Source organism: Nocardia sp. NPDC049220 (assembly GCF_040647855.1).
In the GTDB taxonomy this organism is placed as follows: Bacteria; Actinomycetota; Actinomycetes; order Mycobacteriales; family Mycobacteriaceae; genus Nocardia.
Window position 1 is genome coordinate 1 of the sequence record NZ_JBEZDA010000007.1, and the last position, 57,671, is coordinate 57,671.

General features: G+C 67.0%; 51 protein-coding genes (1 of these 51 running past the window's edge). 17 read left to right on the forward strand and 34 right to left on the reverse strand.

Annotation, left to right across the window (positions count from 1 at the left end):
* Window positions 1-107 precede the first annotated feature (107 nt).
* Window positions 108-1,679: a glutamine-hydrolyzing GMP synthase gene (gene guaA / locus AB0C34_RS18205; RefSeq protein ID WP_357073812.1), complete on the reverse strand. Its 1,572-nt coding sequence runs from the start codon at window positions 1,677-1,679 to the stop codon at window positions 108-110.
* A 113-nt stretch (window positions 1,680-1,792) separates the two neighbouring features.
* Here guaA and AB0C34_RS18210 point away from each other — a divergent pair, with 113 nt between their 5' ends.
* Window positions 1,793-2,599, forward strand: a complete 807-nt coding sequence (locus tag AB0C34_RS18210) for an alpha/beta fold hydrolase (RefSeq protein ID WP_357073814.1) — start codon at window positions 1,793-1,795, stop codon at window positions 2,597-2,599.
* A 58-nt stretch (window positions 2,600-2,657) separates the two neighbouring features.
* Here the strand turns inward: AB0C34_RS18210 and AB0C34_RS18215 are convergent, their stop codons facing one another.
* Complete coding sequence (locus AB0C34_RS18215; RefSeq protein ID WP_357073817.1) at window positions 2,658-3,821, reverse strand: GuaB3 family IMP dehydrogenase-related protein; 1,164 nt, start codon at window positions 3,819-3,821, stop codon at window positions 2,658-2,660.
* Window positions 3,822-4,113: 292 nt separating this feature from the next.
* Window positions 4,114-5,658, reverse strand: coding sequence for an IMP dehydrogenase (gene guaB / locus AB0C34_RS18220; RefSeq protein WP_357073820.1), 1,545 nt, complete (start codon window positions 5,656-5,658; stop codon window positions 4,114-4,116).
* Between the two features lie 226 nt (window positions 5,659-5,884).
* Between guaB and AB0C34_RS18225 the strand changes: the two genes are divergently transcribed.
* Window positions 5,885-6,298, forward strand: a complete 414-nt coding sequence (locus AB0C34_RS18225; RefSeq protein WP_039795739.1) for a DUF5319 domain-containing protein — start codon at window positions 5,885-5,887, stop codon at window positions 6,296-6,298.
* Window positions 6,299-6,462: 164 nt separating this feature from the next.
* On the opposite strand, the gene AB0C34_RS18230 is transcribed toward AB0C34_RS18225, so the two are convergent.
* The 3 genes from AB0C34_RS18230 to AB0C34_RS18240 all read right to left on the reverse strand — a co-directional run bounded on the left by AB0C34_RS18230 (window position 6,463) and on the right by AB0C34_RS18240 (window position 9,184).
* Window positions 6,463-7,608: an anti-sigma-D factor RsdA gene (locus AB0C34_RS18230; protein WP_357073822.1), complete on the reverse strand. Its 1,146-nt coding sequence runs from the start codon at window positions 7,606-7,608 to the stop codon at window positions 6,463-6,465.
* A complete protein-coding gene (locus tag AB0C34_RS18235) occupies window positions 7,601-8,179 on the reverse strand; it encodes a sigma-70 family RNA polymerase sigma factor (RefSeq protein WP_357073825.1) in 579 nt (192 codons plus the stop codon). Before AB0C34_RS18235 ends, AB0C34_RS18230 begins: the two co-directional genes overlap by 8 nt.
* 132 nt (window positions 8,180-8,311) lie before the next feature.
* Complete coding sequence (locus AB0C34_RS18240; RefSeq protein WP_357073828.1) at window positions 8,312-9,184, reverse strand: hypothetical protein; 873 nt, start codon at window positions 9,182-9,184, stop codon at window positions 8,312-8,314.
* A gap of 627 nt (window positions 9,185-9,811) precedes the next feature.
* Between AB0C34_RS18240 and AB0C34_RS18245 the strand changes: the two genes are divergently transcribed.
* The 3 genes from AB0C34_RS18245 (at window position 9,812) to AB0C34_RS18255 (ending at window position 11,377) form a co-directional block, all read left to right on the forward strand.
* On the forward strand, window positions 9,812-10,105 hold the full coding sequence (locus tag AB0C34_RS18245) for a WhiB family transcriptional regulator (protein ID WP_040704593.1): 294 nt from the start codon (window positions 9,812-9,814) through the stop codon (window positions 10,103-10,105).
* Between the two features lie 443 nt (window positions 10,106-10,548).
* Entirely contained in the window at window positions 10,549-11,124 is a 576-nt protein-coding gene (locus AB0C34_RS18250; protein ID WP_357073831.1) for a sigma-70 family RNA polymerase sigma factor, read from the forward strand.
* Between the two features lies 1 nt (window position 11,125).
* Complete coding sequence (locus AB0C34_RS18255) at window positions 11,126-11,377, forward strand: hypothetical protein (RefSeq protein ID WP_357073834.1); 252 nt, start codon at window positions 11,126-11,128, stop codon at window positions 11,375-11,377.
* Window positions 11,378-11,612: 235 nt separating this feature from the next.
* On the opposite strand, the gene groL is transcribed toward AB0C34_RS18255, so the two are convergent.
* Window positions 11,613-13,223, reverse strand: a complete 1,611-nt coding sequence (gene groL / locus AB0C34_RS18260) for a chaperonin GroEL (RefSeq protein ID WP_357073837.1) — start codon at window positions 13,221-13,223, stop codon at window positions 11,613-11,615.
* Window positions 13,224-13,363: 140 nt separating this feature from the next.
* Window positions 13,364-13,663 (reverse strand): co-chaperone GroES, encoded by a 300-nt coding sequence (groES, locus tag AB0C34_RS18265; protein ID WP_014981824.1) that lies wholly within the window; start codon window positions 13,661-13,663, stop codon window positions 13,364-13,366.
* Between the two features lie 587 nt (window positions 13,664-14,250).
* Here groES and AB0C34_RS18270 point away from each other — a divergent pair.
* Window positions 14,251-15,771, forward strand: coding sequence for an Hsp70 family protein (locus AB0C34_RS18270; protein WP_357073840.1), 1,521 nt, complete (start codon window positions 14,251-14,253; stop codon window positions 15,769-15,771).
* 106 nt (window positions 15,772-15,877) lie between these two features.
* Here the strand turns inward: AB0C34_RS18270 and tsaD are convergent, their stop codons facing one another.
* From tsaD to AB0C34_RS18305, 7 genes are all read right to left on the reverse strand, one after another.
* Window positions 15,878-16,921 carry a tRNA (adenosine(37)-N6)-threonylcarbamoyltransferase complex transferase subunit TsaD gene (tsaD, locus tag AB0C34_RS18275; RefSeq protein ID WP_357073843.1) on the reverse strand — a complete coding sequence of 348 codons (1,044 nt, stop codon included), beginning with the start codon at window positions 16,919-16,921 and terminating at the stop codon, window positions 15,878-15,880.
* A complete protein-coding gene (gene rimI / locus AB0C34_RS18280) occupies window positions 16,918-17,427 on the reverse strand; it encodes a ribosomal protein S18-alanine N-acetyltransferase (protein ID WP_357073846.1) in 510 nt (169 codons plus the stop codon). Before rimI ends, tsaD begins: the two co-directional genes overlap by 4 nt.
* 5 nt (window positions 17,428-17,432) lie before the next feature.
* Complete coding sequence (gene tsaB, locus AB0C34_RS18285) at window positions 17,433-18,152, reverse strand: tRNA (adenosine(37)-N6)-threonylcarbamoyltransferase complex dimerization subunit type 1 TsaB (protein ID WP_357073848.1); 720 nt, start codon at window positions 18,150-18,152, stop codon at window positions 17,433-17,435.
* 55 nt (window positions 18,153-18,207) lie between these two features.
* Complete coding sequence (gene tsaE / locus AB0C34_RS18290; protein WP_357073851.1) at window positions 18,208-18,660, reverse strand: tRNA (adenosine(37)-N6)-threonylcarbamoyltransferase complex ATPase subunit type 1 TsaE; 453 nt, start codon at window positions 18,658-18,660, stop codon at window positions 18,208-18,210.
* A complete protein-coding gene (locus tag AB0C34_RS18295) occupies window positions 18,653-19,741 on the reverse strand; it encodes an alpha/beta hydrolase (protein WP_357073854.1) in 1,089 nt (362 codons plus the stop codon). Before AB0C34_RS18295 ends, tsaE begins: the two co-directional genes overlap by 8 nt.
* The gene (gene alr / locus AB0C34_RS18300; protein WP_357074112.1) at window positions 19,738-20,838 is read right to left on the reverse strand and encodes an alanine racemase; all 1,101 of its coding nucleotides are present in this window, start codon (window positions 20,836-20,838) and stop codon (window positions 19,738-19,740) included. Before alr ends, AB0C34_RS18295 begins: the two co-directional genes overlap by 4 nt.
* Before the next feature lie 539 nt (window positions 20,839-21,377).
* Entirely contained in the window at window positions 21,378-22,826 is a 1,449-nt protein-coding gene (locus AB0C34_RS18305; RefSeq protein ID WP_357073857.1) for an NAD(P)H-hydrate dehydratase, read from the reverse strand.
* Window positions 22,827-22,999: 173 nt separating this feature from the next.
* On the opposite strand from AB0C34_RS18305, the gene AB0C34_RS18310 reads away from it, so the two are divergent.
* Complete coding sequence (locus AB0C34_RS18310; RefSeq protein ID WP_357073860.1) at window positions 23,000-23,434, forward strand: cupredoxin family copper-binding protein; 435 nt, start codon at window positions 23,000-23,002, stop codon at window positions 23,432-23,434.
* Between the two features lie 141 nt (window positions 23,435-23,575).
* Here the strand turns inward: AB0C34_RS18310 and AB0C34_RS18315 are convergent, their stop codons facing one another.
* Complete coding sequence (locus AB0C34_RS18315) at window positions 23,576-24,058, reverse strand: MarR family transcriptional regulator (protein WP_357073863.1); 483 nt, start codon at window positions 24,056-24,058, stop codon at window positions 23,576-23,578.
* Between the two features lie 139 nt (window positions 24,059-24,197).
* Here AB0C34_RS18315 and AB0C34_RS18320 point away from each other — a divergent pair, with 139 nt between their 5' ends.
* Complete coding sequence (locus AB0C34_RS18320) at window positions 24,198-25,394, forward strand: MFS transporter (RefSeq protein ID WP_357073866.1); 1,197 nt, start codon at window positions 24,198-24,200, stop codon at window positions 25,392-25,394.
* Between the two features lie 163 nt (window positions 25,395-25,557).
* Here the strand turns inward: AB0C34_RS18320 and glmS are convergent, their stop codons facing one another.
* Window positions 25,558-27,441 (reverse strand): glutamine--fructose-6-phosphate transaminase (isomerizing), encoded by a 1,884-nt coding sequence (gene glmS / locus AB0C34_RS18325; protein WP_357073869.1) that lies wholly within the window; start codon window positions 27,439-27,441, stop codon window positions 25,558-25,560.
* A 36-nt stretch (window positions 27,442-27,477) separates the two neighbouring features.
* On the opposite strand from glmS, the gene AB0C34_RS18330 reads away from it, so the two are divergent.
* Entirely contained in the window at window positions 27,478-28,335 is an 858-nt protein-coding gene (locus AB0C34_RS18330; protein WP_357073871.1) for a dienelactone hydrolase family protein, read from the forward strand.
* Between the two features lie 10 nt (window positions 28,336-28,345).
* On the opposite strand, the gene AB0C34_RS18335 is transcribed toward AB0C34_RS18330, so the two are convergent.
* The 6 genes from AB0C34_RS18335 to AB0C34_RS18360 all read right to left on the reverse strand — a co-directional run bounded on the left by AB0C34_RS18335 (window position 28,346) and on the right by AB0C34_RS18360 (window position 33,080).
* Window positions 28,346-28,696: a hypothetical protein gene (locus AB0C34_RS18335; protein ID WP_357073874.1), complete on the reverse strand. Its 351-nt coding sequence runs from the start codon at window positions 28,694-28,696 to the stop codon at window positions 28,346-28,348.
* 49 nt (window positions 28,697-28,745) lie between these two features.
* A complete protein-coding gene (locus AB0C34_RS18340) occupies window positions 28,746-30,413 on the reverse strand; it encodes a hypothetical protein (protein ID WP_357073876.1) in 1,668 nt (555 codons plus the stop codon).
* 58 nt (window positions 30,414-30,471) lie between these two features.
* A complete protein-coding gene (locus AB0C34_RS18345) occupies window positions 30,472-30,852 on the reverse strand; it encodes a hypothetical protein (protein ID WP_357073879.1) in 381 nt (126 codons plus the stop codon).
* Window positions 30,853-31,412: 560 nt separating this feature from the next.
* Window positions 31,413-31,742 carry a DUF3761 domain-containing protein gene (locus AB0C34_RS18350; RefSeq protein WP_357073882.1) on the reverse strand — a complete coding sequence of 110 codons (330 nt, stop codon included), beginning with the start codon at window positions 31,740-31,742 and terminating at the stop codon, window positions 31,413-31,415.
* Between the two features lie 734 nt (window positions 31,743-32,476).
* Window positions 32,477-32,785: a DUF6802 family protein gene (locus tag AB0C34_RS18355; protein ID WP_357073885.1), complete on the reverse strand. Its 309-nt coding sequence runs from the start codon at window positions 32,783-32,785 to the stop codon at window positions 32,477-32,479.
* Window positions 32,786-32,888: 103 nt separating this feature from the next.
* A complete protein-coding gene (locus tag AB0C34_RS18360) occupies window positions 32,889-33,080 on the reverse strand; it encodes a PspC domain-containing protein (protein WP_357073888.1) in 192 nt (63 codons plus the stop codon).
* Between the two features lie 146 nt (window positions 33,081-33,226).
* Here AB0C34_RS18360 and AB0C34_RS18365 point away from each other — a divergent pair, with 146 nt between their 5' ends.
* Window positions 33,227-34,882 carry an ABC-F family ATP-binding cassette domain-containing protein gene (locus tag AB0C34_RS18365; RefSeq protein WP_357073891.1) on the forward strand — a complete coding sequence of 552 codons (1,656 nt, stop codon included), beginning with the start codon at window positions 33,227-33,229 and terminating at the stop codon, window positions 34,880-34,882.
* Window positions 34,883-35,002: 120 nt separating this feature from the next.
* On the opposite strand, the gene AB0C34_RS18370 is transcribed toward AB0C34_RS18365, so the two are convergent.
* The 8 genes from AB0C34_RS18370 to AB0C34_RS18405 form a co-directional block, all read right to left on the reverse strand.
* Window positions 35,003-35,854, reverse strand: a complete 852-nt coding sequence (locus AB0C34_RS18370; RefSeq protein ID WP_357073894.1) for a methyltransferase domain-containing protein — start codon at window positions 35,852-35,854, stop codon at window positions 35,003-35,005.
* On the reverse strand, window positions 35,851-37,104 hold the full coding sequence (locus AB0C34_RS18375) for an MFS transporter (RefSeq protein ID WP_357073897.1): 1,254 nt from the start codon (window positions 37,102-37,104) through the stop codon (window positions 35,851-35,853). Before AB0C34_RS18375 ends, AB0C34_RS18370 begins: the two co-directional genes overlap by 4 nt.
* 824 nt (window positions 37,105-37,928) lie before the next feature.
* On the reverse strand, window positions 37,929-39,305 hold the full coding sequence (gene glmM, locus AB0C34_RS18380; protein WP_357073900.1) for a phosphoglucosamine mutase: 1,377 nt from the start codon (window positions 39,303-39,305) through the stop codon (window positions 37,929-37,931).
* Window positions 39,306-39,509: 204 nt separating this feature from the next.
* A complete protein-coding gene (rpsI, locus tag AB0C34_RS18385; RefSeq protein ID WP_357073903.1) occupies window positions 39,510-40,019 on the reverse strand; it encodes a 30S ribosomal protein S9 in 510 nt (169 codons plus the stop codon).
* The gene (rplM, locus tag AB0C34_RS18390; protein ID WP_357073906.1) at window positions 40,016-40,459 is read right to left on the reverse strand and encodes a 50S ribosomal protein L13; all 444 of its coding nucleotides are present in this window, start codon (window positions 40,457-40,459) and stop codon (window positions 40,016-40,018) included. The genes rpsI and rplM overlap by 4 nt, the downstream gene beginning before the upstream one ends.
* Window positions 40,460-40,635: 176 nt before the next feature.
* Window positions 40,636-42,417: a hypothetical protein gene (locus AB0C34_RS18395; protein ID WP_357073909.1), complete on the reverse strand. Its 1,782-nt coding sequence runs from the start codon at window positions 42,415-42,417 to the stop codon at window positions 40,636-40,638.
* Complete coding sequence (locus tag AB0C34_RS18400; protein ID WP_357073912.1) at window positions 42,408-42,533, reverse strand: hypothetical protein; 126 nt, start codon at window positions 42,531-42,533, stop codon at window positions 42,408-42,410. Before AB0C34_RS18400 ends, AB0C34_RS18395 begins: the two co-directional genes overlap by 10 nt.
* Window positions 42,530-45,010: an ATP-binding cassette domain-containing protein gene (locus AB0C34_RS18405; RefSeq protein ID WP_357073915.1), complete on the reverse strand. Its 2,481-nt coding sequence runs from the start codon at window positions 45,008-45,010 to the stop codon at window positions 42,530-42,532. The genes AB0C34_RS18400 and AB0C34_RS18405 overlap by 4 nt, the downstream gene beginning before the upstream one ends.
* A gap of 108 nt (window positions 45,011-45,118) precedes the next feature.
* Here AB0C34_RS18405 and AB0C34_RS18410 point away from each other — a divergent pair, with 108 nt between their 5' ends.
* Window positions 45,119-46,558, forward strand: a complete 1,440-nt coding sequence (locus AB0C34_RS18410) for a metallopeptidase (RefSeq protein WP_357073918.1) — start codon at window positions 45,119-45,121, stop codon at window positions 46,556-46,558.
* A gap of 42 nt (window positions 46,559-46,600) precedes the next feature.
* Here the strand turns inward: AB0C34_RS18410 and AB0C34_RS18415 are convergent, their stop codons facing one another.
* The gene (locus tag AB0C34_RS18415) at window positions 46,601-47,980 is read right to left on the reverse strand and encodes an FHA domain-containing protein (RefSeq protein ID WP_357073921.1); all 1,380 of its coding nucleotides are present in this window, start codon (window positions 47,978-47,980) and stop codon (window positions 46,601-46,603) included.
* 146 nt (window positions 47,981-48,126) lie between these two features.
* On the opposite strand from AB0C34_RS18415, the gene AB0C34_RS18420 reads away from it, so the two are divergent.
* From AB0C34_RS18420 to AB0C34_RS18445, 6 genes are all read left to right on the forward strand, one after another.
* Entirely contained in the window at window positions 48,127-49,329 is a 1,203-nt protein-coding gene (locus tag AB0C34_RS18420) for a hypothetical protein (RefSeq protein ID WP_357073924.1), read from the forward strand.
* A gap of 95 nt (window positions 49,330-49,424) precedes the next feature.
* On the forward strand, window positions 49,425-50,636 hold the full coding sequence (locus AB0C34_RS18425; protein ID WP_357073927.1) for a hypothetical protein: 1,212 nt from the start codon (window positions 49,425-49,427) through the stop codon (window positions 50,634-50,636).
* Complete coding sequence (locus tag AB0C34_RS18430; RefSeq protein ID WP_357073930.1) at window positions 50,633-51,862, forward strand: hypothetical protein; 1,230 nt, start codon at window positions 50,633-50,635, stop codon at window positions 51,860-51,862. Before AB0C34_RS18425 ends, AB0C34_RS18430 begins: the two co-directional genes overlap by 4 nt.
* Window positions 51,863-51,974: 112 nt before the next feature.
* A complete protein-coding gene (locus AB0C34_RS18435) occupies window positions 51,975-53,498 on the forward strand; it encodes a serine/threonine-protein kinase (RefSeq protein WP_357073933.1) in 1,524 nt (507 codons plus the stop codon).
* A gap of 429 nt (window positions 53,499-53,927) precedes the next feature.
* The gene (locus AB0C34_RS18440) at window positions 53,928-54,245 is read left to right on the forward strand and encodes a WXG100 family type VII secretion target (RefSeq protein WP_357073936.1); all 318 of its coding nucleotides are present in this window, start codon (window positions 53,928-53,930) and stop codon (window positions 54,243-54,245) included.
* A 36-nt stretch (window positions 54,246-54,281) separates the two neighbouring features.
* Window positions 54,282-54,584: a WXG100 family type VII secretion target gene (locus tag AB0C34_RS18445; protein WP_357073939.1), complete on the forward strand. Its 303-nt coding sequence runs from the start codon at window positions 54,282-54,284 to the stop codon at window positions 54,582-54,584.
* Window positions 54,585-54,690: 106 nt separating this feature from the next.
* Here AB0C34_RS18445 and AB0C34_RS18450 read toward each other — a convergent pair whose 3' ends face one another.
* Entirely contained in the window at window positions 54,691-56,124 is a 1,434-nt protein-coding gene (locus AB0C34_RS18450; RefSeq protein WP_357073942.1) for a type VII secretion-associated protein, read from the reverse strand.
* On the reverse strand, window positions 56,124-57,671 hold the final stretch of the coding sequence (eccCa, locus tag AB0C34_RS18455; protein ID WP_357073945.1) for a type VII secretion protein EccCa. It continues 2,487 nt past the right edge of the window; 1,548 of the gene's 4,035 nt are visible here — the last part of the coding sequence; the start codon falls outside the window, past its right edge; the stop codon is at window positions 56,124-56,126. Before eccCa ends, AB0C34_RS18450 begins: the two co-directional genes overlap by 1 nt.

A 57,671-nucleotide genomic window follows, 5' to 3' on the forward strand; every position in this document is an offset into this window, starting at 1 on the left:
AGCGGCCGAAGCGCCCGCGCCGCAGGCGCAAGTCTCGGCCGCTCGGACGCGAGCCACCAAAGGGCCGCGAACACGCAGTGCCGCAGGCGCTGTCAAACCAACACAGCTCACTCCCACTCGATGGTGCCCGGCGGTTTGCTGGTGACGTCGAGGACCACGCGGTTGATTTCCGGGACCTCGTTGGTGATTCGGGTGGAGATGCGTTCCAAGACCTCGTAGGGGAGCCGGGTCCAGTCGGCGGTCATCGCGTCCTCGCTGGATACCGGGCGCAGCACGATGGGGTGGCCGTAGGTGCGGCCGTCACCCTGCACACCGACGCTGCGGACGTCCGCGAGCAGCACGACGGGGCATTGCCAGATCTGCCGGTCCAGACCGGCCGCGGTCAGTTCCTCGCGGGCTATCGCGTCGGCATGGCGCAACGTGTCCAACCGGTCCGCGGTGACCTCGCCGACGATTCGAATAGCGAGACCTGGCCCGGGGAACGGCTGGCGCGCAACGATTTCCTCCGGCAGCCCGAGTTCGCGGCCCACCGCACGGACTTCGTCCTTGAACAGCAGCCGGAGCGGCTCGACCAGCTCGAATTCCAGATCGTCGGGCAGACCACCGACATTGTGGTGACTCTTGATGTTCGCGGTACCACTACCGCCACCGGACTCCACGACATCCGGATACAACGTCCCCTGCACCAGGAACTCGACCTCGGGCGCCGAACCGTCGGTGCCGTGCTCGAGCACCACCTCGGCGACCGCGTCCTCGAAGGAGCGGATGAACTCACGCCCGATGATCTTGCGCTTCTCTTCGGGATCGGTGACGCCCTTCAGTTCACCGAGGAACTGGCCGACCGCGTCGACTGTCACCAGCTTCGCGCCGGTCGCGGCGGTGAAATCCTGCTGCACCTGCTCACGCTCGCCCGCGCGCAGCAGGCCGTGATCGACGAACACACAGGTCAGACGATCGCCGATGGCGCGCTGTACGAGCGCGGCGGCGACCGCGCTGTCCACACCGCCGGACAGCGCGCAGATCGCGTGCCCGTCACCGACCTGCTCGCGGACCTGTTCGACGAGCGCTTCGGCGATGTTCGCCGGGGTCCAGGCGGCCGGGATGCCCGCGATCTCGTGCAGGAAGCGGCTCAGCACTTGCTGTCCGTGCGGTGAGTGCAGCACTTCGGGGTGGTATTGCACACCGGCCAGCCGGCGCGCACGGTCCTCGAACGCCGCGACCGGCGCACCGGTCGTGGTGCCGGTGACCATGAAGCCCTTCGGCGCGTCGGTGACCGCGTCACCGTGGCTCATCCACACCGGCTGGACGGTGGGCAGCCCACCGTGCAGCACACCGCCATCGGTATTGAACTCGGTGCGACCGTACTCTCTGGTACCGGTATGCGCGACCGTACCGCCCAGCGCCTGGGCCATCGCTTGGAATCCGTAGCAGATGCCGAAGACCGGCAGATCCAGGTCGAACAACCGGGCATCCAATTGTGGTGCGCCCTCGGCGTACACGCTGGCCGGGCCGCCGGAGAGGATCACCGCCAGCGGCTGCCGCTGCGCGATCTCCTCCACCGTCGTGGTATGCGGGATCACCTCGGAGAAGACGCTCGCTTCGCGAACCCGCCGTGCGATCAGCTGGGCATACTGGGCGCCGAAGTCGACGACGAGGACCGGTCTCTGGGTTTCTGCCACTCGCACAGTTTAGTGAGCGGGCGGATCGAGCGAATCATCGGCCGCAGTGCCCGCGTCCGAGTGGAGCCGACCGCCCAAATCCTCCCGCCGCCCTCGCACCGCTGGCTATCCTCATGCACGTGCCATTCGCCCGCGCGATCGATGCCGATATCCACTACGAAGACAGCGGCGGCAACGGCCCGGTGGTGCTGCTGGCGCACGAGTTCTTCATGGACCACTCGATGTTTGCCGCTCAAATGGCCGCGCTGGCACCGGAATTCCGGATCGTGTCCTGGGACGCGCGGGGTCATGGCAATACCAGGGACGAGGGTCTGCCGTTCACCTACTGGACCGCCGCGCGTGACGCGTTGACTGTGCTCGATCATCTAGGCGCCGAACGGGCCGTCGTCGGCGGAATCGCCCAGGGGGGCTTCACCGCGTTACGCACCGCGCTGATCGCGCCCGAACGCATCTCCGCGCTGATCCTGATCAGCACCGAGGCACACGGTGCGACCCTGGAGCAATCCAGGGCGACCCAGCAGTTCCTGGCGAAGTGGTACGACGACGGCTCCCGCGAACAGGCTGTGCGTCAGTTGGCCTCCTGGCTGATCGGCGACGATGAGTGGTACCGCTCGATCTGGACCGAACGCTGGCTGGTGCGCGACCGGAACGGGATCGAGGTGGCCGCGGGGTGCCTGCTCAGCCGAGACTCGGTGCTGGAACGGCTCAGCGAAATCACCTGTCCCGCTTTGGTGATTCACGCTACCGACAGCGGCATCCCCCGCGAGCGAACCCAACAGGTGGCCCACGGACTCGTCGGCGCGACGTTCGTCGAGATCGCCGACGCGCGAGTCGCCGTCACGATGACCCACCCGGAACCGGTCAATCACGCGATCCGTCAGTTCCTCCGGACCACCATGCTGCCGACCCGAACGCCCTGAACCGACCGACACTCCGATGCACGACAACGCCACCAACTGACGCCGAAACCGGAGCAACTCAGGCGCGAACGCTGAGTCCGACCTTTTGGAACTCCTTGAGATCGGAGTACCCGGCCTTCGCCATCGAGCGCCGCAGACCACCAACGAGGTTCAACGTCCCGAACGGCTCATCCGACGGGCCGTACAGGACTCGCTCCAGGCTCGGGCGCACGGCGTCACCGTCCTCCTGATCACCGAGATCCCACGGATCGTCCACATGCAACAGCGAACCCCGCGGCACCGAGGGATGCGCGGCAGCCGACGGCCAATACCAGCCCCGGCCAGGCGCCTCTGCGGCCACGGCGAGCGGCACGCCCAGCATGGCGGCATCCGCGCCGCACGCGATGGCCTTGGCCAGCTGACCCGAAGTGGCGATCTCACCGTCCGCGATGACATGCACGTAGCGGCCACCGGTCTCATCCAGATAGTCGCGCCGCGCGGCGGCGGCGTCCGCGATCGCCGTGGCCATCGGCACCTCGATACCCAGCACTTCGCCGGTAGTGGTCGCGCCAGGAAAGGAGCCATAGCCGACGATCACGCCTGCCGCGCCGGTGCGCATCAGATGCAGCGCGGTCCGGTGGTCGCTCACGCCGCCCGCCACCACGGGCACGTCCAGTTCGGCGATGAACGTCTTGAGATTCAACGGCTCACCGTCGCTGACATGCTCGGCCGAGATGATCGTCCCGTGCACGACGAGCAGATCGATGCCCGCCTGCAATAGCGCGGGAGTCAAGGCGCGCGCATTCTGTGGGCTCACCCGCACCGCGACCGTGACTCCGGCCGCGCGAACCTGCGCCACGGCGGCGGCGAGCAGATCCGGCTGCATCGGCGCGGCGTGCAGTTCCTGCAGCAGCGCCACAGCCCGCTCGTAGCCGCCCTTGCCGACGAGCTCGAGCAGCCTATCGATCTTCGCGGAAACATCGGCGTGTCGTGCCCACAGACCCTCGCCGTTGATCACGCCGAGGCCACCGAGCCGGCCGAGTTCGATCGCGAACTCCGGCGACACCAGCGCGTCGGTCGGATGCGCGAGGCATGGGATCTCGAAGCGGTAGGCATCCAACTGCCAAGACAACGACACCTGCTTCGACGAACGGGTCCGGCGCGAGGGGACGATGTCGACATCGTCCAGCTCGTAGGTACGCCGGGCGGTTCGGCCCATGCCGATCTCCACCATGTCGCGCACGCGAAATCTCCTTAATTTTTGGCAGCGCCTGCGGCGCTGCGTGTTCGCGGCCCCTTGGTGGCTCGCTTCCCAGCAGCCGAGACTTGCGCCTGCGGCGCGTGCGCTTCGGCTGCGGGGAAGCGAGCCGGGCCGCGAACGGCGCTCGCAAGACTCGCGCCTCCAGTCGTTACCAATGGGCTGATAAGGCCACATCTACCGCGCGGTCGTCTACCGCACAGCGTGCTCACCGTCACGGTCAGTGAGCACGCTCAATCATGCACGGACCGCTCGGTCCTGTACATGAACGTGGCGGCTAGCCGCGGCCGGTGTAGTTAGGGGCCTCGACGGTCATGGTGATGTCGTGCGGGTGGCTCTCCTTGAGGCCGGCCGCAGTGATCTGCACGAATTGCGCCTCTTGTAGGTGCGCGATCGACTGGGAACCGGTGTAGCCCATCGCCGCGCGTAGGCCACCTACCAGCTGGTGGATGACCTGGTTGACCGGACCACGGAACGGCACCCGGCCCTCGATGCCCTCGGGCACCAATTTGTCCTCGGCCAGCACGTCGTCCTGGAAGTACCGATCCTTGGAGAAGGACTTGGTCTGACCACGGCCCTGCATCGCGCCGAGCGAACCCATGCCGCGATAGCTCTTGAACTGCTTGCCGCCGACCAGGATCAGCTCACCCGGCGATTCGGCTGTACCCGCGAGCAGCGAGCCGAGCATCACGGTCGACGCGCCGGCGGCCAGGGCCTTGGCGATGTCGCCGGAGAACTGGATGCCGCCATCGGCGATCACCGGGACACCCGCGGGCCGACATGCCGCGACCGCTTCCAGAATCGCGGTGATCTGCGGCGCGCCGACACCTGCGACCACTCGGGTGGTGCAGATGGAGCCGGGCCCGACACCCACCTTCACAGCGTCCGCACCGGCTTCGACCAGAGCGGACGCACCCTCGCGGGTGGCCACGTTGCCGCCGATGACCTGGATTCTGTCGCCGACCTCCGCCTTCACTTTGGTGACCATCTGCAGCACCTGCACCTGATGGCCATGCGCGGTGTCCACCACGAGCACATCGACGCCCGCGTCGGCCAGCGTCATGGCGCGCGACCACGCGTCCGCGCCGACACCGACCGCCGCGCCGACCAGCAGGCGACCATCGCGGTCCTTGGTTGCGTTCGGGTACTGATCGGTCTTGACGAAGTCCTTGACCGTGATGAGCCCGCGCAGCCGTCCGTTGCCGTCGACGATCGGCAGTTTCTCCACCTTGTGGCGCCGCAACAACCCGAGCGCGGCCTCGGCGGTCACGCCCTCCTGCGCGGTGATCAGCGGAGCCCTGGTCATGACGTCGGCGACGCGGCGGTCCTGGTCCACCTCGAAGCGCATATCGCGGTTGGTGATAATTCCCACAAGTGCGCCGGTCTCGTCCACCACCGGAAGTCCGGAGATGCGGAACCTGGCACACATCGCGTCGACCTCGGCGAGAGTGTCGGTCGGACGGCAGGTGACCGGGTCGGTCACCATGCCCGCTTCGGAACGCTTGACCGTCTCCACTTGGGCAGCCTGATCAGCTGCCGAAAGGTTGCGGTGCAGCACACCCATGCCGCCGGCGCGGGCCATGGAGATGGCCATCCGCGCCTCGGTCACGGTGTCCATGGCCGAACTGACCAGCGGGGTGCGCAGCCGGATCTCTCTGGTCAGGTGACTGGAGGTCTCCACAGAACTGGGGATGAGATCCGAGGCGGCAGGCAGCAACAGCACATCGTCGAATGTGAGGCCGAGCATGGCGATCTTGTTCGGATCGTCGCCACCCGTAGGAGGGCGGACTGCGATTCGTTCGCCCGGTACGGGATTACTCATTCGGATCGACCCCTCCTGGACGTCGATAGCGACCGACGCCGGACGGACCGGCGTCGTGGCGGCTGATGGAATGGACAGTGGCGATCGGCGGAAATAGTGTCGAGACCGCCGTCGCCTCGCACCCATGGTATCTGTCCGGCGAACTCGCCGACGAAGTGAGCCCACCACCGAAACTGGCACGCCGCATAGCTGGCGCAGACCACCCTGTTCTGCGTACCGTGGGGATGTGCGTGACCATCTGCCACCTGGCTTGCCGCCGGATCCGTTCGCCGGAGACCCCTCCGACCCGTCCGCCGCGCTCGACGCCATCGAGCCCGGCGAGCCGCTGGATCCCCACGAGCGCCTCGCGGTCGAGGAAGATCTCGCCGACCTCGCGGTATACGAGGCGCTACTGGCCCATCGCGGCATCCGCGGACTCGTGGTCAGCTGCGAAGACTGCAGGCAGGACCATTATCACGACTGGGACATGTTGCGTGCCAACCTGCTTCAACTGCTGGTCGACGGCACGGTCCGCCCGCACGAGCCCGCCTATGATCCGACGCCGGAAGCGTACGTCACCTGGGACTACTGCCGGGGCTACGCGGACGCCTCGATGAACGAGGCATTTCACGGCGACGGTTTCGACGGTTTCGACGGCTGAGACGGTCCTGCCGATTCCCGAAGCGAGGTGGCCTGGACTCGTATGGTCCGGCTCGGCCACTGTGATTTTCGACGCACACGATCACAGTGATTCCAGCCAGAGCGGTAAAACAGAAAACCGACCGCCGGACGGCGATCGGTTCATGCCTTGTCTTGGTTTATCGATCAGCGACGACCGGGCAACAGAGATCCCGGAACGCCGGGCACCGTCGGCACGACGAAGGTTGGCGGTTGATTGTTCTGGGTCGGCACCAGTGTGGTCGGCTGGCCTGGCGGCGGGCTGGCCGGTGACCCGCTGTCACCTCCGGTCGGCGGCCCAGTACCACCGGTCGGCTCGGTCGAGGGCTGAACCACGGTGGTCGGCACCGTCGGCGGAGGTGTCTGCACCTGCGTGGTCGGTTCGACCGGGGTCTGCGGTGTCGTCACCACCGGCGGCCGGGTTGCCGGGTTGCCGCCGTTCGGCACTGTCGTTTCCACCGAATTCGGTGGGTTTCCGGTCGGCTCGGCAGGTTGCTGCAGGATCGTCGGGGAGCTGCTGCCACTTGTCGGCCTCGGCCTCGTGGTCACACTGGTGCCAGCGGGGTTCGTCGGGCTCTGGTCACCGGACCTCGGCACCGCGGTGTCGAGCTGATGGGCCAACTCCGGCGATACCTTCCGCAACTCCTCCAGCAGACGGTCCCACTCGATCATCAGCTCGTTGCGCTTGTCCGGATTGTTGACTTGCGCGGCATTGTCCTTGGCCCGCTCCAAGTGCGCCTTCGCCTGTGTCGGATCCTGCGTGACAAGCGTCGAGGCCTCGGTCAGATCGCTGTCCGCACGCTGCACGACAGTGGTCTGGGCCTGCTCGCTGAAAACGACCTCTTTGACCCGCCACAGTGGATCGCCCGGCTCGGCGTTGTAGGAGAACGCCGTCATACCGCCGATGACCAGGGCCAGCGCTGCCGCCGTCCCGGCGATCGGGCGAAGTAATCGTAATCGCCCTCCGCTGTGCGCCCCGATGCGAACTTGACGCGCGCCGATCTCCTGATTGACCGCTGCCACCAGCGCGTCCAGGTCCGGCTCCGCGGGCATCGGCGCGGCGAAGAGCTCCGCCCGCCAATCCGCGAGCAACGTCGCCAGTTGATACTCCTCGGCGCTATCGGTGTGCACCGGACCATCGCTCGCGATGGCGTCGATCAGAGCATCGTCGCGGCGCACCGCTGCGATGTCGATCGGGCCGGTGTCCCCGGACGCTTCGGCGTAGGGACCGCTGTTTCGCGATCCAAGCCGCGCCTTCCAGTCACCCCGACCGCGCTCGCCATCCCTAGCCATACATTTCACCTGCCCTCGCCACTTGTGACTTGAGTTTCGCGAGTGCCCGGTGTTGGGCAACCCGCACTGCACCCGCCGTACTGCCCACGGCGACTGCAGTTTCTTCCGCTGACAAACCCATGACCAATCGCAGGATCAGGATCTCTCGATGCTTCTCAGGAAGCGTCGAGAGCAGACGGTTCATCTGTCTGCTCGTCTCCGACTCGAGAGCTCTCTGTTCCGGTCCGTGGTCAGTGGAGATGACATCTGGTACTTCGGCCATTGCCTCCGCCTTGTTACGGGCGGCGTTGCGGTGGGCGTCGGCGACCTTGTGCGAAGCGATTCCGTAGACGAAGGCCATGAAGGGCCTGCCCTGGTCTTGATACCTGGGCAAGGCGGTCATCACAGCCAGACAAACCTCCTGCGCAACGTCGTCTGCGGAGAGCTGCCCACGCTCCGCAACTCCGATCCGCGCGCGGCAGTAGCGCACCACCAGCGGGCGGATCATCTCCAGTACCTGAGCTAAAGCGGATCTGTCGCCCTGCGCAGCGGCAGCGACGGCGAGGTCCAACTCTTCGCCCGTGTGCGTCATCGTCAGAGATATTCCTGGCGTTACAAGTGGCACGGTCCGGTGATGACCAGTGCTTCCACCGAAGGGGCGGAACGGATCTAACAATAGCGACCTGTCGCTCCGAGTCGGGCAACATGGTCGTCTCCGCGCCCCCTACCGAGCACCCGCGGGACAAAAGACCCCACCTCGGCGCGTTATGGCCGCGGCACAGTCCGACGCCTCCGACACGGCGTCCTCGGCCCCGAGTCCCGCTCGGAGCATGGCACTCGCCCACTGCAGTGGCAGTAGACCGTGTGCGCGACACTGCTCGGCGACTTCCTCGACCAGCGCCAGAGAGCGGGCGCGCTCACCGCGCGCGGCGGTGGCCGCCGCGACCAATAGTCGCGATTTGACCTGATGCCGGACCGAGGGTGCGCTCTCGGCCAGTTCCAGTGCCGTGTCGGCGTGCCGCGACGCGGCCAGGTATCGGCCCGCTGCCAGCGCGTTCTCAGCGGACACCCACTGCCACCTGAGCGCCGGACGCCACCCGATCTCATCGGGTGCCATCGCCGTTTCACTGCGCCGCAGCAGTCGCCCGGCCAGCGCGAGCCGCCCCGCGCCGAGCGCGTCGGCCGCGAGACCGGTCAGCGCGTCGCAGATCGCGTCCACGCGAGCGGGGCCGCAGGCGGCGGGCCGCGGCCGAGCGACTCCGGTCGTGGTGTCGTCGGTCGCGAGGACCAGGGCGGCGGCGCGTCCGTCGAAGGCCGCGGCACGCGTGTGCCAACCGAGCTGACGTAACAACGAACCCCGGGTACTTCCCGCCAGTGAGAGGAGTGTCGGGTCTGTGCTGTGGTTGCATACTCTCCGCAGCTCGACCCGCGCCGCGGCGTAGCGTCCCTGGCCGCCGAGAACCACCGCGCGCAACCAGGAGCCGAAGGCATCGGTAGCGGGTGGCAACTCAGCGACGGCGAGACCGGGATCGGCGCCGAAGGCAGCCTCGACAAGAACCGCGAAGTGAGGATCTCCGACCAGAGCAGGCGCGAACACGCGCGCACTCTATCCTGACGCACGCGCAGACCCCGAGCCTGCAGGAAGGAGACCCGCGGCCGATCGGCAACAGGTCAGCATTTTCCGTCGTCGACCCATGTTTCCGTCAGGTAAATCTCGCTCCGGCAATCACGGTGCGCGCGTTACGGGAATTCACTCGTGTCTCGTGCAATTAACCTGAGCGCCCCGTTTCCGCCATCTCGGATCTGCATACCGCGAACGTCGCTTCCGGCCGCGGTGACCACCGCCACCCGGACGACAGACGGGAGCCCTCCGGCTCAAAACCCCAAAAACGGCATCTAGCTGCATAAATACCAGGAATTCAGTGCGCTGAGAAGCCGTCGAACGCTAGCCAACCAAACAGTATGGCCGGTACCAATGCGAAAAGTAAATAGCGCGGAGGTTAACCTTCGCGGCGCAGAATTTGGGAAACTTCTGCGTAGAACTATTGACGGAATTTCGCGCCTGGACCTAACGTAACTCATCGCCACGGACGGCGCCGCGCGAAATTGCAGCGACCCCGCGAAGGGCGGGCCCCCGGGTACGTCGCCGACACGGCGCCGTGGCCACACTACGCAGAACAACTGCTCGACAATGCTGACGAGCTCGCACCACGAGGAGTTCACCATGCCCATGCCGACCCACCTCCCCGGACCGAACGCCGATGTCTGGGACTGGCAGATGCGGGGGTCGTGCCGCGGACAGGACTCCGCGGTGTTCTTCCATCCCGACGGCGAGCGTGGCCGAGCCCGCACCGCGCGCGAGATGCGCGCCAAGGAGATCTGCCGCAGTTGCCCGGTGCTGATGCAGTGCCGCAGTCACGCGCTGAAAGTCAGCGAGCCCTATGGCATCTGGGGCGGCATGTCGGAGACCGAGCGTGAGATGCACGCGCGACGCAATCGCCGCCGCATGGCGGTGTGAAACAGCCGCCGCATGGTGGTGTAAACGAATCCCCTCCCATCCACACGCCGCCGGGCGTCGAATGCCTAGCAAACAATGGGCCACTGAAATACCTTCGGCCGAACTGGGCACAGCAACACAGTGACCGGTTCCGCGCCGGAGATCGGCGGGTGGGCTCCGATCGGTCACCTCCGATCCGCCGGCCGCCATAGCGCACAGCTGTAGGTCCGGCGTTTTGCGACAACGCTCGGCGTGTCACGGCGTGTCCGCTCCTGAGCCGGCCGGCGTGTCGGCGCTCCTCACAAAGCCGCTGGCTGACAGCTGGATTGCGGGCACCCCCGCTGGAAGGGAGGTCATAGCGGCACGCTACGGTAGTGACTGATGACACAGAATGGAGCGTTGTGACAACGCGGCCGCCAGCCGCAGAGGGCGACTCGTTCCGAAGAGAAGCTTTCCCACCCACGGTGGATTCTGCGGTTACGGCACGCGCAGCCGAAAGTATCGAGCTCGCCGCGCTACTACTTCGCTGCGGCCGGGCCGACCAGGAAGCGTTCACCGAGCTGTACGACCGGACGTCAGCGCGCGTCTTCGGTCTGGTATTGCGCGTCCTCCACGATCCCGGCTATGCGGAAGAGACCACACAGGAGGTTTATCTCCAGATTTGGCGGATGGCAGCGAGTTTCGACCCGGCGAAAGGCTCGGCGGTGACCTGGTTGATGACACTCGCGCACCGACGCGCTGTCGACCGGGTCCGCGCCGAACAGGCCCACACCCAGCGGGAAGCCGCCTACGGGATACGGGTGCTCGGCAACGAATTCGACGAAGTCACCGAAGAAGTCGAGCGCAGGCTCGAACAGCAGGCCGTCCTGGAGGGTCTCGCCACACTGACCGAGACTCAGCGGGAAGCCATCTCGCTCGCCTATTACGGCGGGCGCACCTATGCGGAGGTCGCACATCACCTCGGGATAGGGCTACCGACCGTTAAGTCCCGCATCAGGGACGGATTGACACGACTGAAAAAAAGTTTGGGGGTGACGTGAGATGAACGAACGCCAGATCGATCTCGCGCACACCGTCGCGCTCGGTTCGATCGACGACGAAGACCATCACGACGTGCAACAACTTCTCGACAGCGAGGACCCCGTGCTACGCGCGGAGTTCATCCAGGAAGTACGAGATACGAGAGAAGCTCTTTCGCTCCTCGCCGCAGCGACAGCGGCCGTGCCGCCGCCGTCGCTGCGCACTCGATTACTTGCGGCTATCGCGGCAGAGCAGCCGCCGGTCGCCAGCTGAATCCGGTCCCCGCCACCGCCCGCTCCGCGCGTCCTGAACCGCTGTAGTCGAACGGTTCCCCGGCCCTCTCAGTTCTGCGGCCGACAGCGTGTCGAGTTTCGGAAGTAGCCGGTAGCCCATCGAAGTCAGTTGTCGCGGTCCCGACTGCGGGGTTGTCACGTGCGTAAACGAAGGCCCTCGGACCGCAATCCGAGGGCTTCGTCGTATGCCTGCACAACCGATCGGTACGACCGGTTCAGTGCGCGTGGCCGTGGTGGTTGTGGTCGTTCTGCTCTTTGGCAGGCTTGTCGACCACGGCGCTCTCGGTGGTGAGCACCATCCGCGCGACCGACGCCGCGTTGACGACCGCCGAGCGGGTCACCTTCACCGGGTCGACAACGCCGTCGGTGAGCAGGTCACCATAGGTGAGGGTGGCGGCGTTGAAGCCCTCCTTGCCGTCGGCCACCTTGCTGACCACCACCGCGCCGTCCAAGCCCGCATTGGTCGCGATCCAGTACAGCGGTGCCCGCAGCGCGGTGCGGACCACCTCGACGCCGACGGCTTCGTCGCCGGACAGCGCATCGCGCAGCTCGATCAGCTTGACGCTCGCCTGCACGAGGGCGGTGCCGCCACCGGGCACGATGCCCTCGTCGACGGCGGCCTTCGCCGCGCTCACCGCATCCTCGACGCGGTACTTGCGCTCCTTGAGCGCGGTCTCGGTGGCCGCGCCGACCTTGATCACGGCCACACCGCCGGCCAACTTGGCGAGCCGCTCCTCGAGCTTCTCCCGGTCCCAGTCGGAATCGGTGGCCTCGATCTCCCGGCGCAGTTGCGCCCCACGAGCAGCGATGTCCGCCGCGGTACCCGCGCCATCGATGAGGGTGGTGTCGTCCTTGGTGACGACTACGCGACGCGCCTTGCCGAGCACGTCGAGGCCGGCCTCGCGCAGCGTGATGCCCAGGTCTGGGTTCACCACGGTGCCGCCGGTGACCACGGCCAGGTCGTCGAGGAACGCCTTGCGCCGGTCACCGAAGAACGGCGCCTTCACCGCGACCGCTTTGATCGTCTTGCGGATCGCGTTGACCACCAGGGTGGACAGCGCCTCACCCTCGACGTCTTCGGCGATGATGAGAACGGCCTTGCCGCTCTCGGCGATCTTCTCCAGCAGCGGGAGGAAGTCCGGCAGCGAGCTGATCTTCTCCCGGTGCAGCAGGATGAACACATCTTCCAGAATCGCCTGCTGACTGTCGGCGTCGGTGACGAAGTAGGGCGAGAGATAGCCCTTGTCGAACTGGACACCCTCGGTGACGACCAACTCGGTCTGCAGCGTCGAGGACTCCTCGACGGTGACCACGCCGTCCTTGCCGACCGTGGTCAGCGCTTTGCCGACCATCGCACCGATCTCCTCGTCACGCGAGGACACGGTCGCGACCTGCGCGATGGCCTGCTCCCCGGACACCGGAGTGGCCAGCGCGAGCAACGCCTCCGAGACGACGTCAGCGGCCTTGGCGATACCGGAACCGACCGAGATCGGATTCGCACCCGCGGCAACATTCTTCAGCCCGGCTCGGACCAGTGCCTGGGCCAGCACGGTGGCGGTGGTGGTCCCGTCACCGGCGACGTCGTTGGTCTTGGTGGCGACGCTCTTGACCAGCTGCGCGCCGAGGTTCTCGAACGGGTCCTCCAGCTCGATGTCACGCGCGATGGTGACGCCGTCGTTGGTCACGGTCGGGCCGCCGAAGGCCTTCGCGAGCACGACGTGGCGTCCGCGCGGGCCGAGGGTGACCTTCACGGCATCGGCGAGTTTGTCGACACCGCGTTCCAGCGCCCGACGAGCTTTCTCGTCGAACTCGATCTGCTTTGCCATATGTTTGCTCCTGTATCGGGTTCACGGCCGTCCTGGTGGTTACCGAAACCACGCCAGGCACTACGCCGAACGCGCCGGCCAACGCACTCCGCCCCGGGTCACGAAAGACACCGGGGCGGAACGCATGCGTGCCTGATCGGCTACTTGGTGACGACGGCCAGCACGTCGCGCGCCGACAGGATGAGGTATTCCTCGCCCTGGTACTTGATCTCGGTGCCGCCGTACTTGCTGTAGATGACGGTGTCACCCTCCTTGACGTCGACCGGGATGCGGTCACCCTTGTCGGTGACGCGTCCTTCGCCGACGGCGATGACGGTGCCCTCCTGCGGCTTCTCTTTCGCCGTGTCGGGGATGACCAGGCCGGAGGCCGTCGTCGTCTCGGCCTCGTTGGCCTGGACGAGGATCTTGTCCTCGAGCGGCTTGATGTTCACGCTCGCCACGTTGAGCCCTCCACTTTCAGGGGATTTCGGTCGTCCGGAACTGTTGTTCCGGACTCGTCGGTTCGGTCACGATGCCGACCCTGCGCATAGCCCCGTCGTCGCGGGTGCCGGGACCCCTGCTCAGAAGTCGAACTGCTGGCACAAGCACTACACATAGTGCCGACTAGCACTCTATACATGAGAGTGCCAGCGCTCAAGGTCCGGCGGTGCCAACTTTGCCACGAGGCTCGCCCACGATGCTCGGGGCTTCCCATAGACTCGGGAAATCTGTAACGTTCGGATAACGGATTGTGACACTATTGGCGACGGTCGCTATTCGGCCGCGTCGTTCGTCCTCGGTCGTCGATGTCGTGGCTGCGTAGCGGTACCACGACGTCAGCGAAATTCGCAGCGCCACAGCACGACCGTCGCACCACCCGCTTCACCAGAGAGCAAGCACAAGTGATCTATGGCCGGTCATCGAGACCCACCCGGACCAGGGGCCGGTCCGATTCCCGGTCCGGATCGCACGTTATCCACGCGACGATTCGGCAGTCCATTCGAGATGGTCTGCGACACCATGACCATCCGCTCGAAGGGAGGTGAACATGCGAACATCCCTGGGTGTTTCGGCCGGGGCCGAGGTCGTGTGCTCGGCGTTGGTCACCACCGCGTCGAACGGCGCGCAAAGTTTCGACTACCGCGTCGTCTCCGCCGACGCGGCCCATTCCGATCTCGGCGACTTGGTGGCCTCCTCGATCGAGCTGATGACCACCCAACTTCCGCGCGAGGTCATCCCGCCGATCGGTACCCGTTCCGCAGACGCGCAGCGCGACCTCGTTTCCGCGATCAGCCGCCCACCGACCAGCGTCGCCGTCGCTTACCGCACCGAGGAGCAGGCCCAGATCATCCGCTCGGCAACCGGCAAACAGCGCGAACTGCGGCTGGTTCCGGAGGGCACCGCGGCACTCACGTATCTGCGCCACACCGGGTTGCTCGACCGCTACGACACCGTCGCCATCATCGATCTCGGCGCGTCCGGTCTCACTGTCACCATCGCCGACCAGGCCGAGGGCACGCTGCTGCGATCCGAACGCATCTCGGCGATCAGCGGCAACGCCATCGATGACCTCATCTACCACCATCTGGTGGACCTGCACTTCGCCCGGCGCGGCACCCGCCCAAGCCGCGACATGCTGACCAACCGGGGCCGGGCCGCCAAGGAGCACCTGTCCATCGCGCCCGCCGTCACCATCGACCACGTCGCCGGCCGACCGCTGAAGCTGACCAGGACCGACTTCGAGGATCTGATCGCCGACCTACTTCGTCGCATGGCCGTATTCGTCGCGGCGGCATTCGATCGAGCGCCCAAGTTCCCACAGGCCGTCGCGGTGATCGGCGGCGGCGCCAACATCCCCGCCGTGCTGGACACACTCACCGCCGCGCTGGACATGCCGGTGTGCACCGTGCCCGACCCCGAGGCCGTGACCGCGAAAGGCGCGGCACTGGTAGCCGACTCGGTGCAGCCGTCGGTATTCCCGGTGGTCGCGCTGGGCAGCGACGCACCCACCGGGACGTTCACCAAGGTGATCGGCACGCTTGCCGGCGCGATCGTGGTCGTCGGCCTGATCATCGGGTACGGCGTCAAGACGTTCGCGCCTACCTCGGACGACGAGGTCTCTCCCGCGGGCACGACGAGTACCGCGCAGTTGCCGACCGCGCAGGCGCCCGTCCCACCGTCGAGCGGAACAGGCATCGGCGTCGTTCGCGATCAAGACAGCAGTACCGGTGCCGTCATTGCGACCACGACACCGGAAAACCGGCCGGGCGCTACCGCTGGTCTATCGACCGTGCCGACCCAACCCACGCTACGTCCCGATCCGAACCTCCCGCTGATCCCGTTCCCCGAACTCCTTGGTCCGCTGTTCGGCCATCCGGATGCGGCGCAAGGCGGTTCGTCCGGGCTGGGACAGAACGGGACGCCATCGCAAATCGCGCCGAGCGTCATCCCAGGTCAGGCGCCACCCCAGCTGCCCGCACAGTCGCGCATCCCCTTTCCGCCGCGCGTGAACTCCGGCTCGGCGGGAACTTTGAACGCCGGCCGGGGACAGCTCACCGGAGTCAACTGACCTCGGTTGGCCGGTCCTCCGGAATTCGGTGACCTACGCCACGATTCGGCGTGCAGCGCGACCGCCCGGCAACACAAGTCGACCTCCCGCAGACCTGCGAACCAGGTCAGTGCACCACACTGACCGACACTGGCAGACCAGGATCGGTAGCCACGGTCAGCGCCGACGGCTCAGCGCCCCCCGCGACAACATGCGCGCCGAGTGCGGCGATCATCACACCGTTGTCCGTGCACAGCCGGGGTTTGGGCACGCGAAGGGTCAAACCGGCCGCCGCGCACCGTTCCTCGGCCATCGAGCGAATCCGCGAGTTGGCCGTCGCGCCGCCGCCCAGCACGAGTGTGTCGACCCCGACGTCCTCGGCCGCGCGCACCGCCTTCATGGTCAACACGTCCGCGACCGACTCCTGGAACGATGCCGCGATATCGGCGATCGGCAGATCCGCGGTGGCGATGCCGCCGCGCTGCGCGGCCTCGACATAGCGGGCAACCGCGGTCTTGACACCGGAGAAAGAGAAGTCGTAGCGCGGGTCGCGCGGTCCGGTCATGCCGCGCGGGAACGCGATCGCGCGCGGCGCACCCGTCGCCGCGGCAGCATCGAGCGCAGGACCCCCGGGAAAGCCGAGTCCGAGCAGACGCGCGACCTTGTCGAACGCCTCGCCCGCCGCGTCGTCGACGGTGCTGCCCAGCTCGACGATCGGCTCGGCCAGATTCGTCACGTGCAATAGGTGTGTGTGTCCGCCGGAGACCAGCAGGGCGACACACGGCGGCATCGGCCCGTGTTCGAGGGTGTCCACGGCGACATGCCCGCCGAGGTGGTTGAGCGCGTAGAACGGCACATCCCACGCCGCGGCATACGCTTTCGCCGCCGCGACGCCGACCAGTAGCGCACCCGCCAGACCCGGCCCGATGGTTACGGCCAGCGCGTCCGGTTTCGCGATACCCGCCGCGGACAGCGCGCGGCGCATGGCGGGCACGATCGCCTCGAGGTGCGCCCGCGAGGCGATTTCGGGAACGACACCGCCGAAGCGCGCATGCTGGTCGACGCTGGAAGCGACCTCGTCGGCGAGAAGTTCGCAGCTGCCGTCCGGGTGCCTGCGGACGATGCCGACACCGGTTTCGTCGCAGGAACTCTCGATTCCCATGATGATCACGAGAGCACCTCGTTCGGCGTGTTCGCGCGCCACTCCCGGCCCTCGGCGGTCAGCGCGGGACGGCGCATCGTGTACGCGTCCGCACCACTGGGGTGGTAGTAGTTCTTGCGCAATCCGATGATGTGAAAGCCATGCTTCGCGTACAGCGCGATCGCGGGCGCGTTGTCGGTGCGGACCTCGAGGAACACAGGTCCACCGCGCCGGCCCGCCTCGGCGAGCAAGGCCTCCAGCAAAAGCGTGCCGACGCCCGTCCGATGACAACCCGGGTCGACGCCGATGGTGTGCACCTCGGCCTCGGGGTGTTCGGCATCACCCAGCAAGGCGATGCCCGCGTAGCCGACCATTCGCCCGTTGTCCCGAGCGGTGATGTAGCGGTTGTGCGAGCCAGCCAGTTCCGACTGGAACGAGACCGCGTGCCAGGGATCGTCCTCCGGGAACAGCAGCTGCTCCAATTCGACACAGCGCTCGATATCCGCGACCACCATCGGCTCGATTCGAAAACCCATCGGCATCACGCTCTCGTCCGGTCGAGGGTGCGATAGGCCTTCTCCACGGCGTCCGGCCTGCGCAGGTACAGCGGGACCAACGGGTCGGGGACCGCACGTGCGCACACGTCGACTGCCGCGACACGTACCAGACCGGCGGGTGCGGGCGTCTCGGCCGGAAGCACGGGAAGATCGAAGAAGTCGACGTGCGAGGCGGATCCGGCGATCGCCGTGGCCTGCCCCGCGTCCAGATCGGCGGGTTTGCACACCTCTGGACCCGCGATGCGCACGCCGTCGCGATACCGCGCCCAGTACACCTCGCGCCTGCGGGCGTCGGTCACCACGAGTAGCTCGCCGGCCGGCCGGAGTTCGGCCGACGCGGGCCGCAGCGCCGGATCGAGCGCGGCGTCCGCGGCGATCGCGTCGAGACTACAGACGCCGTAGACCGGGATGCCGAGTGCGTCACCGAACGCGGCCGCGGTCGCCATGCCGACCCGAAGGCCGGTGAACGGGCCGGGACCGACACCGACCACGAGCGCGGCGATGTCGGTTCTGGAACAACCTGCCTCGGTAAGGCATTCGAGGATCTGCGGAGTGAGCACCTCCGCATGCGCGCGGGGGTCCACCCGCACCCGGGAGGCGACGGTGCGCATGCGGACCGGAGTAGCCGCGTCAACTCCCTGCTCCAGTTCCACCAGTCCCGCTGTCACGGCGGGTGTCGCGGTGTCGACGGCTAGTACAAGCATGATTGGCTCAACGATACCGCTTGGTAGCTGCGGCCGGCGCAGAGCTACCGGGTGGTCAGTGCACCCATTCCCAGATCGCGGTGCGCACGTCCGAATCCGGTTCGCGCGACAGCCGCACGCGCAGGTGCCGATCCGCGAGGTGTTCCACCACCCCGCGGCCCCACTCCACCACGACCACAGCCTGATGCAGATCTGTGTCCAGATCCAGCGCGTCGAGTTCATCCAGGTCGCCGCCGAGCCGATAGGCGTCGACATGCACCATCGGCACCGCCGGCGCGCCCGCACGTCGGCCGGCGCGGTGCTGGCGGGCGATGATGAATGTCGGCGAGCTGACCCGGCCCTGCACGCCGAGGCCCGCGGCGATGCCACGGGTGAGCGCGGTCTTGCCGGCGCCGAGCGGGCCGTCCAGCACCACCAGGTCGCCGGCGCGCAGATCTGCCGCGAGTTCGCGGCCGAGCGCCTCGGTGTCGGCGACTGTGGGCAGAATCCGTTGCCGCGGTTCAGCCATCGGCCACCTCCGAATCGTTCCGCGGCGGTGATCCGATCACACCGGCCCGCACGAGCAACCGGTCCAGTGCGGCGTTCACGATATCCGGGAACTGCAGATGCGGCATGTGCGCCGCGTGTGCCAGCCGAACGAGTTCGCTGTTCGGCAACGCGGCGGCGAGCGCGCGGGAATTGCGCCAGGGAATGACCAGATCGTGCACCCCGCCGAGCACCAGGACCGGCGTGTCCGCCAAGCCGGGCAGGGCCGCCGACTCGTCGTGCAGCTCGATCGCTTCGAGGAACTTGACGACGGTCTCGACCGGGGTTCGATCGATCATCATCGTCGTGAAGCGCGACAAGGTCGGGCTGACCTGGCCGTGGAACGAGCTGACATGCAGGAATGGCGTGATCACGCGGCGCGCGGTCACGCGGCCAGCCTGCACCAGCGCGGGCGCGGTACGCACGGCAAGCCGGAAACCGTCGATCGCCGGATTGCGCAATAGCTGGCCGATGCCCGTCGTGGCGACCTCGGCGGCGGCGGTCGACAGTAGTGCGATCCCGATCACCCTGGCCGCGAACAACTCCGGAAACCGGGCGGCCGCGGCGAGCACCGCCATCCCGCCCAGCGAATGCCCGACCAGCACGACAGGCCCGGTCGCCGCGACGGACTCCAGCACGGTGACGAGGTCACGCCCGAGTTGCGCGATGGTGCAGCTCGCGGAGTCGGGCGTGTCCGAGCGTCCGTGCCCGCGCAGATCGAACAGCACCATGCGCACTCGTGCTCCCCAGCGCTTCTCCAGGTCACGGCGCTGGAAGTGGAAAGATCCCATGCTGTTGCAGAAGCCGTGTACGAAGACCACCGTCACCGGCGCGTCCGCCGGACCGCATTCGCGGGTGGCCAGGCGAACGCCGTCCTCGGCGAGCACCGTGCCGGGGCGGTCCTGGTCGATGAGAGCGAAATTCTCGTCGCGATAGTCGTCGCCGCGTGCGGGCCACAGCACGCGCGACCCGACGTGGCGCAACGCGTGTACACCGGCCATCGCGGCGACTACACCGACCGTGGCCAGCCCGCCACGCACCACGGTGACCCGCGGACGTCTCACCGGACACCACCGACGAAGCGTCGAGCGACCCGGCCGCGCGGCGAGGTCACCACCTCGTAGTGGATGGTGCCGAGCAGGTCCGCCCACTCCTGGGCGTGCGGTTCGGCGCCGAACAGGACCGCGATGTCGCCTTCCTGGACACCCGCGGCGTTGTCGCCGAGATCGACGACGAACTGGTCCATGCACACCCGGCCGACGTTTCTGCGGCGGGCGCCACCGAGCCATACATCGAAACGGCCGCTCAAGGGTCGGAACACGCCGTCGGCGTAGCCAGCGGGGATCAGCGCCACGGTGGTGTCGTACGGCGCGATCCACTGGTGCCCATACGAAACGCCTTCCCCCGCCTCGACCCGCTTGAGCAGGGCCACCCGGGCCTGAAAGGTCATCGCCGGGCGGAGACCGAAGTCGCCGAGGTCGGGTATCGGGGAAAGGCCGTACATCGCGATACCCGGACGCACCAGGTCGAATGCCAGGTCAGGACGAGTGAGGGTGGCGGCCGAGTTGGCGAGATGCACCAACTCGGGCGCCAATCCATGCTCCTTGGCCGCCGCGATCGCTGTGAGAAACCGGTCGCGCTGCACGTCGGTGTTGTGGTGCCCCGGCTCGTCGGCATGCGCGAGATGGGAGAAGATCGCGCGGAAACGCACCGCCTGCTCGTCGACCAAAGTGCGCAGGGCCGTCAGCACCCGCGGGTATTCGATCTGCGACACACCGTTTCGGTTCAGGCCGGTGTCGACCTTGACACTGACCGTCGCGGTGCGGCCGGTACTGCGGGCCGCCGCGGCGACCGCCCGCAGATGGGCTGGTGAAGCGACGCCGATCTCGATATCGGCGGCGACCGCGGCCGTGAAATCCGCGTCGGAGTTGTTGAGCCAACACAGGATCGGCGCAGTGATCCCCGCCGTACGCAACTGCACCGCCTCCGCCACCGTGGTGACAGCCAGTTCGGCCGCCCCCGCCGCCAATGCCGCGCGCGCCACCTCGACCGCGCCATGGTTGTAGCCGTCCGCCTTCACCACCGCCATCACCGCGGCGCCGCCGGCGTGCTCACGGAGGATCCGCACGTTGTGCGCGATGGCATCCAGGTCGACGACCATCTCCACCTGCGCTCCCCCGCCGCTGCGGCTGTCGGGGCCGCACCGATCGGACGACACCGGATTTTCGGACCCGTCCTGCGTCGACCCCGCTTCGGTTACGCGCGTACCCGACGAGTTACCCATGTGCTCCCCCGCCTCTCCGGGTCTTCAGGCCATACCAGTCGACAGACACGAGATTCTTCGACAGGTCCTGCGTCGACCCCGCTTCAGTTACGCGCGTACCCGACGAGTTACCCATGTGCTCCCCCGCCTCTCCGGATCTTCAGGCCATACCAGTCGACAGACGCGAGATTCTTCGACAGGTCCTGCGTCGACCCCGCTTCAGTTACGCGGGTACCCGACGAGTTACCCATGTGCTTTCGGAATCAGTTGTTGCGTTGGTTTCCGTCGAGTGTATGGGCGTGCTGGAGTGGGTTGCTGGGCTGGTCCCGGGGCCGGGTGCGCGGAGGGAGATCGCCGGGGTGTCGCGGCGGTCAGTTCGATCGGCGGCGGTCAGTTCGATCGGCGGCGGTCAGTTCGATCGGATGGAGTGACCCGGCTCACGATTGTGGATGGGCGAGGGCACGCAGGATACGGATGGCGGGGCGGAGGTGGTTGAGCAGCGGTAGAGCCGAGATGGGGGCGCCGACCGAGTGGTCCGCGGTGGCGGCGAGGTTGGCGGCCAGCGAGTGGGCGCGCGCCGCGGCCGCGGCGGACCACGCCGGGTCTCGGCCGGCGGCGAGCAGGGCCCCGATTATGCCCGAGAGCACGTCTCCGGCGCCAGCGGTGGCGGCCCAGGACCCACCTGCCTCATTGACCAGGACGGGGCCGCCCGGTGCGGCGACCAGCGTGGCACGGCCCTTCAGCAGGACGGTGACCCGCCACGCTTCGGCCAGATCGCGCACCGCGGCCACCCGGTCCGCGCCGACGTCGTGACCGGTGAGGCGAGCGAACTCGCCCGCGTGCGGCGTCAGGACTGTCGGGGCCGTGCGCGCGCGAACCAACGCTGGCTCGGCGGCCAGCAGCGTCAAACCGTCGGCGTCGACGACAACCGGGAGATCGGTGGACAGCAGGTAGGCCAAACGCTCTCGGGCGTCGGCGTCGGTGCCCGCGCCGGGACCGACGATCCAGGACTGGACCCGACCCGCCTCGGAAACCCGCTGGGTGGCGATGACTTCCGGGCAGTGCCGCAGTACCTCGTCCGCTCCGGTGCCGGCGTATCGCACCATGCCCGATGTCGCGGTGACCGCGGCGCCCGTGCACAGCACCGCCGCACCCGGATAGGTCGCGCTGCCCGCGCAGACGCCGGTGACGCCCTGGGTGTACTTGTTGTCGGCGGGCCCGGGGACCGGCCACGCGGCGCCGATCGACGCGTACTCCAGCGCGGCGAGATTCGGCTCCGGAAGCCGTAATCCGATGGGGACCAGCTCGATTCGGCCGCAGTGCGGCGCGGCGAGAGCGTGCACGGGTTTGTAGGCGCCGAAGGCGACCGTGACCGCCGCGCGGACGGCCGGGCCTTCGATCGCTCCGGTGTCCGGGTCGACGCCACTGGGCAAGTCGGCCGCGACGATCGGTGCGTCCAGCGCCGCAACGAGTTCCGCGGCGCGCGGCCGCAACGGACCGCGGCCCGAGATGCCGACGATGCCGTCGATCACCACATCGGGATCACCGACCTCGTCCCCGACCCGGCCGCCGGTTGAGCACAGTGCGGCAAGTCCTTTCGCGTGCGCCCGCTCCGGGTTCAACAGCACGGCGGTGACCGCGACACCCCGGCGGCGCAGCATCGAACCGGCCCACAGCGCATCGCCGCCGTTGTCGCCGGACCCGACCAGTAGCGTCACCGCACGTCCCGCGATACCGCCGGTGCGCGCCCGCAGTTCCGCCGCCACGACGGTGGCCAGACCGTATGCCGCGCGTCGCATGGGGACACCATCCGGAACACGGGTGAACAGCTCGGCTTCGGCCGTGCGCACCTCGTCGGCGGTGAAATAGCCCCGCTGCGTGGACATTGCTGCTCCCTCCGTCGGTCTTGCCCGCGCCGAGCAGATCGGTCGATATGAGCCGACCGCCGGTACGGGCACTGCGTCGATCTCGATCCGCGCCGTCCGGTCGACGGCCGCCCGTCCGTAGTGCCTGCGCCACCGAGTCGGCTCGCCACAGCGGCAGACTACGCTTGGCGGGCATGTCGATCGCCCACCGCCGCGCAAGGCCGACCTGGGTCGTCACGGGTTTCGCCATCGGTGCGCTGTTGTTGTCCGGATGCGGTGCGGACAATTCCGGCACGGACGCGACGACCACGAACAAACGCCCACCTCCGGTCGCCACGACATCCCCGCCGGCAGGCGCGCGGAACTCCGCCGCGACCGTCACGGTCGACCACATGAAGTTCACCCCCGCCGAGGTCACGGTGAAGATTGGCGACACGGTCACCTGGAAGTTCGACGACAAGGTCCCACACACCGTGCAGGGCATCGGTGACAAGGCGATGGGCATCAACAGCCCGATCTTCGACAGGGGCCAGTGGAGTTACACCTTCACCACCCCGGGCACCTTCCGCTACCTCTGCTCGCTGCATCCGGAGATGCGCGGGTCGGTCACCGTGAATAGCGCCGAATAGCGCCGAATGGCACCGAATAGCACCGAGTCGGCCGATCCTGGTCGGGGTGATTCGCCAGTTGTCCGCCGCGAGTAGCCGAGCGGCCGTACAGCTGGCACGGGAGATCCGCACACCTCCGAGACGACGGCGCCGCGCGCTGTATCAGACCGGGCGGTACTCGCAGGTTCGCATCCCGCGGGTGTTCAGTGCCTCGATGGCGGCGACAAGGGGAGCCAACTCGGAGTCGGCGGCGGCCTGTCCGAGGGCACCCGCGAGGGCATCGTCGTGGGTGGGGCGCGCCTGTTCGAGCAGGGTGAGCCCGATCGGGGTCACATCGGTGTAGATACCGCGACGGTCGTCCTGGCACAGGTAGCGCTCGAGCAGGCCACGGTCTTCGAGCCGGGAGACCAGGCGGGTGGTGGCGCTCTGGCTCAGCACCACGGCGTCGGCGACCTGATTCATCCGGAGGTGCCCACCTGGCCCGTCATGCTGACGGCTGAGGACCACCAGCAGCGAGTACTCGCGCACGCTCAGGCCGTGGCCGGATTGCAGCGCTCGTTCGATGTGTGCCTCGATCCGGTCGTGCAGCAGTGACAGTGCGTACCAGCCATCGGCCAAACCGGTCAGGGCGGCATCCGCGGTCATGGCGTTCCTTTGGTGTCGGAAGATCTTCCCTCCAGGATAGATGAGTTTCACAATAGCCCGCGCTTGCGGTTATAACGCGTCTGCAATTATTGTCAACGCCTGTAACGCTCGCGCACAATTCTATGTGGAGGCTCCCCTCATGCCCCTCGCACTACTTGCCCTCACCCTGGGGGCATTCGGAATCGGGACTACCGAATTCGTCGTCGTCGGGTTGCTGCCCGACATCGCCGACACCTACGCGGTGTCCATCCCCACCGCGGGACTGCTGGTCACCGGGTACGCGCTCGGCGTCGTGGCGGGCGCGCCGCTGATGACCGGGCTCGGCACCCGGGTATCGCGCAAGCGCATGCTGGTCGGCATGCTGGCGCTACTCGTCGCGGGCAACGTGCTGTCCGCCATGGCGCCGGCCTTCGAGATGATGCTGACCGGCCGGATCGTGGCGTCACTGGCACACGGCGCGTTCTTCGGCATCGGCGCGGTGGTCGCCGGCCACGTGGTCGGCCCCGATCGGCGGGCCGGCGCGATCGCGATCATGTTCACCGGACTCACCGTCGCCACCATGGTCGGCGTGCCATTGGGGACGCTGCTCGGCCAGCACTTCGGCTGGCGGCTGACCTTTCTGTTCGTGGCGTTGGTCGGCTTGATCGGCCTACTCGGCGTCACCATGCTGGTGCCAGAGCAGCCCGCACCGCCGAACGCCCGGTTGCGCAGCGAACTCGCGGTGTTCCGCAACCCGCAGGTGCTGCTCGCGATGGCCATGACCGTGCTCGGCTTCGGCGGCGTGTTCGCCGCGATCACCTACCTCGCACCGATGATGACCGAAGTCACCGGGTACGCGGACAGCTCGGTCACCTGGCTGCTCGTCCTGTTCGGTCTCGGCTTCTTCGCGGGAAACCTGATCGGCGGCAAGTTCGCCGACCGTCACCTGATGCCGATGCTCTACCTCACCCTCGGCGGACTCGCGATCGTGCTCGCGCTGTTCACCGTCACCGCACACAACAAGTTCGCCGCCGCGATCACGATCGTCCTGATCGGCGCGCTCGGCTTCGCCACCGTCCCGCCACTGCAGAAGCGCGTGCTCGATCAGGCGGCCGGCGCGCCCACGCTGGCCTCGGCCGTCAACATCGGCGCCTTCAACCTCGGCAACGCCGTGGCCGCCTGGCTCGGTGGCCTGGTCATCGCCGCGGGCTTCGGGTACACCTCCCCCAACTGGGTCGGCGTCGCCCTGGTCGTGGTCGCGTTGGCCCTCGCCATTCTCTCCGGGACCCTCGAACGCCGTGCCACGACGATCGAGTCGGCCACCCGCGCCGAACCCGTGGCCGCCGCACGCTCATAGTCGTCCCGGCGTCGGAGATGATCCAACTCCCGCCGAGGCCACAACTCACTCACCCACGACGCGAGACCGACACCCCGCCGAGAGTTGTTCACACGCTCGGCCACAGCCAGGTGTGGCCGAGCAGCGGCCGCGGAACACCGGAATTCGCGGCTGCTCGGGCAAGTTACTCGACTGTGACGGACTTCGCCAGGTTACGGGGTTTGTCCACGTCGTAGCCGCGAGCCTGGGCCACCTCGGCGGCGAAGATCTGGAGTGGGACCGTCGACAGCAGGGGCTGGAACAGGGTTGGGGCCGTGGGGATTTCGATGAGATCGTCGGCGAATGGGCGGACCGTGTCGTCGTCTTCCTCGGCGATCACGATCGTGCGCGCACCACGGGCCTGGATCTCGCGGATATTGCTCAGCAGCTTGGAGTGCAGCACGGTACGGCCCTTCGGGGAGGGCATCACCACGATCACCGGCAGCCCGTCCTCGATCAGTGCGATCGGTCCGTGCTTGAGCTCACCCGCCGCGAAGCCCTCGGCGTGCATGTAAGCGAGTTCCTTCAGCTTGAGTGCACCTTCCAGCGCCACCGGGTAGCCGACGTGCCGGCCGAGGAACAGTACGGTCGGCACGTGCGCCAGCTCGCGTGCGATGGCGCGCACCTGCGGCGCCGTCTCCAGCACCCGCTCCACCAGTCGCGGCATCGCCTCGAGTTCGGCGAACTCACGGGCAACCTCGTCTGGGTACTTGGTGCCGCGTGCCTGCGCCAAGGCCAGCCCGACCAGGTAATTCGCGGTGACCTGCGCCAGGAACGCCTTGGTGGAGGCGACACCGATCTCCGGCCCGGCCCTGGTGTAGAGCACTGCGTCGGACTCGCGGGGAATCTGCGCGCCGTTGGTGTTGCAGATCGCCAGGACGCGCGCCTTCTGCTCCTTGGCGTGCCGCACCGCCTCCAGCGTGTCGGCGGTCTCGCCGGACTGGGAGATCGCCACCACCAGGGTGGAGCGGTCCAGAACCGGGTCGCGGTAACGGAATTCACTCGCCAGTTCGACTTCGACGGGCAGCCTGGTCCAGTGCTCGATCGCATATTTGGCGAGCAGACCGGAGTGGTAGGCACTGCCGCAGGCGACGACGAACACCTTGTCGAAGTCGCGCAGCTCCTGGTCGGCAAGGCGCTGCTCGTCCAGCACGATTCGGCCCGAACCCTCCTGGTCGGTGCTGAAATGCCCGATCAGGGTGTCGGCGACGGCAGTGGGCTGCTCTTCGATCTCCTTGAGCATGAAGTAGTCGTGACCGCCCTTCTCGGCGGCGGCCAAATCCCAGTCGATGGTGAACGGGCGGGTCCGCGTGCTCGCGTCGGCGCCCGCGAAGTCGGTGACCTGGTAGCTGTCCGAGGTGATCACCACGGCCTGGTCCTGGCCGAGCTCGACTGCCTCGCGAGTGTGCTCGATGAAGGCCGTGACGTCGGAGGCGATGAACATCTCGCCTTTGCCGACCCCCACCACCAGCGGAGTGGAGCGCCGCGCGGCCACAATCGTGCCTGGGTGGTCCGCATGCGTGAAGACCAGGGTGAACGCACCCTCCAGCCGCCGCAGCACAGCCAACGCGCTTGCCGCGAAGTCGCCCTCGGTCGGCCCCGCGGCATAGGCGCGGGCCACCAGGTGCACGGCGACCTCGGTATCGGTGTCGCTGCGCAACTCGACCCCGGCACCCTCCAGTTCGCGCCGTAGCGGGGCGAAGTTCTCGATGATGCCGTTGTGCACCACCGCGACCTTGCCGCTGTCGTCGCAGTGCGGGTGCGCGTTGCGATCGGTCGGCGCGCCGTGCGTCGCCCAGCGGGTGTGCCCCATGCCGGTGGTGCCGACAAAGCGGTCGGCCTCGGCTTCCGACAGCTCGGCTTCCAAATTGGCCAGTCGACCTGCTTTACGTTCCACCGCGAGCGCGCCCGCGCCATCCAGGATGGCCACGCCCGCGGAGTCGTAGCCGCGATATTCCATGCGGCGCAACGCGTCAACGACGACGCCGAGCGCGTCTCGGTACCCGACGTACCCCACGATTCCGCACATGGCTCACCACACTACTTATCGGATAACGTTCTCGTCGTGTCGGCGTCCGTGAAATCGCTACTGAGCACCCTGACCAGCCGTGGCCCGCATCGGGTACTGCGCGGCAACCTGGCCGTCGCCGGCCAGCCAGGGGTGGTGTTCACCCCCGAGTCCGGGCTGAACCTGCCCGCCGTCGCGTTCGGACACGGCTGGCTGACCGGCGCACACCACTACCGTGACCTGCTCGAACACCTCGCTTCCTGGGGAATTGTGGCCGCGGCCCCGGATACCGAGCGCGGGCCGATCCCGTCACATCTCGACCTGGCCACCGACCTGCTCACCACCCTCGACATCTGCACCGGGGTCCGCCTCGGCGACGGCACGATCAGCGTGCACCCCGAACGCCTCGCTTTGGTCGGGCACGGCATGGGCGCGGGCGCCGCCGTCATCTCCGCGAGCCGGCGTCAGGTCGCGGCCGTCGCGGCGCTGTTCCCCGCGCCGACAGCGCCAGCCGCCGAAGGTCTCGCATCCAACCTCGACATTCCGGCGCTCATCCTGGCCGGCGCCACCGACATCACGTCGGTCAGTTCCAACGCCATCCCGCTGGCCAGCTCCTGGGGCGGCGGGGTGATCCTGCGCGCCATCGACGAGGCCTCGCAGAACGGCATCATCGAGGGGCGCCGCCTACTCGCCGCAGTCGGCGTGGCCAAACACGAGCCGAAGACTGCCCGCAGAACCCGCGCGTTGCTCGCCGGCTACTTGCTCGCCACGCTGGCTGGTGACAAGACCTACCGGGCTTTCGCCGATCCCGAAGCGACCATTCCGCACACCGAGGTCATCGACCCCGACGCTCCCCACGAGGAGAAACCGCCGAAGCTGAAGGTCGGTCAGTTGGCCGCGTTGCTCCGGCGGTGATGAAGGCAGGTCAGATCAGCCAACTTTCGCGCTGATAGAACTTCGCCTCTTCGTCCTCGTCGTCGACCGGCGCAACCGACTGGTTCGCCTTGCGGGCGGTCATCGACCGCGCAATGGCTTCGCGGTGTTCGCGCGCCTCGGCTGCCAGCCGCTCGGTCGCCTCGTCCTCGGCACGAGAGTCCGCCGAATCGCCGGCATGTTCCTGCCTGAAGCGGTCCATGTCGGCCGCCAGGTTGTCGGCGAATTCGCGCCCACTCGCCGTCGACCGCTCGTTGATCTCCTGAAGTTCGTCGAGCAGGATCGTCATCCGTCGCTGGCTCTCCTCGGCGAGTCGCCGCGCCTCCTCGGCGTAGTTCACCATGCGGCATCGCCTCGCTCGTGGTGTGGCGCCACACCGGTGGCACCCCGGCTCATAGCGGTCCTGCCTCGGCCAGTTCCGCACCACTGTCCACCGGGGGCACGGGTTCCGGGTCGTCCTGCTCCGGTATGGCCTTCGGCCAATGCTCGCCCTCGTCTTCGCGTCGCGTGCTCGGCGGAGTTCCCGCCGGCGCTTCCGGCCGGCCGGTGTTCGAATCGGGGACCGGCGCGTTGTCGACCGGCTCGTCTTTCTCCGGCGTTTCTGGCGCCGGGGGATCGGCAGCCGGCGCGGGCTCTTGCGATTCCCTCATCGAGATGACCGGCATTCCATTCTCGTCCAGTCCCAGATCGAACTCCTGCCGCTCGCCCGCCGCGTCGGACAGCACCAGTGTCACTCGGCCGTCCGGCCCCATCGCGAACTTCACATGCTTTCCGGCGATATCGAACTCCGCCGTCGGCGAACTGCCGGCCGCCTTCTCTTCGTTATTCGCCTCCACGCCGTCTGGGTCGGCATTCGGCGGATCGATATTCGCTCCGAGCTTTTCGATCGCGGCGTCGATTCCCTCTTTGACGACTCCGCTCAGTGCGGTGACGCCTTGGTCGACGGCTTGGGCGAGACCCGTTGCCACCGGTGACAATTGCTTCGCCAACTGATCGAGTGCGGCCAGGCCGTCCAGCGACGGCAACTTGGGGGGGAGCGTTGCCGGAATACTCGGCTCGGTCGGCGTAGTCGGTGTGCTTGCCGGGGCTGTGCTGGGCGCGGCGTCGGTCGAGAGTGGAGAAGTCGACGGCGAGCCAGGCGAGCCAGGCGACGTAGGGGACGGCGAGCCGGGAGACACGGGGGAAACGGGTTGTCCCTTATTGTCCGACTCGCCCGACGACGGTTTCGACGGCCCTGCCGGGCATGGGTAGGCATGGTCGGGCACCGCGGCCAAAGCGCCAGCCAGATTCTGATACTGGAGCTTGATGTGGTCATCGGTTTGTGTGCATGCGTCGATGAAGCGCGTCAGTTTGTCATCGAAATCCCGCTTGAAGGGATTCTGCAGCCAATCACTGACGGTCTTGCGGATCTTTTCGCCGTATACACCGGTCAGTTTCTGCTTGCCGTTGGTCTGGTAGCTGGGCACGGCGAGTGCGGGGAAGATCCGGGTGAGGTCGCGCACCTGGTCCCCGCTGATCCACTCGTGCGCATTGTGCACCTCGACAATGACTTTCACATCTTCCGGGCTCTTGCCGTCGATCTGCACGGCCTTGCTGCCATTCCCCGAATCCGCTAATAGCCCCAAGGTGGCCTCGGCTTTCGCGTTGACCGACTGCCGCAGCGCGTTCGCCATCGGATCGATCGTCTGCCACGCCGCCCGCGTGTGCTGCCGATCCTCGTCGGCCAAGACGGATTGTTTGCTGAGCATATCGAGCGCCGCGGTGGCCGCCGTCCCCTGCCACAGGGCGGGCAACCGACCGGTGTGGCTCCGTTGCTCCTCCCACTGTCTATCCACCTCGGCCAGTGCGGTTTTCAACACCGAGCCCGCCTGCTCCAGCTCGTCCACCCGCATACCGCGTTGCTCGTCATACCGTGCCAGCAGTACGCCGAGATCTCCCCGGCCGCCGTTACCGCCGAACGCAGCCTCGTACAGCGGCATGAACCGTATCCAGTACTGCAGCCCGTAGCTGCCCTCGTCCAAGATGGCGTCGATCGACTTACTCTGCCAGGCAACGGACATGATCTCGACTCCTCGAAGGTCTGGTGTCGTCAGTGCACACAGCGGTCATTCGGCGGTCTCACCTCGTGTTCGTCTCTGCCGCGCGCTGCTGATCGGTCTCCGCATAGGCCACGACCGCCGCACCGAGCGCATCGGCGGTCGCGGTGGTGGCGTCGCTCCATCTCGCCAACCACGCGCTGATGCGCTGCAACCCCTGATGCACTGCGATGCCTTGCAACGCATAGTTTCTGCCCGCCCCGCCGCCCTCGCCGAACACCTGCTCGGCAATCAGTTGGGCCTGGCCTCGAACCGTATTCGCCGATCTCCGATAATCGCTGCCCAGCGCACCGAGTTCCCCCGTCCGAACCCCGAACGTCTCCGACCCACCCATGAACACCCCTCCGTCCTCGTAGCGTCGACCCGCCGGGCGCCGAACCCGAATCGCGCCGACTGCCGCCATACTTCCTTCGACGCAATCCACCGACATTCGGTTCCCCGACTTCCGGTCGATTCGGTGTCCCGAGAAACCCCTGTTCACGCTAGCGCCTCGCCCAAATACGTTGCTAGTGCTGACGTCCCGGCTGCTCGCTGAGCACAGTGTTGCTGAACGCAGTGTTATGGCTGCTGTTCTACCCCTTGATAACCACCATTCGACTGTGCTCGAAAGGTGGTTGGACTGGGCGCCGGAAACTTGACCAGCACCGGGACGGTGCGGGTTGTTTTGCCGCGTCCTTGGTTTTGCCCGACACCGGATACAGTGTCGCGAGCCGTGCCGACGAGGCCGCGGCGCAGTGCGCGAGGACTGCAGTGGATGCTGATCGAATCCCCTCGTCCTCTGGCGTCGGCCTTGTCGACGTTCTCGGATTGCGGCCGGCCGCGGGATATCTACGCTCGGACGAAACCGGATGGCACGGTGTTCGGCTCCGCGTTGCAGCATGTGGGTATCCAGTGGTCATGCCCAGCCGCTACAACGGTATCCGGATAGGTCCGGCCCCGAACCAGGTCGGAGACTGCCGCTGGTTACGGCAAGGCGACCAGCCAGCGCGCAACACCGCCATGGTGCGAGCACGTACCCGAACGGTGTCGGCTCGAACTGTAGGTGCCGTCGGTGCACTGCGCAGTTGCCCCATCGGGGGCAGTCGGAGCCTGCCGCGGGCGCCGGACACAGTCGTGGTCGGCGTTCTCGTATTCGCCTGTTCCGCAGGCAATCAGGGTTGGGGCCGCGGCGACTTGCGGCGCTGCGGCCAGACCCACGGCGGTGACGAACAACCACACCGCGAGTGCCACCCGGCGGGTCGGCTGCCTGTGCATTCCGGTAACGCCATGCGGGCGGCCTGTGTCGCTGTTCATGGTGACTCCCTACGGTGGCACGACTCTCGGCCGGAACGGGCTCCGGCGCAGGAGCCGAAACTAGCGCGGTACCTCTCCCGGTTATCCGCATTCCGTGTCGAATAGGGGGACGGTGTGTAACAAACGGACCGGTATCGAGCCCACCGTGCGCTGCGCTGCCGCGCACCGCAGCGTGGTCAGGTGTGCGGAATCATTACTCGTGCAAAATTATTCGACCCATTCGCGCGACAAAGTACGCAGTTCATCCTTCGGGATGTCGAGCCAGGGTTCGTGGTTCCGGGACAGGCGCGTGTCGTAATAGCCTACCCCAGCCCTCGAAGCGGCCCGGGTCGGCGGATACGACGCGGGGCATGATCTCGGCGCACATCGTCACTTCTCTCCAGTGTTCCATCGTGCGGTACATGCTGAGGGCCGCATCGGTGTCGACTGAGGAGTTTGCCAGCGTTATCCGATCGAGCCACATGTCGGTTGCCTGGGCGCGGGTCGCCTCATCAATTCCTGTCCCCATCCGTTGGAGGAAGAACCCTGCGTTGTTGTCTCAGCGACCCTATGCACCTGTCCGGTTATGTCTGGCCGCAGGCGCGGGACCGGTGCGCAGACATGAGTCGCGTCACCGAGATCAACAACGCGTGACCGCAGTCGTCAGGGCGTGCGGGAGGGCCGCGGAGGCCGACAGGATCGGCATTGTCGTGCTCCAGCGCACGCGCGGCGAACAGCGCGGGCGCCGGTTGGCATCAGTTGCCGAGTTTCCCCTGATCCGTGCGGACCCATTCGGAGGACCCGTCGGGGTGGCGGTGGAACTCCCAGGCGGCGTAATCGCCGTCCTTCTCCACAATCTTGACGTGGTCGGCGATACCGTCGTGGTCGTAGTCCGTCCAGACCTTCATCGCGTCGGCGCCGGTGGTACTGAAGGTGTCGAGGGTGCCGTCACCATCGATGTCCTGGGTGGGGTGCTGCAACTCGACCGCACCCAGGTCGTCGAGCGACGAGGACGCGTCGATCCCGGGTAGGTCCAAGCCCGGGAATTCGCCCGAGGTTATCAAAGGGGTTCCTCCTCAGCGGGACTCGTGCGCTGGTGCGCTCCGCCACGAAGGCGGTATCGCTCCATCCTGACATCCCATGAACCCCTGCCGCAGCCCCTCCCGCTCACTTCTTGGGCATCAGCAACCACAACGCCAGGTAAATGATGAACTGCGGTCCGGGCAGCAGACATGACACGACGAACAGCAGACGGACGACGTTGGCGTTCCAGCCCAGGTACTCGGCGATGCCACCGCAGACGCCTGCGATCCATTTGTCGTGGGTGGAGCGAGCGAAACGGCGGGTAGGGGCGGTCATGGTCTTGCCTCTCTGGTGGTGATCGCTACGGACTCCACTCTGCCGGGCAGTGCGGCGCCCGACATCGGTCCGGCGGCCGATACCGACCCTGATTTCCGTGGGGCCCGACCTCAGGGTTCAACCCCGAGCACGGCAGACTCGTCCTGGTGAGCACCACTCTGCATGCCCGCGGGCTGTCCGCGGGGCACGGCGAACGCACGCTGTTCGCCGACCTCGATCTCACCCTCGCGCCGGGTGACGTGATCGGCCTGGTCGGCGTGAACGGCGCGGGCAAATCAACGCTGCTGCGCATGCTCGCCGACCGGCGCACGTCGACGGGCAGCATCACGCTGAGCCCGCCGGACGCCACGGTGGGCTATTTGGCGCAGGAACCGGAGCGGGTACCCGGCGAGAGCGTGCTCGAATTTCTCGGCCGCCGAACGGGAGTCACCGCCGCACAGCAGACCATGGACGCCGCCGCCGAATGCCTCGCCGACGGCGGCGCCGACGAGTACTCTCCGGCACTCGAACTCTGGCTAGCGCTGGGTGGCGCGGACCTGGACCAGCGCGCCCACGAGGTGGCGGCCGATCTCGGCTTGGCCGACAGTCTGCCCAACGGTCTCGACACGCTCATGACCGGCCTGTCCGGCGGCCAAGCCGCGCGTGCCGGATTGGCGTCGGTGCTGCTGTCGCGCTTCGACATTCTGCTGCTGGACGAGCCGACCAACGATCTCGATCTGGACGGCCTCGCCCGGCTGGAGCAGTTCGTCACCGGCGTTCGGGTTCCGTTGGTGGTGATCAGCCACGACCGCGAGTTTTTGGCCCGTACGGTGAATCGAATCGTCGAACTCGACCTCGCGCAGCAGCAGGTCGGCCTGTACGACGGTGGCTACGAGTCGTACCTGGCCGAGCGAGCGATCGCCCGTCAGCACGCGCGCGAAGTCTACGAAGACTACGCGGACACCAAGGCAGGACTGGAAGCCCGCGCACACATGCAGCGCAACTGGCTCGAGCACGGTGTCCGCACCGCCCGCCGCAAGGCGCGCGACCCGCGAAAAATGGACTCCGACAAGGCGGGCCGCAAGATGCGCGCCGAATCCACCGAGAAACAGGCGGCGAAGGCCAGGCAGACGCAGCGCCGCATCGAGCGACTGGAGGTGGTGGAGGAACCGCGTAAGGAGTGGGATCTGCGGATGAGCATCGCCACCGCCGCACGCAGCGGCTCGGTGGTGGCCACGCTGTCGTCCGCGACCGTCACCCGCGGTGATTTCTCCCTAGGCCCGATCACCACCCAGATCGACTGGGCCGATCGCATCGTGCTGACCGGTGCGAACGGCTCCGGCAAGTCCACGCTGCTCGCCCTACTGCTCGGCAGGATCCCACCGGACGGCGGGACCGCAAGCCTCGGCTCCGGCGTCGCGATCGGTGCGGTCGACCAAGCGCGCGACCTGTTCCGTGGGACCATCGCGCTGGCCGACACCTTCGGCGCCGAATTACCGGACTGGCCGGATGCCGAGGTTCGCACGCTGCTGGCGAAGTTCGGCCTACGCGGCACCCACGTGCTGCGCCCCTGCGACACGCTCTCCCCCGGCGAACGCACCCGTGCCGCCCTGGCCCTGCTGCAGGCCCGTGGCGTCAACCTGCTCGTCCTCGACGAACCGACCAACCACCTCGACCTCCCCGCCATCGAGCAACTGGAGCAGGCCGTCGAATCCTTCGCCGGCACACTCCTGCTGGTCACCCACGACCGCCGCATGCTCGACACGGTGCGCGCGACCCGCCGTTGGCACATGGAATCGGGCGCCCTCACCGAGACGCTCTGATCACACCGGTTCGAGTCGACAACTCCAGAACGAACGCCGCATGGCGTGCCACCACCGACGCGCGCAGGAGGGCTACCCGCGCAACCGTGTCCGTGTCATGGTCGTCGGTGCGGAGCCGGATCATCTGCTTCGGCGGAGGGTCGCGAGGTAGTGGGCCGTCGAATTCTCGAAATAGGTGATGTCGGTCAGATCCCATCCGGTTCCGATGGCGAGTTCGGCGAGTTCGGCGGGCGACAGGCAGAGGTAGTGGAACCAGGGCGTCGCGACCTCGCGATATCGGACCCGCATGGTGCGCTGTCCGGCTATGCGGCCCGCCCGGAGATTTTGTTCGTTGTAGCGCAGATGCGCAGGATCGGTGGAGTCGGTCATGTTGTGGCCTTGGCCAACGATGACGGCGCCGGGTGCGGCCAGCGCGGCCAATGCGCGCAGGAACTCCGGAGCCCGTTCCCGGCTTTCCAGCAAACCGAGATTCGCGCCCAGGAGCAGGAAGCTGTCGTACCGTTCCGCATTCGCGGCATGCTCGTCGACCGTGCCGAGAAGGCACGAACGCACCCCTTGCCGCCGGCACACTTCGAGCGCGCCCGGTGAGATGTCGAGTGCGGTGACGTCGTGACCCCGATCGAGCAAGGCGCGTGCGCCCCGTCCACCGCCTGCGCCGACGTCCAGAATTCTGCCCCGGAGCAAGTCCAGTGCGCGGCGTTCGCCGTCCAGCCATTGGTCGATCGGCGCGAGCCATGGTGCGACGGGTACCGGCTTCACCATCCCATCGCTGCGTTCGGCGATATGGAAGACCTGGGTACCGCTCGGCTCCAGTGCTGCCTGGTAGCCATCGCGCAGCATGTCGCCGATCGCATCACCGATCCGCGGACCGAATAGCGCCGCCTGCCCCTGCTGAGGATCTCCCTCGGTCGTTTGGTCACCCGGCTGGTCGTCTGCGAGGTCGCCGAAGGCGACGGTGGAAGCATCGTTCATGGTGTTCTCTCTGTCGAATCGGGTGAAAGAGCCGATGGTTCGGGGCGGGTGAACGACTGGGACGAGACGAGGAGCATCACGAGAACCCCGGTGGCGCACCATGTCCCGATGACCATCGCGGTGGGGAAAGGTTCGCTCGCAGCGCCGGTGGCCAGGATCGCGGCGCCCTGGGCGATCTGGATGCCGCTGTTCATGACGCCAAAGGCCCTGGCCCGATATTCGTCCGGAAGCACGGTCCTGAACAGGGTCTGCGCGGCGGGCAGCAGCAGTGACATGACCACTCCGGAGGCGGTGACCAGAGCCAGAATGCCGGTGAGTGGCGGGTCGAGCAGCGCAGGGACCAGAGTGAGGGGAGCCAAGACCGCCAGCGGACGGACAAGTCGGGTCCGCAACCGCGCCAGCCGGGTTGGTATCAGGCCGCCGATGGCGAAGCCGACCGGGTTCGCGACCATGATGAGCCCCTGGGTCGCGCCTCCGCCATCGATCTCGGATGCCCAGGCCGCGGCCAGGCCCTCCGGAACCACCACGAAGGTGACCGTTGCGAAAACGATGAACGCGATGGCCCGCATCACCGGATCGCCGAAGACGAGGACGTACCCTTGCCGAGTCTCCGACCATAGGCCGCTGCGGCGGGTGGCCGCGAGTGCCGCTGGTCGGAGTTCGACATAACGGCGCAGCAGGAACGCCGAAGCGACGAAGGTGCCGGCGTTCAACAACAGCGCGGTGTGCGAGCTGTAACCGGCGATCACTCCGCCGGCGGCATACCCAAGGACCTGGGCCAGGTGGAAGACTGTGTTATTGAGGGCCATGCCGACGGGATACCGATCGCCAGTCAACAGATGCGGGAGTAGCGCGGAACGGGCCGCCTCGAACGGCGGAGCAAGCAGACCACTGGTGAACAGCAACACCAGCAGGACCGACACCGGCACGCCGGGGATCGCGATCAGCCCGATGAGCACCGCTCTGACAAAATCACAGGAGATCATCACCGAGCGTGTGGGATACCGCTCGGCCACTGCCGCGAATAAAGGCCCCGCGGTGAGCCACGGCAGATATCCCACGGCGAAGGCAGACGCCGAGGCCAGCACAGAACCGGTGCGATCGAAGACCTGCAGCGCCACTGCGGCCTTGCACAGGTAATCCCCGGCCCAGGAGAGCGCGCTTGCTGTGAGAACCGCTCGATACTCCACCAGGACCAACAGATCCCAATAGCCTGCCGGCCGTTGCCCCTCCGCCGACGAACGACTCATCCATTCTCCGCAACGCGCTTCATGAGCAGGGCCGGCTCCGCGGAAAGCTGCGTGCCGACCCTCTGTCAACTCAACTGCGATCAGTCCAAGCGATGTCCTTGCGGGTCATAACACACCTCCTCTCCGGGGCTGCAACCTGAACAGGTGGCAATCCGAGCGTCAAGTATGTAACGCACTCGACGGAGAGGGATTCATAACACTCATGACCTTCTGAGCCATCGGCACCGGGATTTCGGCCAGGGCTCCGCAATGCACTTCATGAGCAGGGTCGGCTACGCCGAAGCTGCGTGCCGACCCCGCTGTCAACTCGACTGGGATCAGTCCCAAATGATGTCCTTGCGGGTCATATCGCACCTCCTCTCCCGATGCTGCATCCTTGAATCGCCAAGTATGTAACCGACTCGGCGAGAAAGGGATTGACGGCCTTCCCACCCATGGCTGTCTGCATCATCAGCATCGAGATCACTCGACCCTCTGGACCAGTACGCTCGCGTTCACCGCATACAGGCGAAAATCGGAAATTTACAACAGCGCCAGCACGATTCGTGGGAGCGCCCAGATCAGCGCTGGCGCAGCCGGCGTATCTACACCGACATCCACAGCACCGGCGCCAGCGAGCGCGGCGCCCTGACACTATGGGAAGTGGTGCACAGCAATTATTTACGAGCGACTACCCCGAGCCGGCGCCGAGAATTCCTGTCATGCAGTCACTTCAAGCCTGTGCCTAACGCGCGAAGCTCCATCGACGTCGAGCTTCATAAGAAGCGAGCGGTTCGCCACCGGCGGTCGCTCGCACGCGAGCCCGCGGCCGCGCCACACCCGGATCACACCGACGCGACTCGTTTGGCGAGATCGTCCGCCAGCTGTCGCGCCTGCGCCGGGTCGGTCGCCTCCACCATCACCCGTACCAGTTCCTCGGTGCCACTCGGCCGCAACAGGACTCGACCGGAGTCGCCGAGAATCCGTTCCGCGGCCAGGACCGCGTCCCGTACCACGGGCGCGGTCGCGACCAGGGATTTGTCGCTGACCGGCACGTTCACCAGTACCTGCGGCACGGTGTGCAGCACACCGGCGAGATCGGCCAGGGTGCGCCCGGTCTGTGCCATTCGGGCCATCAGACGTAGGCCGGTCAGGATTCCGTCGCCGGTGGTGCCGAAGCGCGGGAAGACCACATGCCCCGACTGCTCGCCGCCCAGTGTGTACCCTCCGCTGCGCAACTCCTCGAGCACGTAGCGGTCACCGACCGCGGTGGTGCGCACGGCGATGCCGGCCGCACGCATGGCGATGTGCAGGCCGAGGTTGCTCATCACCGTGGCGACCAGAGTGTTGTCCGCCAGTTCGCCTTCTTCGTGCATGGCCAGCGCCAGAATCGCCAGGATCGCGTCGCCGTCGACCACGGCGCCTTCGGCGTCGACAGCCAGACAGCGGTCGGCATCACCGTCGTGCGCGAGCCCGAGATCGGCGCCGTGCTCGCGCACGGCCGCACGGACCTGGTCGAGGTGGGTCGAGCCGCAGCCGTCGTTGATGTTCAGCCCGTCCGGCTCGGCGTTGATGGCGATCACCGTCGCCCCCGCCTCGCGGTACGCGGCGGGACCGACCTCCGCGGCGGCACCGTGCGCACAGTCGACCACCACCGTCAGACCGGACAGATCGCGGCCGGCTGCCTCGACCAAGTGCTCGACGTAGCGTTCGTGTGTGCCCGCGAGGCTGTACTGGTCCGGGATGGCCAGCCCGTGGTCGCGCGCGCCGGCGGCGTTGCGCACTCGCCCGATGCCCGCGCCGGTCGGCCGTAACGGTGTGTCCGCGGCGACCAGTGCCTCGATCCGGTCTTCGACCGCGTCGTCGAGTTTGTGCCCACCGGCGGCGAAGATTTTGATGCCGTTGTCCGGCATGGGGTTGTGCGAGGCGGAGATCATCACGCCGAGACACGCGTCATAGAGACCGGTGAGATAGGCGACAGCAGGCGTCGGCAACACTCCCAGCGAAAGCACGTCCACTCCCGCGGCGGTCAGCCCCGCCGTCACGGCTGCCTCCAGCATCTCGCCGCTGGCCCGCGGATCACGGCCGACCACCGCGAGCGCGCGCTTCTTGCCGCGGCTCAGGATCTGCGCGGCCGCGCCCGAAACGCGCAGTGCGAGCTCCGGACTCAGCGACTCATTGGCAAGCCCGCGCACTCCGTCGGTGCCGAACAACCGTCCCATACCTCGCCCCTCATCGGTGGATCTGCAGCGTGAGCGACGGGCCCGAAGGAGGCAGCCTGGGTACGAGAACGCCGCAAGGTCATACAGCTCGAGAGCAGGCGCCCAGCCGTTCGCGGGGAGCCTGCTCTCGGACAGCTGCCACATCGACTCCACCGTATCCCACACCGTGGAGGTGCCGGACACGCAAAGTCGATGCCGCCACAATCAGCGCTTCGAGTACTGCGGCGCCTTGCGCGCCTTCTTCAGACCGTACTTCTTCCGCTCGGTGGCACGCGGGTCACGGGTCAGGAAGCCGGCGCGCTTGAGCGCGGGACGGTCCTCCGGAGTGACCTCGATCAGCGCGCGAGCGATGGCCAGACGCAGGGCGCCGGCCTGGCCGGACGGGCCGCCGCCAACCAGGCGGGCGTGCACGTCGAAGGACTCGGTGCGCTCGACGGTCACCAGCGGCGACTTGACGAGCTGCTGGTGCACCTTGTTCGGGAAGTAGTCCTCGATGGAGCGGCCGTTGAGCACGAAGTTGCCCGAGCCGGGGAGCAGTCGCACGCGGACGACGGCCTCCTTGCGGCGGCCAACGGTCTGCACCGGACGGTCGATCACGATCGGAGCGAAGGACGCCGACACCTCGGCCTCCACGTAGCCCGCGCCGTCCTCGACGACCTCGGCGGCGTCGAATTCCTCGACGTAGTCCTCGTTGAATTCCTCGGGAGCGGTCACTGTGCCACCTGCTTGATCTCGAACGGAATGGGCTGCTGAGCGGCGTGCGGATGCGTCGGGCCCGCGTAGACCTTCAGCTTGCCCGCGATCGCGTTGCCCAGCTTGTTCTTCGGGATCATGCCCTTGATCGCCTTCTCGACCAGCCGATCGGGGCGCGACTCCAACACCTGCCCGACAGTGCGCGACTTGAGGCCGCCCGGGTGTCCGGAGTGGTGGTGAATCAGCTTGTCCTGCCGCTTGTTGCCACTGATGGCAATCTTGTCGGCGTTGACGATGATGACGAAATCGCCACCGTCGACGTGCGGGGCGTAGGTCGGCTTCGTCTTGCCACGCAGCAGATTCGCTGCCTGGACGGCGAGACGGCCGAGCACTACGTCAGTGGCGTCGATGACGTACCACTGACGGGTCACGTCACCCGCCTTGGGGCTGTACGTAGGCACAGTGCTTCCCTGTCTGTAGTCGGTGTTGCCAGCCGAGCATGCGGTCGAGGTGTTCCCGGCGGCCGGTGGAGACCCAGGACTCGATGGACGACCGGACCGATCCACCAGGAATCAACCGGGCGTTCCACACGCCAACGAGCCACCTTACCAGCGCGGACCGGGCGGAAGAAATCGCGTCAGATCTCGAACGGCGGCCCTTGGTCGATGGCGCCGGGCGGCCCCGGCACCCGGTAGCGCAGCGTGTCGATGCCGGGCCGCCCGCACTCCGCGCCGCCGCTCCGGTCGCCCCGCGTGCCCGATCGATCGACCCCGGTGCTGGCGATTCCCGACTTCGGCTGGTCGATGGCGTACGAGGTCAGCGAACAAGCATCCGGCCCCGCCGCGTCCCGCGCCGCTCGGTGGGCCACGGTGACCGAACTCCCCTGACCGCCAGCCTCGACGGCGAGTTCGACCCGATCGCCGCCGGACGGGAGCGCGATCACGGCCAATGCCATCGCGCCGACCACGGTATTGGCCCCGAACAAGGGGCCCTTCATCTTGTTCCAGAGTTTGCCTTTGCGATGCCCGTCCTCTTCGTCGGCGGACTCCGCTCCCGGCGCGGGCCACTGTCCGTGGCGTTGTTCTCGCGCGGCGTAGTACGTCGCTTGCTGCTCGGGCGGAACCTGGTACGAGGGCCGTGGGCCGAGCGGCGGCACCGGGCCACCGGGGAGCGGTCCCGCCGGCGGGACCACCAGGTCGCCGTATGGATGCCCGGGCGCAGCGGACTGTGCATCGTCCGGATGGTGGCTCGGCGGGCGAGTGAAGCGGCTGCCCAGCTCGGCCAGGTTGGGTGGAAGTCCGCGCGGCACCTCGTCGCGGACGTCCCGAGTGGTCGCGTCCTCGCTCTGGGTGGGATATCCCGGGCCGTACTGGACACCAGGGATCGGCCCGGGCGACTGCTGCTGCTGTGCGATATCCGGTGGTTGCTGCTGCCGTGTCTCCGGCCGCGGTGCGCCGGCCTCGGGCGGACGCTGCCCCGCGTCGTATCCGGCCTGCGGCCGGTCGGTGTCCACCGGAACGCGGGGACCGGGCGGCGGTTCGGCGTGCCTGCCCGACGACTCCGGCTCGCCCGACTCGTTGTCGGTCACCAGCAGGTGCGCAGCGCCGAGCGTGAGCGCGTGCATCGGGTGGTCGGCCACCTGCAGCCGGTGTCCGAGATGATTCTGGAAGGCCAAACGCAACGCGTCGTTGAAGCACACATTGCCCGAGAGCAGAACCGTCGAGGTGTCCGCGCCGATCGAGCGGGCCGCGGCCATCACCTCGATCACCACATTGTCGGCGGACCGGGCATCGCGCATGGCGTCCGCGTCGACCGGGACGTCGACCGACTCGGTCGGCTGCTCGTCGTCGCCGTGCACCGCGACCACCAGCACGGTCCGGCCGTCGGAATACACGGCCGTCGCACCGATACCGTGCGGCCTGGCCTGATTCGGTGGGCGCACCAACCCGAGCGCGCGCACATAACCCGACAGCGCGACGCTCTCCGGCAGCGGCTCGACCATGACATCGAGTTGTTCCACCAGCGCGGCGTAGACCTCGACCTTCTCATCCGGCCAGCTGTCCGGATAGGGCAGCGCCACCAGGTCTGGCTTACCGCGCAGATGCTTACCGATCGCCGCGAGCGGGTTGTACATCCGCGCGCGGAACACCAATTCGGCGGGCCACGTCGCGCCGGCCACCACGATCTGCGGATGCCCGAGAATGTCGCGCACGTCGGCGATCGCCATCCCCAGATCCGGTCGGTTCCGCTCCACACCTGCCGTGTGCAACCGGCCCGACGAATCGGCCAGCAAATACGCGGGCGGCGTCCACACACCTTCTACCTGCACCGGACGAATGGGGGTGCCCCCGCCGCCCGCAGCCACGGACACCACATCCCAGCCGAGATGTACTGCCCCTACTCGCACCGTCACAGCCATAAGTCTGCCCGGTTCGCGACCGACATGCTCGTCGTCGTGGTCAGCCCCCGGTCGTCGGCGTTTTCCGGCACCGCGGCGGGCGGCGGCTCGACCGGTGACCGTTGCGGGAGCGTCACGCGGCCGACTTCTTCAGTCGCAACCGGCTCCACGTCACCATCGCCAGCATCAGCGTAATCACCAACAGCAGCACGACATCCAGTGTCCAGATTCCCGACTTGTGCTGCCAGAGCGTGTCCGGCTGTGCACTGAGGAACACCTCGCGGATGTTGACCGTCGACGCACCGGACGCATAACCCCAGCGGGCCGGGAACAACCACGACACCTGTTCGAGTACCACGCGGCCGGTGACCGGGATCAGGCCGCCCGCCATCACCAGCTGGCACATGATGGCCACCACCAGCAACGGCATCACCTGCTCGTTCGACTTGGCCAGCGCGGAGAGCAACAGGCCGACAACCACACAGCAAACCGCCGTCAATGCGATGTCGATGTACAGTTCCGCGCTGCCGGACGCGAGCACCGCCCCTTTCCCCGGGGGCTTCTTGCCCGCGAGCACAATCCCCACCAGCACCGCCGATTGCAGCAGCGCGGTACCACTGAACACCGCGATCTTCGCCATCAGATACGCCGAGGGCAGCAGACCCACCGCGCGTTCCCGATAGAAGATCGTCCGTTCGCCGACCAGGTCGCGCACCGTCAACGTGGAGCCCATAAAGCAGGCGCCGAGGATCAGCACCACCAGCAACTGCTGAGTTTCGCCACCGCCATTGGGCACGAAGGTGCCGTCGGGTAGCGCCTTCAACGCACCCCGCTGAAAGCCGTTCTTACCGGGCACCACCAGCGAGAGCCCACCGAGGATGAACGGCAAGAGCACCAGAAACGCGAGATAACCACGGTCGGCGTGAATCAACCTGACCTGTCTGCGGGCCAACGTCGAGAATTGCTTGCCCGCACTGGACTGCGGCGGACTGCCCCCCGACCCGTACGGCTGTAGTGGTGGCGCAGGCGGCGGCTCGAATGCCTGCCGGGAGCGATACGCGGCGAATGCCTGGTCCGGATTCGCCGCGACATCGGCGAAGATCTGCGCCCAATCGCTGGTGCCGAGCGCGGCGCCGACCCCGGCCGGGTTGCCGCAGTAGGCGGTCTTCCCGCCCGGCGCGAGCAGCAGCACCTGATCGCACATGTCCAGATGCGCCACCGAATGGGTGACCACGATCACCACGCGGCCGGCGTCGGCCAGCTCGCGCAGCATCACCATGACCTGCCGGTCCAGCGCCGGGTCCAGACCAGAGGTCGGCTCGTCCAGAATGAGCAGCGAAGGACCGGTCAGCAGTTCCAGCGCCACCGAGGCTCGTTTGCGCTGTCCGCCGGAGAGCCGGTCGACCCTGGTGTCGGCGTGCTCGGTGAGCGAAAGTTCCTTCAGCACACCGTCGATCACCTTCTGGCGGTCGTCCTTGCTGTTGTCGCGGGGCAGCCGCAACTCGGCCGCGTAGCCGAGCGCCTGGCGCACGGTGAGTTGACGGTGCAGCACGTCGTCTTGCGGCACCATGCCGATCCGGGAGCGCAGTGCCTCGTATTCGGCGTGCAGATTGCGGCCCTCGAAGGTGACCACGCCGCCCGAGGGCTGGGTGGTGCCCGCGATCAGGCGTGACAGCGTCGACTTACCGGCGCCGGATGGACCGATCAACGCGGTCAACGTCCCCCGGCTCGCCGACATGTTCACGTCGACGAGCAACTGCTTGTTGCCTTCGACGGTGAACCCGACGCCGTGCACCGCCAGGCCCTGCTCGGCGACCGGTTTCTGCCGATGCACCAGCGCGCCCTGTTGGACGACGAAGTCGACATTGCCGATGGTGATGATGTCGCGCTCGCGCAGCACCGCTCGCTGTTGCCGATGCCCGTTGACGAAGGTGCCGTTCGCCGATCCGAGGTCCTCGATCGCGAGCCCCTCGGCGGCGGCGACCAGGCGGGCGTGCTTGCGGGAGGCCAGCGGATCATTGACGACGATCTGATTGTCGGTGGTGCGGCCGATCGCGAGACCGCTCGGAGGAATGCGGTCGGCGCGGGCGGCGGGCGCGGTGGACGCCCTGGCCCGGACCGGCGGCACATTCGACGTGTCGGCTCTGGTCGTCAGGTTGAGGTTCAGCGGTTGCGCGGGCGCCGCCTGGGACGGCGGATACTGTGGGCGCTGGAACTGGTGCGCCGGCCGCTGTTGACTCGGCGGCGGAGCCTGGGGCGGAGCGTGCGGCGGCCGTACCGCGGGCCGTTGCGGGGGCTGCGGATTCGCGGGTAGTAGATGCAGCAGCGGGCCGCTGATCGCGTCACCGAGACGTACCTGCGTCGGGCGATCGATCGATACCGGTTGCGTCAGTTTGCGCGCATCGACGAAAACACCGTTGGTGCTCTCATTGTCGGACAACACCCAGGCGATGCCCTGCCAGGTGAGCGTCGCATGGATCCGGGAGACGAGCGGACTGTCGACGAACAGCGTCACCTCCGGCGCCCGGCCCATGGTGACCTTCTGGCTCGAATCGAAAACTCGTTCGTTCCCATCATGGCGCACGGTGATGGTCTGCGCCCCCGGTGAAGACATGCAGCGGATACTATTCCATCATCCGGACATCGGCGGTGCCCCCGACGCGCCGTTCACCCCCGATCCGGTGAACGACGTGCACGCGATACCGGCCGACAAGGGGGAGCCTTGCCGACATTCACACCGACCGCGCTTGTTACAGCGCTGCTGAGCGTTCTGGTGCTGGTCGGAGGTTGCACCCGGTTCGAAGACGGCAGGGCCGTCTCCATCTACGACGACCCGTTCAAGGTCGCCGGGTTGCCGACCACCAGCGGGCCGAGCGGACCGCGCGACGACGTCCCCGACAGCACCCTCACCGCGACGAACGGCGACGGTAGCCCCGTGGACACGCTGGCGCTCAACGCCGTCGACGATATCCAGACCTACTGGCGGGGGGAATTCGGCAAGGAATTCCAGGGGGAGTTCAAGCCGGTCGACAGGTTGCTGTCGTGGAGCGCGAAGTCCCCGCGCAGCGACGCCGTCGAATTCTGTAAAGAGACCACCTATCACCTGGTGAACGCGGCCTTCTGCCGACTGGACAACTCGATCGGCTGGGATCGCTCCGTGCTGCTTCCCACCATGGCGGAGACCTTCGGCAAGATGGCCGTGGTCATGGTGCTCGCGCACGAGTACGGGCACGCGGTACAGACCATGGCCAAGATCGTCGGAGCCAAGGACCCGGTCATCGTCAAGGAACAGCAGGCCGACTGCTTCGCGGGCGCGTTCATGCGTCACGTCGCCGAGGGCAAAGCGCGGCATTTCACGATCAACACCTCCGACGGGCTGAACTCGGTACTGGCCGCCACCGTCGCCATCCGCGACTCCGACCCTGACGATCCGGACAGTGTGCACGGCTCGGCCTTCGAACGGGTCACCGCGGTCCAGGTCGGTTTCACCGACGGGCCGCGCGCCTGCAAGGGCATCGATATCGACGAGATCAACCAACGCCGTGGCACTCTGCCGACCAGCTTCGACGGAGAGTCGGGCGAGTATGAGATCACCGAGGACAATCTGGTCGAACTCAGCAAGGCGCTGGCCGCGATTTTGCCCATCCCCGAGGAACCCACCTACGACTACAACGGGGCGAACATCGAGTGCCGCGGCGGTGTGGCGACCGAACCCGTGTCGTATTGCGCGGTAAAGAATGTCGTCGCCACCGATATTCCGGAACTGGCCCAGCGTGGCACGGTGAACATCGACCCGGATGACCCGCTGCCGGTGAAGGTGACCGGCGACTACAACGGCTATGTGGTGTTCATCTCCCGATACACCCTCGCGGTCCAACACAGTCACAAACAGCAACTCGTCGGCCCGAAGGCCGGATTGCGCGCCGCGTGCCTGTCCGGAGTGGTCACTGGAAAGTTGGCGCAGACCGGACGACCCGTGACCGAGGGCGACATCAAGCTCGCTGCCGGCGATCTGGACGAGGCGGTCTCCGGCCTGCTCACCGACGGACTTGCCGCCAGCGACGTGGAGGGCAAGACCGTGCCGAGCGGTTTCGCCCGGGTCGACGCGTTCCGCGCCGGCGTGCTCGGCGGACAGAACACCTGCATGGCCCGCTACTCATAGGGTTTCGGCCGCCCAGCAATGAATCCTCCCGACTCGACGCGTTCAGCGGCCGAACGGTGGCGGGGCCGAGTGTTCGAAGCGCAGCACACGGTTGCCGAGCATGATCTCGGTGCCGGGAATCAGCGCCATGGACTGGTGCGGGGCCAGGCGTATCCAGTCGCGGTAGCCGGGCAGCCGGGTGCGGGTGCCATTGGTCGAGCCACGATCCACTACGGAGACGTCCCAGTTCACGAGCCGGATCTCGGCGTGCGCACGGGACATTCCACCAGAGGCGTCGTCGACTCGTAGCGGGACGAGTCCGCTCTCGGCGGCCGCGGAATGCTCCGGATCACGGCCGAGCACCGCATCCGCGGCCAGCAGGTAGCTCGTTCCGTCGTCGAGGATCAGCATGCCAAGCGGTGGGCGGACCACCTCGATCAGCGGTTGCGTCTGGTCGACGGGCATTCCGCACACCGTGCAGAACGCGGCGCGCGGGTCACTGGGATGCGCTCGCGCGCACTTGAATCCCAGTACTCGAACGGTGAGCGCGGTGGCCCGCGCGGTCGCCTCCAGACGGCGCTGCAGATCCGGGTCGGGCTGCGGAGCGGGGTTGGTGCCGCGTAACTGGGTCGGCGCGTGGCGCGGATCGATCGCCTGCTGTTCAGCCTCGGCATCGAGCATCGCCGTCGACGCCGCCGACGGGTGCGGCGGTGGCGGTTCGGGTCCCGGCGCTGGTCCGGATGGTTCCCGGGGTTCCGGTGTGCGCCGGGAGTCGAGCAACTGTCCGGTATCGGACTCAGCGGATGACTTGCGCTCGATGCGCGCCGTCGGCAGCGGCGGCATCTCGGTGCGTCGAGGCGTCTCCCCGGGGCCGGACGCGCGGCCGGTCGCGGGCGGTCGAGTGCGCGCGGCGTCGAACCAGACGATGGCGCCGCCTGCCGGTGCGATGCCCTCGACCAGCCGGCCGATGCCGCGCTCCGGCGGCAGGTTCGGGATACGCCCCCGCGCGTCGTCGACGAACAGGGCCGCCGCTCGCGCGGGAACCTCCGCGACCCGGTCGACCGTGAATGCCGCTGTGCTGCCGCGATACCGCGCGACCTCGGTGTCGTCGGCCAGCACCGCGGTGACCGCGCCGTGCAAGAAGATCGCCACGCCCCCGTTCTCCGCGGTGCAGAGGATGCCGAAATCGATCGGCTCGCCAGGGCTGATCTGCTCGGCGTGTTTCATCAGCCACCGCGTCGCCTGCCTGGCCACTGTGGCGCCTGGACCCTCCGGCTTCTGTGCGATTGCCTCACGTACCAGTTCGGCCAGTGACTCGAGGGCGACGAGGGCGGGGGAATCCTGGGCCGGCCGACCCGGTCCGCGATGCGCGACAACAATGACCGCACCCGGGAGTCCGGCTACGGCATGACCACCCTCGACAACCTCAACCTGCCGATCCATCAACGGTATCGGCCTCCACCGAGGGCACATTGCGGGGTCATCGCCACACAGACAAGGGTATTGCACTACGAACTCCATCGGTCCGGCGTACCCAACGTCCGTCCGGTAACTTCAGTGTCGGTATCGGGAGGAACGAGGGGCCTGACATGGTTCGGACCACACGCATCGCACTCACCGTGTCGTGCCTGCTCTGGACGGGCCTGCTGGCCGGTTGCGCGGGCGCGCCGGGGACGCCGACCGCGGGCGAAATCGATGTGCGGACGCTGGAAGTCGGCGCTTATCACGTTGACCGACACCACTACAACCAGGACTCCGGCGGCCGAGGCGCCCTCCTCGAAGGCATGCGGATGTCCGACGCGGTGGCCCCGACCGTGCGCATCGATCCATCCATGAAGGTCGGTCGCGGCAGCACTGTGGTTGCCGATGCCCAGCAGGCGCTCGATTTCGTCGCCAAGATCTCCAAACCGGTCTTCGAGAACCGCAAGCTGGTGGTCGGTTACGCCGCGAGTGGCGCCGACCGTCCCGACCCCGTGGGCAAAACCAACCCGTCGCCCGACGCGACCGCGATCACCGACGTGGTATTCCGTTTCCCGGACGAGGCCACCGCGAAACTCGCCGCCCGCGAACTCGAGGACGTGGACATCGCCGTGTCACCGGACAACCGCGCACTCTTCTCGACCCGCTATCCCGATGCCCACTTGCATTGGCGCCCAGGGGTTCCCTCCGTCGGCGCCTTCATGGCCTATAAGGAGTTCGTCATCTCCTTGTTCATCCAACGGCCAAAGGCCGACGGCGCCGACCTGGTCAGTTGGGTCGACAAGACCCTCGTCGCGCAGGTCGCGCAGCTGGGCAAGTTCACCCCGACGCCGACGGACCAGCTCAGCGCCCTGAAGGTCGACCCGGACGGTCTGCTCGCGCGCGTCGTCGCCGACCGTAAGAGCCGCGCCCCGGCCCCGGCGACCTTCGCCGTCTACGGCGCCGGCCACACGGTCCACCGCGCCGACGACGAGTCCGTGCATCTACGCCTGATCGAGGACGCGGGCGTCGACCACACCGCCGTCGTCGACGACAGCTATGTCGCTCGCACTCGCGACGCGGCCGCCGCCCAGAAACTGGTCACCGGCTTGCTGAACAACGAGGACGCGCATTACGACGCGCTCGGTGCGCCCAAGGACGTCCCCGGCGCCAAGTGCCTCCAGCTCAACAGCAAGGGCAACCCGCAACGGGAATACCGGTACCGCTGCTATGTCGCCTACAAACGGTATGTCGGTGTCGTCACCAGTGATAAGGAAACAGACGTGCGGCAGAAGGTCGCCGCGGAGTATGCGCTGTTGGCGAACAGTCTCTGACCGCGGCTGCCGGCGGAAGCCACCGACCGCGCACCCTCGTCACGCCTGGCCGGGTCCAGTAGGATCGCCGCAACGATCGCAGTAAGGGGAGGGACGTGCAGCGCGCCGCTATACCGGTCCGAACCGTGTGTGCCCTGATCCTTTCGGCCGTTGTGGCGATCGCCGTCGGCGGGTGCGACAGCGCCGAGGGCGGGCGCGAGGCGCCCATGGATCCCGCCGTCGATCTCGGCCTGCTCGATCCAGGCAATTACTCGACGAAGCCGCGTGCGCTCGGCACCGTGAAGAATCCCGAACAGGCGCGGATGATCGAGGCGGAACGGTTGGGAAACTTCGTTCCCACGGCATCGGATATCGATCCGGCGTTCGTTTACGGCGATCCCCGGACCTCGAAGGTCTTCATCGACACGCGGGCCGCACTCGGGCGGATCACGGATGATTCCCGCTTCGCCGAGGCCGCACCGGATTTCGTCGCGGGATTCCTCAGCAGTGGCAGCACGGAGCCGAACAACCGTGGCAAGGATCTGATCAACGCGGTCATGATATTCCCGGACGAGCAGAGAGCGGCCGCCGCCGCGGCCGCCCTGGAACACGTCGACTACGAGGTCAACCCGCGCAACGTCGCCGTTCGGATTCCGAACTATCCTGCGGCGCACGCACATTGGCAGCCACACGAGCAGTCGATCGGATCCTGGTTCGCCACCGGGAAATTCGTCGTCTTCACCTGGATCTACGACTACCCCAAGGTCTTCCTGCAGCAGGTCGACCTTTCCGAGCTCCTCGCTCTGGTAACCAAGAGCCTCGACACCGTCGTCCGCTCCGTCGACGGGTTCAGCCCGACACCGGCGGACCAACTGATGACGTTGTCGATCGATATGGACGGCATGCTCGACCGCACCCTTCCACGACCACGGGAGGACTCCTGGATCGATCCGCCCGGCGCCTACACCGGTCACACCGCGGTGCACTTCGCGTCGGACCCGGTCGCCGACCAGCGCGCGATCGAGGAAGCGGGGGTCGACCGGTACGCGACCGACGGCACCAATCTGTATCGCGCACGCGATCGGGCCGCGGCCAGGAAGCTGCGCGAGGAGCGCGGCAGTCTGAGCAAGAAATTCCGGAGTGCCGAATCGCCGAAAGGCCTGCCCACGGCCAAATGCAAGGAATACATCGGCAGTCAGTCGATCGTCATCCGCTTCTACTGCTCGGTGTCCTACGATCGCTATGCGGCATTCTCCTGGTCACCTCAACTGCTCGACGCCCAGCAACGAATCTCCGCGCAGTACGCATTGTTGGTGAATGCCGGATGAAATCATTCCGCACTGCCGCGACCGCACTGGCATGCGTGCTGTCGACCGTGCTTCTCGCCGCGTGCGGCTCGACGAAGTCCGGAACCGCACAGCCCGGTGAGATCGACATCAGAAATCTCGATACCGGCAATTACCCCACCGAGCCGCCCGATGCGCACGACGACGACTATCAGCCGCTTTTCATCGACATGCCCAAGGTTGCCGCAATGCGGTTGGCCGATTATGTTGCCACCGCCTATGACATCGATCCGGCAATGAAATACGGCCGGTCGTCATCGACTATTACGACCGGAATTCTGCCCGAACAACTCGGACGCATTACGGACATGAAGCCGATCGCCGAACGCAACCGGATGATGTACGGTTTCGAGTCCAACGGCTCCGATCAGAACATCACCGTGGCCGACGCCGACTGGCCGACCAAACAGCAATCCAACTCGACAACGGTGAGCACGCTCATCATGCAATTCCCGGATGCGACCCGCGCACGCCAGGCCGCGACCGAGTTCCACGACACCGACTTCGGGACATACCGGGACAAGAACGAGCCCGTCACCCTGCCCAAATACCCTGACGCACGTGCGCATTGGCGCCCCGGCTCCCCGTTCCTGCGAGCTGTCCTCCCACACGGCTCCTACGTGGCCGCCTTCCTCGTTTCCACTGTCGGTCCCGATCGCGACGCCCTGGTCACGTTGGCGGAGCGAGCCTATGACACCCAACTCCCCCTCCTCGATCAGCTGGCGCCGCTGTCCGAGGAAGCGATGCTGCGACTGCCGTGGGACTCCGACCACCTACTCAGCCGAGCCCTGAACCCGAATAAGACCAAATCCCCGAGCTACGACAACCGGCACGCGTTGTTCAGTCTTCGCGGAATTCTGCAATACGCGCCGGACCGCGAGTACGCGAAGAAGCGTTTCACTGCCATGAACGCCGAAAAATTCGCGGTCTCCGACAGCACGTTGGTGATCCGCACGCCAGGTCCGGAGGCAGCACGATCGGTCGCCGAGCAGCGCGTTACCCCTACCCCCGCGTCCGGTGCCGCCGACCCGCCGCCCGGGCTGACCGACGCGACCTGTGTGGAGAATAAAGCCAGATATTTCGACACCAAGCGATTCACCTGCATCGTGCCCTATCAACAATACGTCGCCTTTGTCGTCGCAGATCAGTTGCTCGACGCTCAGCAGCGAGCAGCCGCACAGTATTCGGTTTTCGCGAACAGTCGATAATGCCACCCTTCCGCCGCCATCTGAACAGTCCAGTATGCTGCTGCGTGAAGAAAGCCGCCGTGTGCCGAAAGCGGCGTCGGGCGTCGAGTCAGGAGACCGTGGAAATATGGCGATGAGCCCGGGGACCATCGTCGGCGGATACCGCGTCCTGCGGGTGCTCGGCGCGGGTGGCATGGGCACGGTGTATCTGGCCGAACATCCCAGCCTGCCCCGGACGGACGCGCTGAAGGTACTCGGCGGCGAACTGAGCCACGATCACGAGTTCCGGACCCGTTTCGAGCGTGAAGCCAATCTCGCTGCCGGCCTGGACCATCCGAATCTCGTGTCGGTGTACAACCGTGGCGAAGAACAGGGCCGACTGTGGATCGCCATGCAGTACGTCGACGGGACCGACGCCGCCGCCGAACTGGCCCGTGACCCCCAGGCGATGAATCCGGCTCGCGCCCTGCGAATCACGTCCGAGGTCGGCAAGGGCCTCGATTACGCGCATCGCAAGGGACTGCTGCACCGGGATGTCAAACCGGCCAACTTCCTGCTCTCCTCCTCCGCCGGCGATGACGAAGAACGCGTACTGCTCACCGATTTCGGCGTGGCCAAATCCACCGACGACACCACCGAACTCACCCAGGCGGGTAGCTTCGTCGCCACCATCGCCTACGCTCCACCCGAGCAGCTCACCGGCAGCCCGCTGGACCACCGCGCGGACATCTACAGCCTGGCTTGCTCGTTGTTCAAACTTCTCACCGGCCGAAACCCCTACCCTGGCACGCAGCCCGCCTTGGTGATGATGGGGCATCTACACGAACCGCCGCCCATGGCGACAGCGGTCGATCCCGGCCTACCCCGCGCCATCGATCACGTCTTCGCACGCGCCATGGCGAAGAATCCCGCCGAACGCTTCGGCAGCTGCCGGGAATTCACCGACGCGGCCGCGAACGCCCTCACCGCCGGAGACAACCCGGCCCGCGCCTATACCTCGCCGAGCTCGCCGATTCACGTCATCGACCCACGACTCACCACCAAATCTCGGGTCACCGACGCGGGGTCACTCGCACGATCCGGCCGCAAACGCAGTGTCCTCGCGGCGGGCGTCGGCATCCTGGTTGCCGCCCTCGCCGCCGGCATCGGCGCGTGGGCGCTGAACCGCGACGAGCCTGCGGCGACCGTCGCCACGACGACCAGCACGATCGCGCCGAATTCCCTACCGCCGCTGGAACAGGCACGCGCGAACAACCCGGTATTCCGCGGCAAGACCATCACGATGGTGGATGTCACGCGCGGCAGACGCGTTTCGATCTTTCTCGGCGGCACCGCACAAACCAAGTTCTTGGAAGACATCGGTTTCGTCTACAACTTCAGCTACGCCCGGCAGGGGGACCAGCCATCCCCTCGGGAAATGGCGGGTACCGACTCGCTGCAGGTAACGCCGGACAGCTACGTACTCGCCGTCCGCAGTGACGAAAACGCGGGCGGTGGTGGTCTGCTCGGTCTGCCGTATCAGGTCGCGGGCACCCGCGCCACGGTGATCCCCCTGGACGATCCGGCGGCGGTCGCCGCGCTCCGGAATTGGAACCAGTACTCCGAACAGACGCTGCTCGACCGGCTGGTGCCCGTGCTGCGCAATCGAGTGAAGTAACCCGTTGCGCGCGGTGGCACCACGCTCGCCGACGAGCGAATCGATGGGTTCTCGGCCCACCGCGCAACGACTTTCGGCTCCACAGCACGGCAATCTGCTGGTAGCGGCGGACATAGCGGTTCGGTAAGGTGTACCGCAGCCAGCCCACTCGCCGATCATCACACCAGCGAGCAGGGGGAAGGAGGGGAGCCGAGCGCTGGCATCGCTAGTCACGCAGACCCGACCGCACCGTGAAATTCCGTGCAGGCCCCAGGGTGGCCGCCGAAGCCATGGGCAAGCCGGGCGAAGGGCGCAGGGGCCTGATCCGTGGGGAGATGCCGAACTTCTCGAATCGGATGGAACCGATCAGACCCGTACCGCGTCCAACCAGATGTACAGGCCAACTGAGACTTCTGCCGTTGGCCGAGACGGGAACCGAAAGGAGCCGAAATGGCAGGACAGCTCGAGGCGAGCGACGAGGCCATCACGAAGTTTGTGAACAATTGCCGACAGCGTCATCAGGACCTGCAGGCTGCGATCACCACGCTGAACAGTAAGTCGGATCAGACCACCGCAACATGGAGCGGTGCGGCGCGTCAGGCGTTCGACACGTTCATGGACAACTACTTCGCCCAGGCGCGAAAGTTGAACGACCAGCTCGATCAGACCTCGGACAAGCTCGCCCATGCTGGACGGAAGTTCTCGGATCAGGATCAGCAGTTCGCCCAGCAGGTTGCCGCGCAGGCCTCCAGCCTGGACCTGCCCTGATCTGATAGCCGCACCACCGACAACAAGGAGCTCCCCATGGTAGCGAACGATCCAGGCCGGATTGCCTCGAACTTCGGTGAAGTCGACGCGGGCGCCCAGGCCATCGTGGCCGAGGCACGCAGCGTCATGACCATGCTCGAAGACTTCCACAAGCAGGTCACCGACTTCGTGACGAACTACTGGAAGGGCGATGCGAACGACGCGTTCGCCTCACTGCAGTCACAGTGGAACACCCAGGTCACGCAGTTGAACACCACGCTCGAAAGTGCCGGCAAGCTGGTCAGCACTGGCAACTCCGATCTACAGGGCACCGACACCGCGTTGGCGGGCCTCTTCTGAGATCCCGTCTCGGCTGATTCGAGCCCCCGGCACGCCGGGGGCTCGAACTGTGTCATGAGCTGTCGTCGCGCGCCAGTTTTCGATACCGGCACCGCCGCACGACAATTCATGCGACTACACGCACCGAACTGCCGAATCTCTCACATACCGGCTCGAGATGGCTCCAGCTCTCACCAGCGGACTGACAGCCGACACTGACCTGAATGCCGTGCTCCAACACGACATGCCAGCGAACTATCGACCCATCACCGGGCTGTTCCGAATACGCGAGACCGGCGCGTCCACCGAACATGACGTCGCGTCGCAGGTCGGTCAGCACACCCGGCGGCCGTTGCGTGATCTGTAGTTCGAGCTGCGCGGCGACCTGTTCGTTGCCCGCACCCGCCGCGATCGGGGTCTGCATCACGGTGATGCGCTGCCGTGTCCCGTCTTCCGGAACTAGGTCGATACGACCTCTTCCATTCTCGGGCACCGCGGAGCGGCGCCAGCCGGGCGGAGCGGCAAAACGAATGTGGCCGACCGTCTCCGCGCCCGCGGTGGTCTCTGGCGGGGAATCGCGCCTCGTCGAGCCCATGGTGGTCGGCGGAGCGCCTGCCGCGGGGTCGTTCCCACGGTTCAGCATCGCTGTGGCGCCAACGACCACGAGAGCGACCACAACCACGGCGGTCACCACCACCAGCACGGGACCGGTGGTGCGGTATCCCTCCCGCTGTGCTGCCGCACGGTCGCGCAATCGCTGCGTCCACTCGGTCTTCGGCAGGGTGGACGGCGTCTCGTGCGGGCGCCGCGCTTCGGCGAGATGACCGCCGAGGAGATCAGGACCGGCAATGGAACGCAATTCGACGGCGTCGCCGCAGGTCTGCTCGAGCGCTGCGCGCAGCAGATCGAGCTTCGCCGGATCCGATGTACCGGTCACCTGGGCGAGAGCGATCGGCTCACCGTCGAGCAGTCGATCGAGCAGAGCACACAACTCCGCCATCCCGCGGGACTCCGGCGTGATCTCGGCAAGCGCCAGGGCCGGCTCGTGCTCGCAGGACTCGACGTGCACACCACGGTGGCTTCGCACCACGGTGGAAGCAGTGATGCTCAGTGAGTTGCACTCCACTACCAGCGTGCGGGGGCTGTGGTCAGCGCCGCCGTCCGCGGTAACCGCACGCACCGCAATGTCCTCGTACACGACATCCGCCGCGACCCGACTCGCCGCCTGATCGAGCACCGTCCTGCGGGTGGAGCCCCACTCGGTCGGGCAGATCAGGGTGATTCGCCCGCACGGGGCAGCCACACCGAGATTTTCCAGTACGTTCGTGAAGACGGCGCCCATCGCGTCCACCACCGACGGGGTGCGGGGCGGCAGCGCGATGGCGTCGGCCGGAATGAACTGGACCGCCGAGCCGACCTGGGTCGGCGGCGTCAGCGGCGGACCGACGACCAGGTCGAAACCATTGCTTCCCAGCATGATCGACGGCGGCATATCCCAGTGGGTGGTCGCGCCACGCGCCCAGATCCGCGTCTCGGTGATGACCAACTCGATCTCGGACATCAGGACAACGGCATCCACGCCGTCTGGATCAGCCCCTCCGTATTGCGTGTGACGAAGGTACCGCGGCCGGCAGGCATCGGACTCGGGCGCTTGGTGCCCATCAGCACTCCTTCGTCTTTGCTGCAGCTCAGGGTCAGACCGGCGGAACCGAGATCCCGCATCCTGGCCAGCGTGGCCTCGAACATCGCCCGGCTCGCACCGCCGGAGCGCCGAGCGATGATCACGTGGAAGCCGAGGTCGCGGGCATGCGGCAGGTCTTCCAGCAGCGCCTGCACCGGATTCCCCGAAGAAGTCGCGACCAGGTCGTAGTCGTCGATGATGACGTACAACTCCGGACCACTCCACCAGGACCGATCGCGCAGCTGCTGCGGCGTGACATCGGGCCCCGGAGTGCGCTTGCTGACGTAGGCGGACAGATCGCTCATGTTCTGGGTGAACTGCGGCGCCGTCGAGCCGTAACCGGCGAGGTAACCCTCGGGGACCAAGCCGAGCAGGCTGCGCCGGTAGTCACCGACGATGAACCGGGCCTGATCCGGGGTATTCGCCGCCGCGATGCCCTCGATCAATGAGCGCAACAGCGTCGTCTTCCCCGATTTGGTGTCGCCGATGATGATGAAGTGCGGGCTGTCGGCGAAATCGATGTAGACCGGTGCCAGTTCGGACTCATTGATACCGAACGGGATTCGCAGGCATTTGGTGTTCGGGTCGATCTGCGAAGGCCATTCCCCCGCCACGTTCAGCAGCTGGTCGCGGTGGAGTTGCTCGGGCAGCATGCGGACCTGCGGGGCCGGACGACCGGGCGTCAGTCTGGCGATGGTCGCGACCGCGTCGCCCACCGCCTGGCCCAGGTCGTCCGGGTTCGCGCTGCCGTCGATGCGCGGCAGACCGGTCAGCATGTGCAGACACTCCGGCGTCATACCGCGGCCGGGTCGGCCCTGCGGGACCAAGGAGGCGAACTTGCGGCCGAGGTCGGAATCCATCGGATCGCCTAGGCGCAGTTCGATTCTGGTGCCGATCTGATCCTTGAGCGCCGGGCGGGCCTCGGCCCACCGCGCCAGCGTGATGACCACGTGCACACCGTAGGACAGTCCCTGCACCGCGAGGTTCATGACGACCTGCTCGAGCATCTCGAAGTCCTGGCGGATCGAGCCGAAGCCGTCGACCACCAGGAACACGTCGCCGAACGCATCCTCGTGCGCGCCGGCCGCCGCCGGGCTGCTGGCCGGATCCATCCCGCGCAGCCTGCGGAATTCCGCCATCGACTCGATGCCGAGCTGCCGGAAGCGCGCCTCGCGCTGCCGGACGATGGTGGTCATCTCGGCGATGGTGCGCCGGACCTGATCCTCGTCCAACCGGCTCGCGACCGACCCGACGTGCGGCAGCCCCAATAGGCTGGCCAGCGTGCCGCCACCGAAATCGAGACAGTAGAACTGCACCTGTTCGGCGGTGTGCGTCAAGGACATCGCCATGATCAGGGTGCGCAGCGCGGTCGACTTGCCCGACTGCGGACCGCCGACGACGGCGACGTTGCCGTGCGAACCGGACAG

Excerpts from the sequence above, each read along its gene's own strand:
- AB0C34_RS18210 (WP_357073814.1), top strand. The coding sequence starts at position 1,793 with ATGCACGTGCCATTCGCCCGCGCGATCGATGCCGATATCCACTACGAA.
- guaB (WP_357073820.1), bottom strand. The coding sequence starts at position 5,658 with ATGAGTAATCCCGTACCGGGCGAACGAATCGCAGTCCGCCCTCCTACG.
- AB0C34_RS18230 (WP_357073822.1), bottom strand. The coding sequence starts at position 7,608 with ATGGCTAGGGATGGCGAGCGCGGTCGGGGTGACTGGAAGGCGCGGCTT.
- AB0C34_RS18235 (WP_357073825.1), bottom strand. The coding sequence starts at position 8,179 with ATGACGCACACGGGCGAAGAGTTGGACCTCGCCGTCGCTGCCGCTGCG.
- AB0C34_RS18245 (WP_040704593.1), top strand. The coding sequence starts at position 9,812 with ATGCCCATGCCGACCCACCTCCCCGGACCGAACGCCGATGTCTGGGAC.
- AB0C34_RS18255 (WP_357073834.1), top strand. The coding sequence starts at position 11,126 with ATGAACGAACGCCAGATCGATCTCGCGCACACCGTCGCGCTCGGTTCG.
- groL (WP_357073837.1), bottom strand. The coding sequence starts at position 13,223 with ATGGCAAAGCAGATCGAGTTCGACGAGAAAGCTCGTCGGGCGCTGGAA.
- AB0C34_RS18270 (WP_357073840.1), top strand. The coding sequence starts at position 14,251 with ATGCGAACATCCCTGGGTGTTTCGGCCGGGGCCGAGGTCGTGTGCTCG.
- rimI (WP_357073846.1), bottom strand. The coding sequence starts at position 17,427 with ATGGGTTTTCGAATCGAGCCGATGGTGGTCGCGGATATCGAGCGCTGT.
- tsaB (WP_357073848.1), bottom strand. The coding sequence starts at position 18,152 with ATGCTTGTACTAGCCGTCGACACCGCGACACCCGCCGTGACAGCGGGA.
- tsaE (WP_357073851.1), bottom strand. The coding sequence starts at position 18,660 with ATGGCTGAACCGCGGCAACGGATTCTGCCCACAGTCGCCGACACCGAG.
- alr (WP_357074112.1), bottom strand. The coding sequence starts at position 20,838 with ATGGTCGTCGACCTGGATGCCATCGCGCACAACGTGCGGATCCTCCGT.
- AB0C34_RS18305 (WP_357073857.1), bottom strand. The coding sequence starts at position 22,826 with ATGTCCACGCAGCGGGGCTATTTCACCGCCGACGAGGTGCGCACGGCC.
- AB0C34_RS18310 (WP_357073860.1), top strand. The coding sequence starts at position 23,000 with ATGTCGATCGCCCACCGCCGCGCAAGGCCGACCTGGGTCGTCACGGGT.
- AB0C34_RS18315 (WP_357073863.1), bottom strand. The coding sequence starts at position 24,058 with ATGACCGCGGATGCCGCCCTGACCGGTTTGGCCGATGGCTGGTACGCA.
- AB0C34_RS18320 (WP_357073866.1), top strand. The coding sequence starts at position 24,198 with ATGCCCCTCGCACTACTTGCCCTCACCCTGGGGGCATTCGGAATCGGG.
- glmS (WP_357073869.1), bottom strand. The coding sequence starts at position 27,441 with ATGTGCGGAATCGTGGGGTACGTCGGGTACCGAGACGCGCTCGGCGTC.
- AB0C34_RS18335 (WP_357073874.1), bottom strand. The coding sequence starts at position 28,696 with ATGGTGAACTACGCCGAGGAGGCGCGGCGACTCGCCGAGGAGAGCCAG.
- AB0C34_RS18340 (WP_357073876.1), bottom strand. The coding sequence starts at position 30,413 with ATGTCCGTTGCCTGGCAGAGTAAGTCGATCGACGCCATCTTGGACGAG.
- AB0C34_RS18345 (WP_357073879.1), bottom strand. The coding sequence starts at position 30,852 with ATGGCGGCAGTCGGCGCGATTCGGGTTCGGCGCCCGGCGGGTCGACGC.
- AB0C34_RS18350 (WP_357073882.1), bottom strand. The coding sequence starts at position 31,742 with ATGAACAGCGACACAGGCCGCCCGCATGGCGTTACCGGAATGCACAGG.
- AB0C34_RS18360 (WP_357073888.1), bottom strand. The coding sequence starts at position 33,080 with ATGACCGCCCCTACCCGCCGTTTCGCTCGCTCCACCCACGACAAATGG.
- AB0C34_RS18370 (WP_357073894.1), bottom strand. The coding sequence starts at position 35,854 with ATGAACGATGCTTCCACCGTCGCCTTCGGCGACCTCGCAGACGACCAG.
- AB0C34_RS18375 (WP_357073897.1), bottom strand. The coding sequence starts at position 37,104 with ATGAGTCGTTCGTCGGCGGAGGGGCAACGGCCGGCAGGCTATTGGGAT.
- glmM (WP_357073900.1), bottom strand. The coding sequence starts at position 39,305 with ATGGGACGGTTGTTCGGCACCGACGGAGTGCGCGGGCTTGCCAATGAG.
- AB0C34_RS18395 (WP_357073909.1), bottom strand. The coding sequence starts at position 42,417 with ATGGCTGTGACGGTGCGAGTAGGGGCAGTACATCTCGGCTGGGATGTG.
- AB0C34_RS18405 (WP_357073915.1), bottom strand. The coding sequence starts at position 45,010 with ATGTCTTCACCGGGGGCGCAGACCATCACCGTGCGCCATGATGGGAAC.
- AB0C34_RS18415 (WP_357073921.1), bottom strand. The coding sequence starts at position 47,980 with ATGGATCGGCAGGTTGAGGTTGTCGAGGGTGGTCATGCCGTAGCCGGA.
- AB0C34_RS18420 (WP_357073924.1), top strand. The coding sequence starts at position 48,127 with ATGGTTCGGACCACACGCATCGCACTCACCGTGTCGTGCCTGCTCTGG.
- AB0C34_RS18430 (WP_357073930.1), top strand. The coding sequence starts at position 50,633 with ATGAAATCATTCCGCACTGCCGCGACCGCACTGGCATGCGTGCTGTCG.
- AB0C34_RS18435 (WP_357073933.1), top strand. The coding sequence starts at position 51,975 with ATGAGCCCGGGGACCATCGTCGGCGGATACCGCGTCCTGCGGGTGCTC.
- AB0C34_RS18440 (WP_357073936.1), top strand. The coding sequence starts at position 53,928 with ATGGCAGGACAGCTCGAGGCGAGCGACGAGGCCATCACGAAGTTTGTG.
- AB0C34_RS18445 (WP_357073939.1), top strand. The coding sequence starts at position 54,282 with ATGGTAGCGAACGATCCAGGCCGGATTGCCTCGAACTTCGGTGAAGTC.
- AB0C34_RS18450 (WP_357073942.1), bottom strand. The coding sequence starts at position 56,124 with ATGTCCGAGATCGAGTTGGTCATCACCGAGACGCGGATCTGGGCGCGT.